Below are 57,671 nucleotides of genomic sequence, written 5' to 3' on the forward strand. Positions count from 1 at the left end.
CGCCGCGCCTTTTTGCTGGGCGGCCCACAAGCCGACCGCGACCATCGCCAGCAAGTGGTCGATGCCGCCCAGGGGATGGCTTATACCGGCCACCAGGCCGTTGTCGCCGTGGCCCGGGTGAGCGAAGGCCAGGGCAGGGGCCAGCAGCAGAGCGGCGGCGGTGAAGAGTTTCTTGAGGCTCATGGACAGGTTCCTTATGGGTTGATCAGGCGGCGGTCAGCAGGCCTTGGCGTTCGATGAAGGCGACGATGTCATCCAGGCCGACACCGGTTTTCTGGTTGCTGAACACAAAGGGTTTGCCGTTGCGCATGCGGGTGGTGTCGCTGTTCATCAGCTCCAGCGACGCGCCGACCAAGGGCGCCAGGTCGATCTTGTTGATCACCAGCAGGTCGGACTTGCAGATCCCAGGCCCGCCCTTGCGCGGCAGCTTGTCGCCAGCGGACACGTCGATCACGTAGATGGTCAGGTCCGACAACTCCGGGCTGAAGGTGGCCGAGAGGTTGTCGCCGCCGGACTCCACCAGGATCAGGTCCAGGCCGGGGAAGCGGCGGTTGAGCTGGTCGACGGCTTCCAGGTTGATCGAGGCGTCTTCGCGGATCGCGGTGTGCGGGCAGCCGCCGGTTTCTACGCCGATGATGCGTTCCGGCGCGAGGGCCTGGTTGCGCACCAGGAAGTCGGCGTCTTCGCGGGTGTAGATGTCGTTGGTGACCACCGCCAGGTTGTAACGATCACGCAGTGCGAGGCACAGGGCCAGGGTCAGGGCCGTCTTGCCGGAGCCCACCGGGCCGCCGATGCCGACACGCAAAGGTTGTGTGTTCATATGTGCTTTTCTCCTAGGAACGGAACAGGCGGCTGTATTGGCGCTCGTGGGCCATGCAGGCCAGGGACAGGCCAAACGCGGCGCTGCCGAAATGGTGGGGTTCGATGCGGCTGGCGTCCTGCTGGGCTTGTTGCAGCAACGGCAGCAGTTCACTGGTCAGGCGTTGGGCGGCTTGCTGGCCCAGGGGCAGGGTTTTCATCAGCACGGCCAATTGGTTTTCCAGCCAGCTCCACAGCCAGGCGGCGAGGGCGTCGGCGGGGCTGATGCTCCAGGCGCGTGCGGCCAGGGCCCAGCCCACAGCCAAATGCGGTTCTGCGCACTGTAGAAGGAAGGTGCGGGCAGCTTCATCCAGTTCCGGCAGGCCGTTGAGCAGTTGTTGCAGGGAGTAGCCCATCTGCCGGCTCTCTTGGTACAGCTCGCGGGTCTCACGGCTGGCGCGATGTTCTTCACAGAGCTGGGCCAGGCGCGGCCAATCGGCTTCAAAGGCGGCTTGGCAATGGGCGAGCAACACCGGCGCTTCGAAGCGCGCCAGGTTGAGCAGCAACTGATCGCTGATCCAGCGTCGCGCACTGGCAGCGTCGTTGACGCGACCGTTCTCCACCGCCATTTCCAAACCCTGGGAATAGCTGTAGCCACCAATCGGCAATTGCGGACTGGCCAGACGCAGCAGCGCCCAGGCTGGGTTCACAGGCGCACGCCGAACTGGTGCAGCTTGGGCGGGTAGTTGAAATCTTCATCGCCATGGCGCGAATGATGATGCCCGCCGCCGTAGGCGCCATGTTCCGGCTGGAACGGCGCCTCGATAGTCTGCGTCTGCGCGCCCAGCTGTTCGAGCATGGCCTTGAGCACATAGTCATCGAGCAGGCGCAGCCAGCCATCGCCCACCTGCAACGCCACGTGGCGGTTACCCAGGTGATACGCCGCGCGCGTCAGTTCAAATGCGCTGCTGCAGGTGACATGCAGCAGTTGTTCAGGCCGGGCGCACACGCGTACGACTCGTCCGTCTTCAGCCTGTAGGAATTCGCCATCGTGCAGCGGTGGCTGACCTCGCTCCAGAAAAAGGCCGACGTCTTCACCGTCGGCACTGAAACAGCGCAGGCGGCTTTTGCTGCGGGCTTCGAAGTTCAGCAGCAACTCGGCGGCCCAGAGGGCTTGGGGGGCGATTCGACGGTGGATCACCAGCATCAGGAAGCTTCCAGCTATGAGCGATGAAACAGCTAGAGCAAGGGGCTTGCCAATCTCGATAGGGAGTAGGAATTGCCTGTAGGCAATGGTGGTAATGCCACTAAACAGGGCGAAGAAGAATTTCGGATATGCTCCAAAGTGGTGCGCAATGTTGCGTGTTGCACGCGTGCTGGGCGTTTTCGGATTTTCCCTACAGGGTATGAGGAATCGGCGTTCATCGCCTTACCCGCGAGATCATTAGTCTGTGCGCCGTGTTTAATTCACTGCGACGTTCATCATGTTCAAGTCATTTTGTTGCCTGGTCATTGTCAGTCTGTCTTTCGCCCTTTCATCGGCCTCTGCCAATCTGAAGCCCCCGCCGTCTTTCAGCGCTTCGCTGGCGCCAGCGTCTATCGAGGATGTGGTAGACCGCGCCCACGAATTGCTGGGTACGCCTTACAAATGGGGCGGCACCTCGGCGGATCAGGGGTTCGATTGCAGCAGCCTGCTGGTCTATCTGTTCAAGACCGAGGCCAATATCAAGATACCGCGCACCACCGCCGCCATGCACCGTTCCACGGCTCCGACCATCAAGCGCAACGCACTCAAGCCCGGCGATGCGGTGTTTTTCAAGGCAAACGGGCGCGGCCAAGTCAGCCATGTGGGGCTTTATATAGGCCAAGGCAAATTCATTCATTCGCCACGTACGGGCAAGAACATCCGTATTGATTCGTTGAGCAACAGCTACTGGAACAAGAACTACACCACGGCCAAGCGTTTTCACTCGGCGGGGTGATTGCATTATTCGGTACTGCCCAGCCCTTGCCAGTGCTTCAAACCGATAAAGATAAAGCGCAATTGCTGGGTGATCTTCGCCTGGGGCGTGAGGTGGTCAGGCAGGGCCTGGGCCGGTGGGTCGATGATGTCGGGGAGGGTGGCGAACACACTTTTGACGATCAGGTCGGCCATCACATGCAGGCCTGCGGCATCCAGGTGCTGCAGTTTTGGCATGAACGTCAGGTCGGCCGCCAGGTCGCGGGTGATGTCTTCACGTAGCGCACCGATGGCCTGGCGCACGGCCAGGCAGCCGCCGTATTGCTCGCGAGCCAGGAACAGGAATTGCGAACGGTTGGCCGAGACCACATCGAGAAAGATCCGCACGGAGGCATCAATAATGCCGCCCATCACGAATTCGTTATGGCGCACCAAGCGGATAGTGGCGCGGAAGGTCTGGCCGACTTCACTCACCAATACCAGCCCCAGCTGGTCCATGTCGGCAAAATGCCGATAGAAACCGGTGGGCACGATACCGGCGGTCTTCGCCACTTCACGCAGGCTCAGGCTGCCAAACCCACGGCCACACTCCATCAAATGGCGGGCTGCGTCCATCAGGGCGAGGCGGGTCTGTTGCTTCTGTTCGGCGCGGGGCAGCATTGGCGGGCGGGCTTTGTTGGCAAGTACAGCGACGCACTCTAGCAAAACAGGTCTGTTGACGTCGAACTTGGCGGGGGACGGGCGTGACGCGATCTACAGGAAAGCAAAAGCCCGATCGACAGATCGGGCTTTTTTCTCGGCCACCACGGGGTTAGCTCTGTGCTTGATGCAGTTCTTGCAGACGGTCAGCACCGCCTTCAGCGACGCCTTCGGTATAGGCGCGTTTGTTGGCTTGTTCAGCACCGCCTTCGACCAGACCTTTCTGTTCCAGACGATCACGGCCACCTTCGGCAACAGCGTTGCGTTCCAGCAGGCGATCAGCGCCCCCTTCAACCAGGCCTTTCTGTTCCAGGCGGTTGCGGCCGTTTTCGGTCAGGCCTTCGGTGTAAGCGCGTTTGTTGGCTTGTTCCGAACCATTTTCGGCCACAGCGCCTTTAGCGTAGTCACGGTTCTCTTCTTCTTGCGAACCGCTGCGAGCGACGGTCTGGCTGAAAGGAACGGCGTCAGCTTTGACTTGTGGAGTGGCTTGTTCGGCGGCTGGCAGGGCGAAGGCACTGGAAGCCAGGATGGATAACAGGGCGGTAGCGAGTAATTGGCGTTTCATGATGGGTTGCTCCTTGGGAGGGCGATAAAGTGGGTACAGGGCTAATGCTACTCTCGATAAGTCGATATAAAAGTTCATAAACACAATGGTAATAATCAACAGAATTGATTGTTCTAGGCGGAGGCTCTAGATCGGGCCTCTCAAGCACGCGGTTTTGCACCGGGGTGGGTATTTTCGACACGTGCGTGGGTAACAATGGTGCGAGGTCGTAGGGAGAATCTGTCGAAGTGGTCAGAAATTGAGGTTTTTCCAGGCAAATCGGGTATCGGGTTAAACCCCCAGGCGGTTTGCCAGTCGTAGTTCTATAAGCTGTCCTTAAAGGCTGTCACCCAGCCAGTCGTATTCAGGAGTCCTGTGCAATGACGCGCACTCGTAAAATCGTCGCTTGGAGCTGCGCCAGCTTCGCTGTGTTAATCGCCGTGGTGGTGTTGGTCCTGGTGTTCTTTGACTGGAACCGCATCAAGCCGCCCCTCAATGCCAAGGTCTCCGAAGAATTGCATCGACCGTTTGCCATCAACGGCAACCTGGCGGTGGTGTGGGCGCGTGAGCCCGATGAAGGTGGCTGGCGCGCTTGGGTGCCGTGGCCGCATGTGATTGCCGAAGACCTGACCCTGGGCAACCCGGACTGGTCGAAAAACCCGCAAATGGTCACCCTCAAGAAGGTGGAGCTGCGCATTTCGCCCCTGGCGTTGCTGGTGCAGCGCGTAGTGATCCCGCGTATCGACCTCACCGAGCCGAGCGCGCAGTTGCAGCGTCTGGCCGATGGCCGCGCCAACTGGACCTTTAAGTTCGACCCCAAAGACCCGAACGCCGAACCTTCCAACTGGGTGGTGGATATCGGCGCCATTGGTTTCGACAAAGGCCATGTGACCCTTGACGACCAGACCCTCAAGACTCAGCTGGATGTGATCATCGACCCGCTGGGCAAACCCATCCCGTTCGGCGAAATCGTCGGCGACGCCGATGCCAAGAAGGCCCTGGAAAAAGGCTCCGCTCCCCAGGATTATGCGTTCGGCCTCAAGGTCAAAGGCCAGTACCATGGCCAGAAACTCGACGGCAGCGGCAAGATCGGTGGCCTGCTGGCCCTGCAGGACGCGGCCAAACCCTTCCCGCTGCAAGCCCAGGTCAAGATTGCCGACACCAGCATCGCCCTGGCCGGCACCCTGACCGACCCGCTGAATCTGGGCGCGCTCGACCTGCGCCTGAAACTCGCCGGTTCCAGCCTGGGTAATCTCTATCCCCTGACTGGCGTGACCCTGCCGGATTCGCCGGCCTACTCCACCGATGGTCATCTGATTGCCAAGCTGCACGAAGCCAATGGCGCGTCCTTCCGCTATGACAACTTCAACGGCAAGATCGGCAACAGCGATATCCGCGGCAACCTTGCCTACGTCGCCAGCCAGCCACGGCCCAAGCTCAGCGGCGCGCTGGTCTCCAACCAACTGCTGATGACCGACCTCGCACCGCTGATTGGCGCCGACTCCAACGCCAAACAAAAAGCCCGTGGCGGCGACAGCAAACAGCCGGCGACCAAAGTGTTGCCGGTGGAAGAATTCCGCACCGAGCGTTGGCGCGTCATGGATGCCGACGTGGAATTCACCGGCAAGCGCATCGTGCACAGTGCCGATCTGCCGTTTACCGACCTCTACACCCACCTGGTTCTGAATGACGGCGTACTGAGCCTCGAACCCCTGCGTTTCGGCGTGGCTGGCGGCAAGCTGGATGCGCAGATTCGTTTGAATGGTCGCATCACGCCAATGGAAGGCCGCGCCAAACTCACCGCGCGCAACTTCAAGCTCAAGCAGCTGTTCCCAACCTTCGAACCGATGAAAACCAGCTTTGGTGAACTCAATGGCGATGCCGACATTTCCGGACGCGGCAACTCCGTAGCAGCCCTGCTGGGCAGCTCAAACGGTGACCTGAAGATGCTGATCAACGACGGTGCCATCAGCCGCAGCCTGATGGAAATCGCCGGGCTCAACGTGGGCAACTACGTGGTAGGCCGCCTGTTTGGCGACAAGGAAGTCAAGATCAACTGCGCGGCGGCGGACTTTGGCATCAAGACAGGCTTGGCGACCACGCGGTTGTTTGTGTTCGATACCGAGAACGCCATCATCTACATCGATGGCACGGCGAACATGGCCACCGAACAGTTGGATCTCACCATCACCCCGGAATCGAAAGGCTTCCGCCTGTTCTCCCTGCGTTCACCGCTGTACGTCAACGGGCCGTTCATCAAGCCCAATGCGGGTGTGAAAGCCATTCCGCTGGCGCTGCGGGGGGCGGGCATGGTGGCGCTGGGTGTGATCGCCGGGCCAGCGGCCGGGTTGTTGGCATTGGTTGCGCCGAGTGGTGGTGAGCCGAATGAATGTGCGCCGTTGTTGCAACAGATGAAGGAAGGCAAGGCGCCGAAAACCGTCAAAGGCTGAAACGGCACACGAACAAAAGGGGGAGCTGGCTAACCAGCTCCCCCTTTTGTATTTCGCAGTTACAGGCTTTCTAGAATATCCGCCATATCGTCCGCATGCTCTTCTTCCTGAGCCAGGATTTCTTCGAACAGGCGACGTGTGGTCGGGTCTTTATCGCCAATGTACTGGATGATTTCGCGGTAGCTGTCTACCGCAATTCGCTCGGCAACCAGGTCTTCGTAGACCATTTCCTTGAGGTCTTTGCCGGCCACGTATTGGGCATGGGAGTTCTTGGTCAGCAAGTCCGGGTTGAACTCCGGCTCACCACCTAACTGCACGATCCGCTCGGCGAGTTTGTCCGCGTGTTCGGCTTCCTGGGTGGCGTGTTCGAGGAACTCGTCGGCGGCGACGGATGCCTTGATACCGCTGGCCATGAAGTAGTGGCGCTTGTAGCGCAGCACGCAGACCAGCTCGGTGGCCAGCGATGCGTTGAGCAGGCGGATGATTTCTTCGCGGTCGGCGTCATAACCTTCAGTCACAGCACCGTTTTCGACGTTCTGGCGGGCGCGGCTGCGCAGGGTCGCAACGTCAGTCAAGTTTGCTTCGGTCATCTCAATCTCCTGGTACTAATCCGGTTTTGCGCCACGCTCTGCCGGCGTGATCGCTCCAAGTTGTGAGTCCTGCGCAACACAAAAAGTTTTATCGGATTTTACAAAGCCTGGCCGCAGAGCCTGACCTCCTCCTGCATCCACTGGAAAAATGCCCGCACTGGCGGATGGCGCTCGCGGCCCGGTACGCACAAGGCGCTGTAACCGGCGCCGTCCACGCTGATCTGCGGCCGGTAAGGCACCAGTAAACCTGACGCGAGACTTTCCGATACCAAAATGTTGCTGGCTAGGACCAGGCCCTGACCTGCGATGGCGGCTTGTAGGGCGTAGTGCTCTTCATCGTATTCGCGCAATGCCGGCGCATCCTGCAACCAGCGTTCCCCGGCCTTTTCGCACCAGGCTTGCCAACCGAGCGCGTAGAGCTTGGAGTTGTGCCAGCGCACGCTGATCAATGTGGGGGCTTGCATTTGCGCCAGCGCCACCTGCTCGGGGGAGCCGTATACCGCAAAACATTCATCGAACAGGCACAGCCCATAGAGGTTGGGTTAGTCGTCAAGGCTGTAGCGGATCACCAGATCGACGCTGGCATCCTGCTGCAGGTCGACCACGTCGCATTGGGTATCCAGGCGCAGGTTGATACCAGGGTGCGCGGCGTAAAAACGGCCCAGCCGTGGTACCAGCCATAAGGCGGCGAAGGCTGGCGTGGTGGATACGGTGAGGTGCCCGGCGCTGCGTTGTGGGCGCAGGGTGTCGAGGCTTTGCGCCACGTCCAGCAGGGCGCCGTGCAAACTGTGGAACAGTCGCTCACCACACTCCGTCAGGCGCACCTGGCGTGGCAGGCGTTCGAACAATGGCACCCCCAGCCAGGTTTCCAGGCTGCGGATCTGGTGGGAGACCGCTGTCGGCGTGACCGACAGTTCCTGGGCTGCTGCTTTGAAGCTGAGCAGGCGCGACGCCGATTCAAAGGTGCGCAGGGCGGTGAGTGGCAACGAGGCAAACATTCCAGCTCCATGGATGAAATAGATTCATCCAGATCAATTATTGCTCATTTGTCGGAAGTACCACGCAGCCCTAGATTTGCCGCAAGAAAGGCGGCCACCCAGGTCGTCTGAGTCTAACTCGCGAAGGTCCTACAGATGAAACAAATGCTTGTCATCCACGCTAGCCCCCGTGGCGAACGCTCCCACTCGCGGCGTCTGGCCGAATCATTCCTCGATGTGTGGCAGGCCGCCAACCCGGGGGCCCAGATCACGCGGCGCGAAGTGGGCCGAGCGTCCATTCCCCACGTCAGCGAAGCCTTCGTGGCCGCGAATTTCTACCCCGAGCCGCAATCCATGCCCAAGGTGATGAAGGCTGACCTGCAACTGAGCGATGAACTGGTCGGTGAGTTGATCGACCACGAAATCCTGGTGATTTCCATGCCCCTGTACAACTTCGGTGTGCCCAGCGGCCTCAAGGCCTGGATTGATCAGATCGTGCGCATGGGCCTGACCTTTGACATCACCCAGGACAGCCAGGGCATTGCGCAGTACCAGCCTTTGCTCCAGGGTAAGCGTGCGCTGATCATCACCAGCCGGGGCGGTAATGGCTTTGGTCCGGGGGGCGAGTTTGAATGGATGAACCATGCCGACCCACACTTGCGCACGGTACTGGGTTATATCGGTATCGACGACGTCCGGGTGATTGCTGCCGAGGGTGAAGAGTCGGACAAGAGTGTGTTCCAGCGTGCCTATGCAGAAGCCGAACGCCAGTTGCATGACTTGGCTGGGCATTTCTGAAAACACCCGGATGTCACGGGGCGGTCACGTTGATTGGTCTAGGATGGACCTATCACCTTATCGCCTTGGACGCCCGCTCCATGCCTCAATCCCTTGCCACGCGTTACCCTCTGGTGCTGGTCCCCGGCATGCTCGGGTTCGTACGCCTCGCAGGGTTCCCCTATTGGTACGGCATCGTCCCGGCGCTACAGGCAGGCGGGGCGCAGGTGTTTCCCGTGCAGGTGGCGCCGCTGGATTCCAGCGAAGTGCGCGGCGAGCAATTGCTGGTGCAGATCGAGCGCATTCGCCGTGAAACGGGGGCCGACAAGGTCAACCTGATCGGCCACAGCCAGGGCTCGCTCACCGCGCGGTATGCGGCGGCCCAGCGCCCAGAGTGGGTGGCGTCGGTGACGTCCGTGGCCGGGCCCAACCATGGCTCGGAGCTGGCGGACCATATTCACCTCAATTACCCGGTGGATGGCGTGAAGGGGCGGATCATGAGCGCCCTGTTTCACGGGGTCGCCTGGCTGATGGGCGTGCTGGAAACCGGCTATCGCGGGCCACGCTTCAAAGCGGATCTGCAGGCCTCCCATCATTCGCTGACCAGTGCGGGCGTGGCGCTGTTCAATCAGCACTATCCACAGGGGCTGCCGCAGACATGGGGCGGGCAGGGGGCCGGAGAGGTCAACGGCGTGCGTTATTACTCATGGTCCGGCACCTTGCAGCCGGGTATTACCGACCGGGGGCGCAACCTGTTCGACGGTACGCATCGCAGTTGCCGCCTGTTCGCCCGCAGCTTCGTGCGGGAAAAGGGCCAGTGCGACGGCATGGTCGGGCGCTACAGCTCACATTTGGGGCGGGTGATCGGCGATGACTACGCCCTGGACCACTTCGATATCGTCAACCAGTCCCTGGGCCTGGTCGGCAAGGGCGCCGAGCCGATTCGACTGTTTGTCGAGCATGCCCGACGCTTGAAGGAAGCCGGGATTTAACGCACCGGCGTGGTCCAACGCTCTGACAAAATCACCCCGCCCAAGGTCAGCAGGCCGCCCACCAGGTGGTATAGCGCCAACTCTTCTTTCAATACCACGGCGGCAATCAGCGCAGTGATCAACGGCAGCAGGTTGAAAAACAGCGTGGTGCGGCTCGGGCCCAAGGTCTTCACCGAATGCATCCACGCCAGCGGCGCAACCATCGAGGCCAACAGGCACGCATACAGCACCAGCGGAATGTTCGCCCAACCCAAGCCAGCCTTCGCCGAGAACAGGAAAAGCGGAAACAGCACCACCACCGCCACCAGCACCTGCAGATACAGCAACACCAACGGCGGCAGGCGCAACTGCCATTTTTTCAGCAGGGTGCTGTAGACCGCGTAGGCCAGGGTCGCGACCAGCATCATGCCGTCCCCCAGGTTGACCCCGTGTTGCAGCAGTGCGTCGAGGCTACCGGCGGAGACCACCACCACCACACCGGCGAATGACAGCACGGCACCGGTCATCGCGCCGTAGGTGAGGCGTTGGCCGAGGCTGATGATCGCCGCCGTCAGTGCCATCAACGGCATCAACGACAGGATGATGCCCATGTTGGTCGCCGTGGTGAGCGACGCTGCGTAGTACGCCAGGCTTTGGTACACCGCCATGCCCAGCACGCCGAGGATGAATACCTTGCCCAGGTTCGGACGGATCAGCGCCCAGTTGGCGATCACCGGCTTGATCATGAACGGCGTGAACAGCAGCGCCGCCAGTAACCAGCGGTAAAAGCCGATCTCTGCCGGGAACAGTGCGCCCACGGCCAGCTTGTTGACGACGGTGTTGCCGGCCCAGATGAAAATGGCCAGCAAGGGATAAGCGTATTGCATCGAAAGTAACCAAGTATGTTGATGAGGCAGGATTATCCATTGTCTGGATCGAAGCCTATACTGCGATCCAGACAAACCACCTCTGTATCCAGACAATATGGCCAAGCACAACGTACGTCTTGCGGATTTCCCTCGCCTGCCGAGTCCGGTGTACTTCCGTTATTCGGATTTCGCGCCCGACACTGAGTGCACGCCGCACCAGCATTTCTGGGGTTCGCTGGATTACTCGGCCAGCGGTGTGATGCGTATGGAAGTGGCCGGCAACCGCTTCATGTCGCCGCCGCAATACGCGGTGTGGGTGCCGCCGCACACCGAACACAGTTCCTACAATGCCGAGGCGATCGTCTATCACTCGGTAGGGTTGGCGCCGGAACTCTGTGAGCAGTTGCCCCTGCAGCCGTGCACCCTGGCGATCAGCGATATCCTCAAGGCCATCCTCAGTGATTTCGCCCAGCGTGACGTGAACATGCCGCAGACCGAGTCCGACATCCGCCTGGCCCAGGTGCTGGTGGACCAGCTCAAGCAGGCGCCGATCCACGAATGTTTTTTGCCCTACGCCCAACACCCCGGTTTGCTCGGCGTGCTGGAAGGCATGCAGGCCGACCCCGCCGACAACCGCCCCTTGGCGCACTGGGCCGAGCAAGTCCACGTGAGCGAACGCACCCTGGCGCGCCTGTTTGTGCGGGAGCTGGGGATGAGCTTCGGCGAATGGCGTCAACGCCTGCGCTACCTGGCGGCCATCGAAGCCCTCGACAGCCCGCGCAGCGTGCAACATGTGGCGTTTGACCTGGGTTACAGCACCGCCTCTGCTTTTATCGCCATGTTTCAACGGCAGGCGGGCTGTACACCGGAGCAGTATCGACGGACGCATATCCGTACCCGGTGAAGTTGTAACAGGCTTTGACTACACTGCTGGGTAGGCCGTACCGCCCGGTACGGTAACAGGGAGAAAACTCCATGAAGATGCTGCGAATTCCGCTGTTGATGATGGGCCTGCTGCTGTGTTCCCAAGGCTTTGCCGCCACCGCCCAGCAAAACAAAATGACCACCTGTAACGCCGAAGCCACCACCAAGACACTCAAGGGCGATGACCGCAAGGCCTTCATGAAGACTTGCCTGTCGGCCCCGGCCGCCAATGACGCCAAGACCCTGACGCCACAGCAGCAGAAGATGAAGGATTGCAATGCGGACGCCAAGACCAAAGCCTTGGCCGGTGACGCGCGCAAAACCTTTATGAGCTCCTGCCTGAAGAAATAATAGCCCCAGGCCATAGAAGGCTGCGACACTCGCACACAGCCCCCTGTAGGAGCTGGCTTGCCAGCGAAAAAACGTGAACGTTGGCGCGTTCGTTCAGACTAAACGCGGTGCACTTGCGTTTTTCGCCGGCAAGCCGGCTCCTACACATCCTTCAACGCCGTTCGTTTTGAGGCTGTATGCCAACGTTTTCTCAGCGTCACGTGATATTGCTGGCCAGCTACATCATCATTTTCGGCGGACTGCTGCTGGTACTGCCGCTCAAATTGCTGCCCAGCCTGCTGGCCGGTCTGTTGGTGTTCGAGCTGGTCAACATGCTCACTCCCCAACTGCAACGGCTGATCGAAGGCCGGCGTGCGCGCTGGTTGGCGGTGGCCCTGCTCGGCACCCTGATCGTCAGCGTGCTGACGTTGATCTTCGCCGGCGCCATCAGCTTCCTGCTCCACGAAGCGGAAAACCCCGGGGCTTCCCTCGACAAATTCATGGGCGTGGTCGACCGCGCGCGCGGCCAGTTGCCGCCGTTTCTCGATGCCTACCTGCCTGCCAGTGCCGCCGAGTTCCGCGTGGCCATCGGCGACTGGCTGAGCAAGCACCTGAGCGAGTTGCAGTTGGTCGGCAAAGACGCCGCCCACATGTTCGTCACCCTGCTGATCGGCATGGTGCTCGGCGCCATCATCGCTCTGCAACGCGTACCCGACCTGACCAAACGCAAACCCCTGGCCGCGGCGTTATTCGATCGCCTGCACCTGCTGGTCCAGGCCTTTCGCAATATCGTCTTCGCGCAAATCAAAATCGCCGCGCTCAACACCGCTTTCACCGCTGTGTTCCTCGCCGTGGTGTTGCCGCTGTGCGGGATTCACCTGCCGCTGACCAAAACCCTGATCGTGCTGACCTTCCTGCTCGGTCTGCTGCCGGTGATCGGCAACCTGATGTCCAACACGCTGATCACCATCGTCGCGTTGTCGCTGTCGATCTGGGTGGCGGTGGCGGCGTTGGGCTATTTGATCGTGATCCACAAGATCGAATACTTCCTCAATGCGCGGATCGTCGGCGGGCAGATCAGCGCCAAGTCGTGGGAATTGTTGTTGGCGATGTTGGTGTTTGAGGCGGCGTTTGGCTTGCCGGGAGTGGTGGCGGGGCCTATTTATTACGCGTATCTCAAGAGTGAGCTGAAGCTCGGCGGGATGGTTTAAGCCTTGTATTGCCTGGGCTGACGCCATCGCGGGCAAGCCCGCTCCCACATTTAGATTTGTGAACACAGTCAAATGTGGGAGCCGGGCTTGCCCGCGATAGGGGCGCCGCGGTCTTTCAGTTGAAACTCAGTAGCCGTACCGCTTGCTGGCCTCAATCGCCAACCCGCTACCGATACTGCCAAAGATATTCCCTTCCACATGCCGCGCATTCGGCAGCATTGCTGAAATGCTATGGCGCAGTGCCGGAATCCCGCTGGAACCGCCGGTAAAGAACACAGTGTCCACTTGCGCCACGCTCACCGAAGCGTCGTTGAGCAACTGCGTCACGCTGCCGCGCACACGCTCAAGCAACGTGTCGATGGACGACTCGAACAGCGCGCGGCTCAGGTCCACGCTCAAGCCGGCTTCGATTCGATCCAGCGCCACATGGCGACTGTCTTCGTGGGTCAGCTGGATCTTGGTTTCTTCCACTTCCATGGCCAACCAGTGTCCGGCGCGCTGCTCAATCAACTTGAACAAGCGGTCGATACCGCCGGTGTCTTCGATGTCGTAACGCATGCTGCCCAACGCCAACTGGGACTTTTGCGAGTACACCGAGTTGATGGTATGCCAGGTGGCCAGGTTCATGTGGTGGCTGGTGGGCATGTAGGCGCCGCTCTTCATGCGGCTGCCGTAGCCGAACAGCGGCATCATGCCGTTGAGCGAGAGCTGTTTGTCGAAGTCGGTCCCGCCGATGTGCACGCCGCCGGTGGCGAGGATGTCGCTCTGGCGGTTGTCGTTGTGACGGCGGTCCGGCGACAGGCGGACCAGGGAGAAGTCAGACGTACCACCGCCGATATCGACGATCAGTACCAGCTCTTCCTTCTGGATGGTGGACTCGTAGTCGAACGCGGCCGCGATCGGCTCGTACTGGAACGAAATGTCCTTGAAGCCGATCTTGCGCGCCACGTCCACCAGGGTGTTCTCGGCTTCCTGGTCGGCCATCGGGTCGTCATCGACGAAAAACACCGGGCGGCCCAGCACCACTTCTTCGAACTCACGGCCAGCGTTGGCTTCGGCGCGGCTCTTGAGCTGGCCGATAAACAGCGCGAGCAGGTCGGTGAAGGGCATCGCCGTGCCGAGTACGCTGGTGTCGTGCTTGATCAGCTTGGAGCCCAGCAGGCTCTTGAGCGAGCGCATCAGCCGGCCTTCGTAGTTTTCCAGGTACTCGTGCAGCGCCAGGCGACCGTACACCGGGCGGCGTTCCTCGAAGTTGAAGAACACCACCGACGGCAGGGTGATTTTATCGTCCTCCAGCGCAATAAGCGTCTCCTCGCCGGGGCGGATCCAGCCGACGGTGGAGTTGGACGTGCCAAAGTCGATGCCGCAGGCACGGGCTGGGGATGAGTTTTCCATGACAATCAGGTTCCGGTTGAAAAACGGCCGCGCAGTGTATGCCAGTCGAGGGCGGATGCGTAGGCCGACCATCTGTTAAATCTTGCTTGAAACCTGGCGATTCGCCCCCACATCTGCTGCATACGGCAAGCGCCGATAACACTTTGACGCACCCCAGGCCACAAGACTCAACAGGTGCAAACCACCGCACGTTGTGCCCCGGGCTGTGCGATCTCGATTAAGGATGGTGAACCGCCGATGGATTTCAAAGACTACTACAAGATATTGGGCGTAGAGCCGACGGCTGACGACAAGGAAATCAAGGCGGCCTACCGCAAGCTCGCGCGCAAATATCACCCTGACGTGAGCAAGGAAAAAGACGCCGAAGCCAAGTTCAAGGACGCGTCCGAAGCTTACGAGGCGCTCAAGAGTGCCGACAAACGCGCCGAATACGACGAGCTGCGCAAATACGGCCAGCATGGCCAACCGTTCCAGGGGCCACCGGGCTGGCAGAGCCGTGGCGGCTTTGGCGGTGGCGGTGGTGGCGAGGACTTCTCGGACTTCTTCAGTTCGATCTTCGGCTCCCGTGGCGACGGTTTCGGCGGCGGCCAGCGCCGTCCGACCGGGCGCAAGGGCCAGGACGTTGAGATGCAACTGACCGTGTCCCTTGAAGAGACGCTGTCCACCGAGTCCAAGCAAATCAGCTTCCAGGTGCCGCAATACGACGCCTCGGGCAGGCACGTCAGCAACACTACCAAGAGCCTCAACGTGAAGATCCCCGCCGGCGTGGCCGACGGTGAGCGCATCCGCCTCAAGGCGCAGGGCGCGCCGGGGATTGGCGGCGGGGCCAATGGTGACCTGTACCTGATCATCAAATTTGCACCACACTCCAAGTTCGAGGTGGAAGGTCAGGACCTGGTAATCACCGTGCCGCTGGCACCGTGGGAGTTGGCGTTGGGTACGGAAGTAGCTGTGCCGACGCTGACCGGCAAGATCAACCTCAAGGTGCCCGCCGGCAGCCAGAACGGCCAGCGTATGCGTGCCAAGGGCCATGGTTTGCTGAACAAGAGCGGGGAGCGGGGTTATCTGTTCATCCAGCTCAAGGCCGTGATGCCCAAAACGTCCGATGACGATACTAAGGCGTTGTGGGCGAAACTGGCAGAAACCTGCGACTTCAATGCGCGGGAAGGTTGGAGCAACTGACTGCATAGTTAGGCCCAGACCGCAGTGGGCCATGAATAAGCTCCTCATTTCCCAATGAGGTACTGCTTCATGGCTCACTCCCAAACCCCGCTTCCTCCTGGAGATCAGGGGCGGCACTTCACGATAATCACCAGTTTCATACCCAACGTATTGATCAGGGCATCCGAGCAAAACCGGGGCGCCTTGCGCCAGCTCAAGCCTGAAATTCCCGCCTGGTACAGCAGCGCCACCCAAACGCAAAAAGACACGCTCAAGACCTTTGTCGACGCCAGCTGGAACTCGTTGAATCAGTGGGAAGCGCAGATGGCCAAGATCCAGACGGTCGTCGAGTTTGCCCAGCCGCTGCTGGAGGCGGCCCTCAAGCATGCCGGCCATGAACTGGATGTCGAGCAAACCTGTTTGCGGCTCTACGTCCCGGTGGAAGATGCCTTAGGTCGGCGCACAGGCGGGTTCAAGTCCAAGACGTTTTCCCTGCTGCAAGCGGCCTTGAATAACTTTGAAGAGCCTGAGGCTGCGCCGGGTTTCTTCAACAGCGCCTCGGGTTTTATCACCCGGCCCGACGATACATTGGGGCATTTCGAGCGCGTCACTACCGAGCTCTCTATCGACGCATTTGCCACGCTTTGTCGTGAACTCGACCTAGGCGGAAAATACCAAACCTACCTCAATACCCATGTACGGCCTGACAGCGCGGTCGACCGGTCGCTGTTACGTTTGCGCTACACCACCTGGAAAAAAGACGCCCTCAAAGCGGCAGCGCATATGGCTCTGCTCAAAGGTGATATCGAGGCCGACGATTTTGCCTTGCTGCTGAGAGTAGCCAGCGGTGAAAAAGAGATCAAAGTCGGCGAAAAGCGCCTTATCTACAGCACGCCCTGCCTGATGAACTTGCCGCTACAGGGCTGCGTGCTTATGCAGCTGGTTGGCGAGCATCGCTATGGCACGTGGTTTATCGCGTGGTTTCCCGACGACCCGAAGCAGCCCATCAAACGTTACGAGTCGTTTGCCGAGTTGCAGCAACAGATAACTGATCGCTTGAGCGTCGCCCCAAAAGAGAGTGATCGCTCCAAAGGGAATACGCCTACGCAGTACCAGACGTTCTTGAGCCGGTTCGTGGCAGAAAAAGATCGACCCTATTACTTTCGCCGATTGACCGAGTTGGTTATGGACGCCCCACCGCAGAACTGGGCGGCGGGGTGGATGCGTTCTGAACAAGGCCAGTTCTGGTCAAACTTGCTGGCGCCAACGCCGGTGACCTCGGTGTTGGGCGACCCTGAGCACAGCCTTCGAATCCCCGCCGATGGGTTGAACCTGGATATCCGTAGCATTCCGTTCCATGACCGTTGGATATTCATTGACCTGTGGCACGAGCTTTATGAGGGCCATTGCGCGAGATTGCTCGACGACGGCCATTCGCAGGCGATTCCGACGGCACAAGCCGACGCCAGCAACCGTGCCCGGCGCTTGTCGCACTATCTGGGCCTGGGCATGTTGGTGTTGAACGCGGTCTCGATGCTGGTTCCGCCCTTGGGTTACGCGATGCTTGCGGTGACGGCCGCGCAATTGTTGTACGAGGTGTTCGAGGGCGCCCATGAGTTGAGCACGGGTGACCGTGAAGCCGGTTGGAAGCATTTGGGCGATGTGATCGAAAACCTGGTGATGCTCGGGGTTGGGGGGGCGGTGTTTCATTTCACGGTGTCACCGTTTGTCGAGGGCTTGAAGACCGTCACGTTGCCTGGCGGCAAGACCCGGCTCTGGAAACCTGACCTCAAGCCCTATGTGCGCAACATCAATATCGCGCCCGATTCGGTGCCCTCGGCAGAGGGGCTGCATAGCCACGGCAGCGACAAGATCCTGGTGCTGGAAGGCAAGCCGCTGGAACTGAAAAAAGACCCGTCTCCCGGTAAGTACCGTATTCAACATCCTCGTCGCACCGACGCATACCAGCCCCAGATTCGCCATAACGGCACCGGTGGCTGGCTCAATGAGGTGGAGCAACCGCTCAGTTGGGAGCAGCCACGCCTCATGCGGCGCCTCGGGCCGGCCATGGAGCGTTTCGACGAAATCGAGCTGGCGCAGGTTCGTGTGGTCAGTGACATGCCGGATGACGTATTACGCCGCCTGCATGCCGAAAGCGAACCGGCCCCGGCCTTACTCCTGGACACGGCCAGGCAGTTCCGCGCCTACGCTGACGCAGTGAAAGTGAGCGAATTGATCCGCAACGGCGGCCTGCCTAGCCCGCTGTGTCAGTATGCGGCGCCATTGGCGACCGAGCTACCCGGCTGGCCGTCGTCATGGGCGATTGAAGTGGTGGAGGGTGAGGGGGAGTCCGCGCAGACCGTTCGCTTCGACGCTGGAAGGCCGTCAGCGCCCCATGTGCTCAACATCCGCGTGGGCGAATTGAGGGCCGGTAAATTGCCTGAACGGATAGTGGGTACGCTCAGCAAAGAAGAGGTTTCGCAAATACTGCGCAATGCCCATCAGTACGTTCCAGAAGACACGGTGCAACGTGAGATGTTGCTTAAGACGGTGCTCGCCGATTTTTCTGTCGTGCAACGCGCACGCGTGTTTGACAGTTTGTATGCCGACCAGACGCCATCCGCCGACCCGGCCTTGCAAATCTTGCAACGTGATTTCAAGGGATTGCCGAGTACGATGGGTCGTGAGTTGCTTGATGCTGCACGCCCCAATGAGCTGGCGTCCCTCAAGAACACCGGGAAAATACCCTTCAGGCTTGCCCAACAGGCGCGCAAGATGCAGCGCCAAATGCGCCTGGTGCGTGCCTATGAAGGGCTTTACCTGGACGCACTGGCCAACCCGGATACCGAGGCCCTGGCACTCAACACCCTGGAAGCCCTGCCGGGCTGGCAGGACGATTTGCGCCTGGAGGTGCGCGAACTCACTTATGACGGGCGGGTACGGGCCAGTTTCGGCCCAATCGATGCGACCAACCGTAAGGTGATTGTGTGGACCTCTCAAGGCCGCTATCAGGCATTCGACGAAGATGCCAATTCACTTCACGTCGTCAATAGCCTCTATGGTTCGATCCAGCACGCGCTGACCGACTCCCATCGACTGTCCCTGGGCCTGCCCCATGTCGGTCAGGGGCAGGCGTTGAAGACATTGATCCAGCAACATGCCTTGCCTCGGTCACAACTGAGCAAGGTGCTGCATATGGTGCCTGATAGTCGGCCGTTTTTCGTGCCGCCCAGTGCCTTGCCAGGCAATCGCGTCGGGTACCCGTTAAGTGGCCGAGGCGCTGGCCAGAGTGACTGGGACCGAATCACGCTGGAGCGTCTGCGCAGCCTGTACCCGGACTTTACCGATGAAAAATTGACGGCGCTGCGAGCTGCCAACGACCCTCATAACGATACGTGGCTCAAGGCGCTTGAGCGTGAGTACAAAACACTGGATGCCACCCTGCAAACCTGGATGGCCACAAGGATTGAAGGTGTGGGGGAGTTCGGTAGTCAGGACTATCTCGAACAGCTGCGGATCAGGCGCGACATTACTAAAGCATCTCAAGGATGCCTGGCGCCAAATCGGCCCTAGGCATTTTGACGCCACCGGCCGTTACCTGGGACAACTGATTCACCTGGCGGACGTAGAGATTCAACAGCAATTGCTGAGCCTTCCTGTATTGAGTTCCAACTTCTCCCACGTGACCCGCTTGGATTTGTCGCGCACAGGTTTCAACGATGCAAACGTGCCATTTCTGTCGAGCTTCTCCCACTTGATCGCCTTGAATCTCGAGTCTTGCGAGTTGACACAACTGTCCCCCGTCATCACGCAAATGGCGCGTCTGTGGGAACTGGGGCTGGCGGAGAACCAGATCGTTCTGGATGCCGAGGCGGTCGCACGCTTGAGGTCGCTGAGGCATTTGAGGCGGATCGAACTGGATGGCAACCCGCTGGGCCTGGCGCCTGATATCAGTCAAATGCGTAGTTTACGAATGCTGTGGCTGGCCGACACCGGGCTGACGGGTTGGCCGGAGGGACTCTTCGCGTCGCAACGTCCGCGCGCATTCATGCTGGACCTGGACGCGAACAGACTCAGCCGAATACCTGATGTTGCCCCAGGCTCTGATCGCGCAGCCATTGTTGCCCGCACCGTAGTTGATCGCGAGTTGCTGACGCCTGAGGTGTTAAGCGCAATCGACAGCTATGCCGAGTCGACCGGTATTGACCCTTCCCGGCGTTTTCCGCCCAAGGGTGCAGGGGACAGTTCTTTTTGGAAGGCGGGGATGACGCAAGAGGAGTGGCAAGCCAAGCAGCCCGTCTGGGAAGCCTTGGAGGATGCGCATGGCTCAGAGCCGTTTTTTAACGAAATCAGAAAACTATTGAAATCGTCCGATGCCACTTCTGCTGAATACAAGGCCGAGCTGACCGCCAAAGTGTGGCGCATGCTGGAGGCTGCTGACGCCGAGCCCACGCTACGGGACAAGTTGTTTCTGATGGCCAGGGCACCGACCACCTGCGTGGACGCTGGGGCGCAGCTATTCAATGCCATGGGGGTTGAGGTGATGGAGTGGGAAGCCCATGCAGCGGGGCGCCCCGAGTTGGTCAAGCTCGAACTGCTGGACTTGGCCAAGGGCAAGTCACGACTGGACGAACTGGGCAGCATTGCCCGTGCTCGGGTGGCCGAACTCAAGACGCAGGGGCGACAGTTTCCCGAATACGATGAGCAAGGGCATTTGATCACCCGCTACGATGACCAAGGCGATCCAGTGCGCACGCTGGATGAAGTGGAGATCCACTTGGCCTATGTCACCGGGCTTGCCCGAAGGCTGGATTTGCCTTGGCAATCCAGAAGCATGACATTTGACGAGCCTGATGTGACCCCCAGGATGCTTGATGACGCTTTCACGCGGGTCATCAGTCTGGAGGACGGCGACCTGCTCAGGGAGTCACTGCTCAAGCAAGACTTTTGGCGAATCTACCTTGAAGCGGCCAACCCCAGAGCGTTCGAGGTGGTGCTCAACAAGGGTAACGCGCTGGAAGATTTACTGGAGGCCCAGAAGGCATGGGCCGCCGATGGGCGCTTATCGGGTACGGAAAAAGCCGCCTTGCGCAAGACCATCGATATGGCAGGCCGTACGTTGGGCAAGCCCACTCAGGACATCCGTCCCGGCCAGGTGATGACGGATGAACAATACTCCGCCGACTACGCCACGCTGGCCGAAGAAACTCAAAATATCCTGCGCAGGCTTTGCGACGAGGCGATGGGTCGAAAAAGCACTGAAACCAACCCATAACTATGCAGGCCATCAACACCGTATCGCTCGATAGGCTGGGGTCTTTACCTCACCTCAAGGACGATCCGTCATGTCACAACCCAACTCAACTGCCACGCTCGTCGGCGTGTTCAACGCCGACGCTCGCGGTGTTCATTACGACTTCCTGAAAGACCGTGTGCCCGCCTGGTTCAACCAGGCGAGCAGACAACGCCAGGAAGAGCTCGCCAACCACGAAATGCACCAACTGCCCAGTTGGTACCGGGCAGCCTCAACGGAAGCGAAAGGCTTACTGGGCGACAGCCACACCCGCTATCGCGAGACGTTGAACGCCATTGAGAATCGCCTGGGCAGCCTCACCGATATTGCTGAATTTGCCGAAAAACTGCTCAAAGAAGCGATCAAAAAAGAATTCAACCTGGACATCGATGTTCGTAACACCTACTTCGCCCGAAAGTACCGTGCATTACGCGGCCGCACCGACATGTTCGGGGCTTTTGTGCTGGAGCAGCAGGACAATTCGACGCTCAACGACCGGTATCAGGGCATTTCCCTGCTGGAAGCCGCACTGGCCAACTTTGAGCCTGACGATGAGCAGCCGCTGACCTGTGCCGATTGCCGCGTCATCACCACCTTCAGTGCGTACGACGGCGAAATCATTCCAACGGTCTACGCGGTCACTTCCCAGGCCGTGGCCATCCCTGCGCATGCCTTCGCCAAGCTGTGCCGCACCCTGGACCTGGGCGCGCTCTATCAGGCACACCTCAAAGAAGTGCTGTATCCCGCAACGCTGGACGAGCGCAACGCATTGGACCAACAGCTGCAAGAGCATCACCGCCAGCAACTGGCACTCAGTGTTGAGGTCGCCCATCTACAGCTCGCCACGGACCCGCGCAGTGGCCGTGTTGTGGCGGGTATCAGCGCCAGTGCCTACGAGATGCTCAAGCAAGTGCTGGCCGATACGCCGAACGTGAGTCTGGACGGTCGGCGCGTCACGTTCGCGGTATTGAAAGCCTTTGGGATTGAGCTGGTCGGACCCTTGCTGATAGGTCCGGATCGTTATGACAGTCCCCGGGCCGAACGTCTGCTGGTGTACATCCCAAATGACCCACAGCAACCGCTCAGGGAATATGCCTCAAGCGCTGATTTCATGGCTGATCTCAGGACGCGCTTGCATAGCGTTTCTTACCGGCGTTTTTTCAGCCGGTTTATTCCGAAGCGTGACCAGGGCGTTTTTTTTAAACAGTTCAACCGGTTATATCAGCCTGCGGGTAACGATGATGCAACGGTCGATTATCCGCTGCAGCCCAATCCTGGGCGCTTGCGTCTAGATGACAGATACCTGTGGGGCAATACGTGGGAGCGCATGGCCAATGCGTATATCACTAAAATTTATGCCGATGCGCGAGCGGTCGCCGTGCCGACAGGGGACGAGGATGCCAAGGCTCGAACCGAGCGGTTGGAGAGCTACCTCAATGCGGTGCTCAGTGTTCTAAACGTGGCCGCTTTTGTCGTGCCGGGGCTGGGGTCGATCATGCTGGCCGTGGGCGCGGCGCAGATGTGTTACGAGGTTTACGAAGGGATCGCAGCGGCTGAGCAGGGCGATACGAAAGAGGCGTGGGCACACTTTTCCTCGGTGGCACTCAATGTGGCGTTTTTTGCCGCCGGTGCCAAAGTGTTGCCCAACGTCAAATACGTGAACACGCTGGATAATCTCAAGCCGGTCACGATGCCGTCAGGCAAGCAGATGTTATGGAAGGCCGACCTTGACCCGTACGCTTCCACGGTCGAACTGGCACCGCAGTCCAAAGCCGACAATCTGGGGCTGCATGCGGTCAACGACCAGACGGTGTTGCCGCTGGAGGGCAAGCATTACCAGGTCAAACAGGACACGGAAACCGGCCAGTACCGCATCCAGCATCCGACTCGGCCCGACGCCTATGCGCCAAAACTGGAGCATAACCATCAGGGTGTCTGGAGCCATGAACTTGAAGAACCGTTGACCTGGGACGATCCCACGCTTCTCAAGCGACTGGGGTTGGCCGAGCACTCGGATCAAGTCCGTATCAGTGGGGTAGAGCCTGATACCTTGCGGGAAACCTTCGTTAATCATGAAACGCTCCCGCTGGTGCTTGAGGAAACCCTTCATCGTTTCGAGATCCATCAAGAGCTCACGACGTTCGTCGAGCAGATGAACAGTACCGATCCGCTGGTTTACGCAAAAGCGGACCCGGCGTTGCAGCTCGACCTCATGCGGCGCCGCGGCCTGCTGCCCGACACGCCATTGCTTCGGGTCATCGACAATAACGCCAAGATCCTTTGGGAAAGCGTCGGCCCGGCATCGACCCCAAGAAAAGTAGTGGCGCTGAGCCAGGGCAATATGGACCGGGGCGAACTGCTCAACGAGGTCCTGTACACCCTGCAAGGGGATGACCCTGCGCTCACGGAATTTCCCGGCAGCCCTCAAGACTCCTTGCATTCGCGGGCCCAGCAACTGCGCCAGTTCATCGCCAGCACGGCGGCGTCCCTCAAAGGCACGTTGGTGGAAGCGCGTTTCAAGGCGTCGACCCACAGCGATGATCCCGATGTGCAACGGGTCCTGGACGCTTATCCAAAACTATCGCCAGCGGTGGCTGCGCGCGTGCTTGAAACCCTGGGGACGGACGATTTGCAGGTGTTTCGCCGCACCGGCCGCCTGCCTGAAACCCAGGCCGCGCAAGCGCGATGGTTTGAGCAGGAAACCCGCGTATCCCGCGCCTATGAAGGGCTGCATCTGGACACCCTGACGGACATCGACAGCCAGCGCCTGGCCTTGCGCACCCTTGAAACCCTGCCGGGGTGGCGGCGTGGGGCGCGGTTTGAGTTACGTCAGTATTCGGCGCAAGGGCCGACACTGGATGCCATTGGCTCCCCGGATATCACGCCGGCCAGGACGCTGGTTATCCAGGAGAACGGTGAATTTTCAACCCAAGGCCCAGGAGACTTTTACACAGCGGTCTGGGAGGCAATGTCGCCCCAGGAGCGGCAGGCCATGAACCTGAGCGATACGTCGCAGCTCAAGCAAGCCATCAGGCAATCGCCGTTGCCACGGCCTCAATTACGCGCGGTTCTGCTGGAACATCCGGTCCTTAAACCACCCTATGATCCTACGATGCGCTTGTTGGGCGGTGGGCCCGGTTGTAGCCGATTGCGTAGTGTGAGTGGTCGTACGATGCATTCTCCCGAGGCGCGGGTGCGCAAATTGTATCCAGCCCTCAGTGAGACTCAAACGATCGAGTTCATTCGGTCATCGGGCGTGAACATCTCTGGTGTACTCACTCGATTGGAGGCTGAGTACGACGCTTTGGACACAACGTTGAAAGCGTGGACGACAGAGCATGCGCCGCAGTCGACGCTGACCGAGTTTGATCGTGCGGGTGGTGCGGCGGCTGTCAAAGCCAATGAAATCAGGCGCTGCTGGCGGCGGGAGACGGGGAATAAATTAAGCCTGTCAGGCTCCGATTCGGAGCTTCCATTACCGGCCTTGAGCGGGGATTTTAGCCATGTCGAGACGCTTGAGTTGCGATTCTTCAAGTGGTCGGAGAGCGGCGACACCTTCCTCAAACAATTTACTCAGGTTAAACGTTTGGAGATCTCCAGTTGCAAGCTTACCGAGGTGCCGACGACGGTCGCTGAGATGCCAGGCTTGACCTCTTTAAAGCTGCCACGAAATCAAATCCGGCTGACCCCGACAAACGCGATAAGAATAAGCGCTCTCAGTGGCCTTGAGATGCTTGATTTGGCCCTCAACCCGCTGGGGACGCCCCCGGATGTCAGTGCAATGACTCGGCTCAAAGAGCTGAATCTTTACGCGACGCAACTGGACCAGTGGCCAGCCGGCTTGCAGAACCTTGCCGCTGCGGAGTCGATCAACCTTGAGTTCAACCGGTTACGCGAAGCGCCCCAGGCTCACTTGAACCCGCCGCCCGAACGGGTAGAGGCGATGGCTAGGGTCAATCGCGTCACAATGCTGCAGGGGAATCCTTTTCCCGAGGATTACTGGCAGACCTTTGATGCCTACTGGAAACGCCTGGGTGAGACCCGACCCGATTTGGTCGACGGTGCGAGAATTGGGGCGTTTGACTCTGGCAATCCCAGGTTCGAGGCTGCGCGGCAGATCTATCAGGTCCTTATCGATCAACGGCTCAGGGAGATCATCTGGCGCCTGGGCGAAGGGGCGGATGTGGAGTTGGCCCGGCTCAAGCAGGAATACGATTCGCTCACCACTCAGCTTCAGGCCTGGGAGTTCTCGGGACGTGGTGCGAATCAGCGGTATTTGCGGCCGCATATGTTGGATTTTGGTGCGACGATTCAGGATGCCCGTTTCGAGGCTGGGCAGCGCATTCTGAAGTGCTGGCGACGCCAGACGCCTCAATTGCACGCCACCGACGGTACACCGATTGGCCTTGAACTCGACCTCAGTGGTCTGAACCTGCCGAGTCTGCCGGACCTGGACACCGACTTCAGCCATGTCGGCTCGCTCAAATTGAGCCGCATGAACCTGGCCACATCCCCCGAGGGGTTTCTCGCAAGGTTCCGAGGTGTGCGTTGGTTGGATTTGTCAGGCAACCAGTTGCGTGAACTACCACCTGCCGTGGGTGAAATGCGAGGTTTGACGCGTTTGTTTCTGCAGAACAATCGGATTCGCTTGAACCCGGAAACGGCCAGGCTATTGTCGGAGCGTGGGACGCTCAGGGCTTTACTCATCAATGATAACGACCTGCGTATCTCCCCCGACTTCAGCCAGATAACCGATATGCGCACGCTCAACATGGCGCACGCAGGTCTGACTGACTGGCCGACCGGTTTGGCCGAGCAACCGCTGCTGGACCGCATAGACCTCATCGGCAACCAGATGACCACGATCCCGGCGTCAGTCATCTCGCCACCACAGGAACTACTGGCCCAGAGTGCACGGGTCAATAACGTAACCGACGCGAGCGGCAATCCCTGGTCAGAGGCCACATTGCAGCAGGTCCGAGAGTATGGCGAGCGCCTTGAACAGGCCGGGCTGGCCTCGCCCAATCGGCCGAATCGGCTGGTCGCCTCCGTGCCTTTGAACGCAAGCCGCGTCGCCGCTCGTGCGGTGACTCACGACGCACCGTTCCAGCGCTGGTCCGCAGGCTTGTCCACCGAGCAGGCGGCTACCAGAAAAGCCCAGTGGGATGATCTGCGTGGGCAGGCGGGCGCAGATGGTTTCTTCAATGTGCTGCGAGACCTGCAAGCGGCGGGCGCAGGTCATGAAGACCTTCAGCGCCGCGTCTGGGAGGTCATCGACAGCATCACCGAAAACTCCGCCGAATCCGAAAGCCTGCGCGAGCAAATGTTCGAATGGGCAGGAAGGCCGGCCTGTTGTGATCGTGCTGCGCTGTCTTTCAGTAACCTGGAAATCATGACGATGGTTTACAAAGCCAGGCTCCAGGCCATGGATTCAACCCAGGGCGTAGCCCTGTCGAGCTTGTCCAGAGGCATGTTCCGCCTGGACGAAGTCGAGAAGGTCGCTTTGAACGATATCGATCAACGCAGAACGGCGATTAACAACAACCCGAACCTGACGGCTGCACAAAAAGCACAGCGGTTGCATCTGCTCGAGGAGGTTGAAATACGGTTGGCTTACCGATATGGCCTCAAAGACCGGCTCCAACTGCCTGGGCAGCCTTCGCAGGTCAGATTTACCGCATTGGGCGATGTGACCCAGGCCATGCTGGACGCCGCCTACGACAAGGTCGTCGCGCTGGATAACTCGCCCGAAGAGTTTCAAGCACTCCTGTCCCGCGAGTTCTGGCAGGACTATGTGACCCAGAAATACCGGCCGCGATTCGAGGCACAAGGCAGGCCATACCAAGAGGCGCTGGCCGCTTTGCACGACAGCTTTTCCGACGGCAGCCTCACGACCACCGCGTACGACGCGCAGGCCAAGGACTTGCAGGCTCGCCTTGTGATTGAAGATGCCGCGTTGATCGATGCGCTGACTCGCCAGGAGATCGCTGAGCGCCTGCTGCCTCGGGAGCCCCTTCAAACCCTGACGGATCCCGCTGAGCGACCTGCATTTGTGTTGGCACTTTCAGAGGCACAAGCCATTGAGTTCAACGGCAAGCAGTACTTTGTAACGAGCATGCCAGATGCCGGTGATGGGCAGCATTACCTGCTACGGGTGCAGAGCCCGAGTAATCCGTTCGAACTGGTCAGCAGTGGGGTTGTGGCCAAGCCGGATGTAAAGGGCGTTTGGAGGCGCAGAGGCCAGGTTGGGGGAATGCGCGCGGGTTCGTCTGACGATGAATTTGAGTCCGCCTCGGAGTCCATGCAGGTGTCGCCCTACACCTCGGCAGAACTCAGCTTCATGAGGCAGGAGGCGCACTTTGCAACCCTGACAAATGAGCTGGGTACGTATAACCGCGCCAACAACGGTAAATACCCACTGCGTGATCTACAGGGCAGATCCATTCGCATCAAGGGCCTGGAGACACAGGCAAAAATGGAATCGGGCCGTACCTACTCTTCGGCACCACTCAAACCGTACATCAAGTTTGAAGGGTATGAGCACGTTGGGGCACTGTATGAAGAGAAGCTGCAGTGGCGAACGTTCACCGCCGAAGACGTGAAAGTTCCTGGTGAAAAAGCGTTGATTGGTCAGTCGATGGTGGTTGCCAACCGCCGTATCGCTAAAGGGGAAACCGTCGGTCTTTATGGCGGTGTCATTATTCCCCCTGGCGTGTCTGTCGCTTCGGAGAGTACGTTTGGCATGGTCGTCGGCCACCAGATGAAACCGGATTCGCTGACCCTCCAACCCGAATCCATTTTTATCGTGGGCGACAACATCACGTCCAGAATCAATACCAATTTCGAGTATGACGCCAGTGGCAAGCCGATAAGGCAAGCGCCGGGTGGTTACAACGTCGAGGGTGTGCCTTTTCACATTGAAGCCGAACATTCGACCAGTCGCCCAGGTGTCAGAACACCCTATATGCTGAATGCCGTGTTTGCGACTGAAGACATCCCGGCCGGTGTTGAGCTGCGCATGGACTATGGGTATAGCGAACGAATGATTAGTATCAAGTTTCCCTGATCCCGCGTGCTGACGTTCAACCCTGAAGATAAACCCACCTTCAGGGTTGATTAACCCTCATTAAAACAAAAAATATCGCTGCGCCATCGGCAGTACATCCGCCGGCTCACACCACAGCAACACCCCATCGGCCTTGACCTGATAAGTCTGCGGGTCCACCTCGATCTCCGGCAGGTAATCGTTGTGAATCAGGTCGGTTTTCTGCACATCGCGGCAACCCTTGACCACGGCGATCTGCTTCTTCAATCCCAGGGCTTCGGGCAGGCCGGCGTCCTGGGCGGCCTGGCTGATAAAGGTCAGGCTGGTGGCGTGCAGCGAGCTGCCGAAGCTGGCGAACATGGGGCGGTAGTGCACCGGCTGCGGCGTGGGGATCGAGGCGTTGGCGTCGCCCATCAGGCTTGAGGCAATCGCACCGCCCTTGAGAATCAGGGTTGGCTTGATACCGAAAAACGCCGGGCGCCACAGCACCAGGTCGGCCCACTTGCCCACCTCGATGGAGCCGACGATATGGCTGACGCCATGGGTGATCGCGGGGTTGATGGTGTACTTGGCGATGTAGCGCTTGACGCGGAAGTTGTCGTTGCCGGGGCCGTCTCCCGGCAGCGGGCCGCGCTGTTTTTTCATTTTGTCGGCGGTCTGCCAGGTGCGGGTGATCACCTCGCCGACGCGGCCCATGGCCTGGCTGTCGGAGCTGATCATGGAGAACGCGCCGAGGTCGTGCAGGATGTCTTCGGCGGCGATGGTCTCGCGGCGGATACGGCTTTCGGCGAAGGCCACGTCTTCGGCAATGCTCGGGTCGAGGTGATGGCAGACCATCAGCATGTCGAGGTGTTCGTCGATGGTGTTGCGGGTGAACGGCCGCGTCGGGTTGGTGGAGCTGGGCAGCACGTTGGGGAAACCGCAGGCCTTGATGATGTCTGGCGCGTGACCGCCACCGGCGCCTTCGGTGTGATAGGTGTGGATGGTGCGGCCCTTGAGCGCGGCCAGGGTGGTTTCGACAAAGCCCGACTCGTTGAGGGTGTCGCTGTGGATCGCCACCTGCACGTCGTATTCATCGGCAACGCTCAGGCAGTTGTCGATGCTCGCTGGGGTGGTGCCCCAGTCTTCGTGCAGCTTCAAGCCGATGGCGCCGGCCTTGACCTGTTCGATCAACGGTTCGGGCAAACTGGCGTTGCCCTTGCCGGTAAAACCGATGTTCATCGGGAACGAATCACTGGCCTGGAGCATACGCGCCAGATGCCACGGGCCAGAGGTGCAGGTGGTGGCGTTGGTGCCGGTCGCCGGACCGGTGCCGCCGCCGATCATGGTGGTGACGCCGCTGGTCAGCGCTTCTTCGATCTGCTGCGGGCAGATGAAATGCACGTGGCTGTCGATGCCGCCGGCGGTGAGGATCATGCCTTCGCCGGCGATCACTTCGGTGCTGGCGCCGATGGCCATGGTTACGCCCGGTTGGATATCCGGGTTACCGGCCTTGCCGATCGCGTGGATGCGGCCGTTCTTCAGGCCGACGTCGGCCTTGACGATGCCCCAGTGGTCGATGATCAGTGCGTTGGTAATGAGGGTGTCGACCACTTCATGGGCGAGCAATTGGCTCTGGCCCTGGCCATCGCGGATCACTTTGCCACCGCCGAATTTCACTTCTTCGCCGTAGACGGTGAAGTCCTGTTCGACTTCGACGAACAGCTCGGTATCGGCCAGGCGGACCTTGTCACCGACGGTGGGGCCGTACATGTCGGCGTAGGCGCTTCTAGAAATTTTCATGGGCATGCCTTGGAATTCAAGTGAATGTGAGAACGCTCGCGAGCTCGCTTTCGCCGGCAAGCCGGCTCCTACAGGTCGCCCATGATCTGTCCGGCAAACCCGAACACCCGGCGACCGCCGCTCAAATCGATCAACTCAATCTCCCGACTCTGCCCCGGCTCAAACCGCACCGCCGTCCCCGCCGGAATATTCAAGCGCATGCCGCGGCTCGCCGCACGATCAAACGTCAGCGCGTCATTGGTCTCGAAAAAATGGTAGTGCGAACCCACCTGGATCGGTCGGTCGCCGCTGTTGGCCACACTCAGGCTGATCGTACGGCGGCCGACGTTGAGTTCGATGTCGCCAGGCTGGATCTGATATTCACCAGGAATCATGCAGGTTGCCCCAGGGTCTTGAAGTAGATGGCGGTCGGGGTGTAGCGCCCGTCCGGGCTTTGGCAGTAGTCGGGCAGTTCACCGATTTTGGTGTAGCGCAGCGACTGGTAGAAGGTTTCGGCGGGTGAGCCAGCTTCAGTGTCCAGGTACAGCAGGCCGCGCTTGTGCTGGCGCGCTGCGAGTTCCAGGGTGTTCATCAATTGCTGGCCGAGGCCATGGCGGCGCGCGCTGCTGTGCACCAGCAGCTTTTGCACCTCGGCGCGGTTGAGGCCGTTGGCTTTCTGGCACAGCGCCAATTGCACGCTGGCGATCACCTGCTCATCACGCACCACCACCCAGAGCAACAGGCTGGTGTCTTCGATGCTCGCCTGCACGCCGCGCAGATACTCGCGGGCCTGGGCCTCGTCGAAATCGGCCATGAAGCCGACGGAAGCGCCGTGCCTGACCGCGTCGAGCAACAGCTTGATCAAGCCCAGACGGTAATGGGCAAAACTTTCCGCATTGACTCGACGCAGTTGCGCGGCGTTCATCGACGTCACTCCTTGGGCGGTTCGGCGCCCGGGTTCAAGGCCAGTTGCATGAAGGTCAGGTCCAGCCAACGGCCGAACTTGATGCCCACTTGGGGCATCTGCCCGGTGGTGATGAAGCCCTGGCGCTCATGCAGGCGGATCGAGGCCCGGTTGCCGCTTTCGATGGCGGCGACCATCACGTGTTTGCCGCAGGCGCGTGCGCGTTCGATCAACGCCTCCATCAACAACGGACCGAGGCCCTTGCCGCGCTGGTCGCTGCGCACATACACCGAGTGCTCGACGCTGTAGCGGAAACCCTCGAACGGCCGCCAGTCACCGAAGGAGGCGTAACCGGTGACTTCACCGTCTTCCACCGAGACCAGGATCGGATAACCCTGGGCATGCCGCGCACTGAACCAGGCCTGGCGGTTGCCAAGGTCCACCGGTTGCTCGTTCCAGATCGCTGTGGTGTTGAGGACTGCGTCGTTGTAGATCGCACGGATCGCCGGCAAATCGTTTTGGGTTGCGTCACGAATCATCATCAGGCCTCACGCAATCGGCTGGTGGACGGTGACGAGCTTGGTGCCGTCGGGGAAGGTGGCTTCCACCTGGATATCCGGGATCATTTCCGGGATGCCTTCCATCACTTGTTCGCGGCTGAGCAGGGTGGTGCCAAAGTGCATCAGGTCAGCCACGGTGCGGCCATCGCGAGCGCCTTCCATCAGGGCGGCGGAGATGTAGGCGATGGTTTCCGGGTAGTTGAGCTTCACGCCGCGCGCGAGACGGCGCTCGGCCACAAGGCCGGCGGTGAATATCAGCAGTTTGTCTTTTTCCCGTGGGGTCAAGTCCATGGTTCAGGTACTCCAGATTCGGGGGGGGACGGCTTCACGGCCCAGCACGGCGGGGCGTAACAGGCGCCATAAATCGATCAGCCAGGCGCGGGCATGCAGCGCTTCGCTGGCCAGGCAGCGGGCGACCAGCAAGCCCGGTAATTGGGTCAGGTCGCCGCGCACTGCGTGGGGCAGGGCGCGGCAGATGTCGAGTAATTCAGTGTCGATATCGCCCGTCAGCAGCAACGTGGCAAACACCGGTTGCCCGTCCAGGCCGATGGGCGAATCGAGCAAACCATCGGCGCCCACAATGCGCTGGCGCTCATGCCAGAGCAACTGGCCGTCGCGGCGGATATCCAGGTGCGATTGAAAGTGGCCCAGGTCAAAACGCTCGCCGCTGGCCGGGCGGCCGAGGGCAACCACGTCCCAGTAGAACAGGCGGGCATCGCCTTGCAGCGCGATGCGCGTGGTGAGTTCGGCCTGGGCGGCACTGAATACGATGGTTTCCTGGGGCAGCCATTCCAGGGTGGCGCCGGCTTCCACGGTGAGGTCCAACTGCTGGAATGCAGGGCCCTTGGCGCGGTACCACTTGGCGGCGCCAGGGCTGGTCAATTGTGCCCAGGCGCCGGCGCCGACGTGGGCGCTGATGTCCAGGCGATCCCCCCCGGCAATGCCTCCGGGCGGGTGCACGATGATGTGCTGGCACACCTCGGGGCCTTCGGCGTACAGGTGTTTTTGCACGCGCAACGGGCCGAGGTGGCGGCGCATTACCGGCCGCGTGGTGTCGCCGAAACGCGCGTAGCCGAGTTCCAGCTCGGCTTTCCAGCTGGGGGTGAACAGGGCGGGAGTAACGGGCAGGTTCATGGCAAAGAGCTTATCGTTAGGAGGCTACAGATTAGATGGTTACCAGGCCGCGTACACCTTCGCTTTCCATATTTTCACCTCGGCCCTGCTGCACGATTTCACCACGGGACATCACCAGGTATTGGTCGGCCAACTCGGCGGCAAAGTCGTAGAACTGCTCTACCAGCAGAATCGCCATGTCGCCGCGCTCCGCAAGTTTCTTGATCACCGCGCCGATCTCCTTGATCACCGAGGGTTGGATGCCTTCGGTGGGCTCATCCAGGATCAGCAAGCGCGGGCGGCTGGCCAGGGCGCGACCGATGGCGAGCTGTTGCTGTTGGCCGCCGGACAGATCGCCGCCACGTCGATGCTTCATTTGCAGCAACACCGGAAACAGTTCGTAGATGAACGCGGGCACTTCCTTGGCTTCTGAACCGGGAAATCGCGATAGCCCCATCAGCAGGTTTTCTTCCACCGTCAGCCGTCCGAAAATCTCCCGGCCCTGCGGCACGTAGGCAATGCCTGCGTGTACTCGCTGGTGCGGTTTGAACCCGGTGATGGCGCGGCCTTCCCAGTTCACCGCGCCTTCCTTGGACGGCAGCAAACCCATCAGGCATTTGAGCAAGGTGGTCTTGCCAACGCCGTTACGGCCGAGCAGGCAGGTGACTTCGCCGATCTTCACGTCAAATGACAGCCCGCGCAGGATGTGGCTACCGCCGTAGTATTGGTGCAACTTGTCGACTTGCAGCATGTTCAGCTCTCCTCAGCGACCGAGATAGACTTCGATCACCCGCTCGTTTTCCTGCACCTGTTCCAGTGACCCTTCGGCCAGCACGCTGCCCTGGTGCAACACGGTGACGTGGTCGGCAATCGCGCCGACAAACCCCATGTCGTGTTCCACCACCATCAGCGAGTGCTTGCCCGCCAGGCGCTTGAACAGTTCGGCAGTGAATTCGGTCTCGGCGTCGGTCATGCCCGCCACCGGTTCGTCCAGCAGCAACAGTTGCGGGTCCTGCATCAGCAGCATGCCGATTTCCAGGAACTGCTTCTGACCGTGGGACAGCAACCCGGCCTGGCGCTCTGCTGAGGCGGTCAGGCGGATGGTGTCGAGCACTTCGTCGATACGGTCTTTCTGCTCGCCACTCAAACGTGCGCGTAGGCTGGCCCACACGGATTTGTCGGTCTTCTGCGCCAGCTCCAGGTTCTCGAACACGCTCAGGGCTTCGAACACCGTGGGCTTCTGGAACTTGCGGCCGATGCCGGCCTGGGCGATCTGCACTTCGCTCAGGCGGGTCAGGTCCAGGTTTTCACCAAACCAGGCGGTGCCGTGGCTGGGCCGGGTCTTGCCGGTGATCACGTCCATCAGCGTGGTCTTGCCCGCGCCGTTGGGGCCGATGATGCAGCGCAGTTCGCCGACGCCGATGTACAGGTTCAGGTTGTTGAGTGCCTTGAAGCCATCGAAGCTGACGCTGATGTCTTCCAGGCTCAGGATGGTGCCGTGGCGGGTGTTGAGACCCTTGCCTGCAACCTGGCCGAGGCCGATCGCGTCGCGGCCGGCGCCTGCATCGAAAATAGGTTCCAGCATGACGTTCCTCATTTCTTCAGCAGGCCGATAACGCCCTTGGGCAGGTACAGGGTGACGATGATGAACAGCGCCCCAAGGAAGAACAGCCAGTATTCCGGAAAGGCCACGGTGAACCAGCTCTTCATGCCGTTGACCACGCCAGCGCCCAATAGCGGGCCGATCAAGGTGCCGCGCCCGCCGAGAGCGACCCACACGGCCGCTTCGATGGAGTTGGTCGGCGACATTTCGCTGGGGTTGATGATGCCCACCTGCGGCACATACAACGCACCGGCCAAACCGCACAGCACCGCGCTCAGTATCCATACGAACAGCTTGAAGCCGCGAGGATCATAGCCGCAGAACATCAGGCGGTTTTCCGCATCGCGCAGGGCAGTGAGCACCCGGCCGAACTTGCTGCGCGCCAGGCGCCAGCCGATGAACAGGCTCGCCACCAACAACAGCACCGTGGCCACAAACAACACCGCCCGTGTGCCAGGCTCGGTAATGCCGAAGCCGAGGATGCTGCGGAAATTGGTGAAACCGTTGTTGCCGCCAAAGCCGGTCTCGTTGCGGAAGAACAACAGCATGCCGGCAAAGGTCAGGGCCTGGGTCATGATCGAGAAATACACGCCCTTGATACGCGAGCGGAAGGCGAAGAAGCCGAACACCAGTGCCAGCAAACCTGGGGCTAATATCACCAGGCACATCGCCCAGAGAAAGTGCTGGGTGCCGACCCAATACCAAGGCAATTCGGTCCACGACAAAAAGGTCATGAACGCTGGCAGCTCATCGCCCGACGCCTGGCGCATCAAGTACATGCCCATCGCGTAACCGCCGAGGGCGAAGAACAGGCCGTGGCCGAGGGATAGCATCCCGGCATAACCCCACACTAGGTCCAGGGCGAGAGCGACGATGGCGTAGCAGAGGATCTTGCCCACCAGGGTCAGGGTGTAGGCCGACACATGCAACGGGTTTTCCGGTGACAGCAGTGAACATATTGGCAACGCCAGCAGCACAGCGAGAATCACCACGCCCACCGCAATCGTCACCTTGGGGCCTGCCTTTTGCGTGGCCGTCAGCATCAATGGTTGGTTCATCAGTCGATCACCCGTCCTTTCAGTGCGAAGAGTCCCTGCGGGCGTTTCTGGATAAACAGAATGATCAGCGCGAGGATCAGGATCTTGCCGAGTACGGCGCCGATCTGCGGCTCCAGGATCTTGTTGGCGATGCCTAGGCCAAAGGCGGCCATGACGCTGCCGGCCAACTGGCCTACACCGCCAAGTACTACCACTAGGAAGGAATCGATGATGTAGCTCTGTCCCAAGTCCGGGCCGACGTTGCCGATCTGGCTCAGCGCCACGCCGCCCAAACCTGCGATACCGGAGCCCAAGCCGAACGCGAGCATGTCCACACGCCCGGTGGGCACGCCGCAGCAGGCCGCCATGTTGCGGTTCTGGGTGACGGCGCGCACATTGAGGCCCAGGCGCGTCTTGTTCAGCAACAGCCAGGTCAGCACCACCACGCACAGCGCGAATGCGATGATCACGATGCGGTTGTACGGCAGCACCAGGTTGGGCAGCACTTGAATGCCACCGGACAACCACTCGGGGTTGGACACCTCGACGTTTTGCGCGCCGAACACCAGGCGCACCAGTTGGATCAGCATCAGGCTGATCCCCCAGGTGGCGAGCAGGGTTTCCAGCGGTCGGCCGTAGAGGTGGCGAATCACCGTGCGCTCAAGGGCCATGCCGATGGCGGCGGTGACAAAAAACGCCACGGGCAAGGCGATCAGCGGGTAGAAATCGATGGCTTGCGGCACGTAACGCTGCATCAGCAGTTGCACCACATACGTGGAGTAGGCGCCGAGCATCAGCATCTCGCCGTGGGCCATGTTGATCACGCCGAGCAGGCCGAAGGTGATCGCCAAGCCCAGGGCTGCCAGCAGCAAAATCGAACCCAGGGACATGCCGCTGAAGGCTTGCCCGAGGATTTCACCGAGCATCAACTTGCGTTTGACTTGGGCCAGGCTGGTTTCGGCAGCGGTGTGCACGGCGGCATCGGTTTCGACGCCGGGGGCGAGCAGCGCCTCAAGACGCGTGCGCGCCAGTGGATCACCGGTGCTGCCCAACAGGCGTACGGCGGCAAGACGAACGACGGGGTCAGGGTCGACCAGTTGCAGGTTGGCCAGGGCCAGGCTGAGGGCGGTGTGCACGTCCTCGTTGGTCTCACTGGCGACCTGCTGGTCGAGGAATTTCAGTTGCGCGGGCTGTGCGCTTTTTTGCAGGGTTTGTGCAGCAGCCAGGCGCACCTTGGGGTCGGCGGCGAGTAGTTGCTGGCTGGCTTGGACGTTGTCGATCAGGCTGCGCAGGCGGTTGTTCAGGCGTACGGTTTTGGTTTCACCGTTGACGGTGAGCTGACCTTGTTCAAGGGCGTCGACCAACTCGATGCGTGCCGGGTCGGGCTGGGCGGCCCAGTCCTGGAGCAGCTTGGCTTGTTGGCTGGGGTTGGCGGAGAGGAAGTCTTCGGCGTCGCTGGCGTGTGCGGCCAGGGGCAGCAACAGCAGGGCGGCGAGGATGAAACGGGAAAGGGCAGTAGGCATAACAAAGTGTCCTGATCATGCGCGGACTGGTTTTATGTGGGAGCGGGCTTGCTCGCGAATGCGGTGGATCAGTGACAGATGCATTGCCTGACACACTGCATCCGCGAGCAAGCCCGCTCCCACATTTTTTACCGAGTCGGGCTTTAGTTGCTCTTCACTGCATAGTCCGGCTTCTTGTCATTGCCCGGAATGTACGGGCTCCACGGCTGTGCCCGAATAGGCTCCTGGGTCTGCCACACCACCGAGAACTGCCCATCCGCCTGTATCTCACCGATCATCACCGGCTTGTGCAGGTGGTGGTTGGTCTTGTCCATGGTCAAGGTGAAGCCCGAGGGCGCGGCGAAGGTTTGTCCTGCCAGCGCTTCACGCACTTTGTCGACGTCGGTGGACTTGGCTTTCTCCGCCGCCTGCGCCCACATGTGGATGCCCACGTAGGTGGCTTCCATCGGGTCGTTGGTCACGGCTTTATCGGCACCTGGCAGGTTGTGTTTCTTGGCGTAGGCTTTCCAGTCGGCCACGAACTTCTGGTTCACCGGGTTCTCCACCGACTGGAAGTAGTTCCAGGCCGCGAGGTTGCCTACCAGCGGCTTGGTGTCGATGCCGCGCAGTTCTTCTTCACCTACGGAGAACGCCACCACCGGAACCTCGGTGGCCTTCAGGCCCTGGTTGGCCAACTCCTTGTAGAACGGCACGTTGGAGTCGCCGTTCACGGTGGAGATCACCGCGGTCTTGCCGCCGGCCGAGAACTTTTTGATGTTGGCGACAATGGTCTGGTAATCGGCATGGCCGAACGGGGTGTAGACCTCTTCGATGTCTTTGTCCGCTACGCCTTTGGAATGCAGGAACGAACGCAGGATCTTGTTGGTGGTGCGCGGGTAAACATAGTCGGTGCCCAATAGGAAGAAGCGCTTGGCCGCGCCGCCTTCTTCGCTCATCAGGTATTCCACCGCCGGGATCGCCTGCTGGTTCGGCGCCGCACCGGTATAGAACACGTTCGGCGACATCTCTTCGCCTTCGTATTGCACCGGGTAGAACAGCAGGCCGTTGAGTTCTTCAAACACCGGCAGCACGGACTTGCGCGACACCGAGGTCCAGCAGCCGAACACCACGGCGACCTTGTCCTGGGTCAGCAACTGCCGGCCTTTTTCGGCGAACAGCGGCCAATTGGAGGCGGGGTCCACGACCACCGGTTCAAGCATCTTGCCGTTCACACCGCCCTTGGCGTTGATCTCGTCGATGGTCATCAGTGCCATGTCTTTCAGCGATGTTTCGGAGATGGCCATGGTGCCCGACAGCGAATGCAGGATGCCGACCTTGATGGTCTCGGCGGCCTGGATCGTCCAGGTCATGCCCATGGCGGCAATGGATGCCGAAAGAGTGAAAGCCTTGATCAAGCTACGACGCTTCATGATGCGATCTCCGAGAACCCAAGTGTTGTTATTGGACAGATACCAGGGCATCTGCAAAGGCTGTGCCGAGCTGAGTGTGGGCGCCTCCGGCAAGGGTGTTGGCTGTTTGGGGGAGGGGCGTCGCACCAGAACGGCGCGCGTGCAGGGAAGCGGGTGCGCGAGGTGCGCCGAAGTGGTGCCTGGGTCGACAACTATCTAGCGCCACCTGCAAATGCATCGAAGGGACAGTGGCCGCTCCGTATTTTTCCAGGAGTCTGTTCATGCTGCGTGTCCCACGAGCCGCTACTGCAACACCGGTGCTGCCCCCGTTAAGCCCGCCCTTTATCACCGCCGACGATGCCGCCCGCTGGGCTCATGGGCAGATCAATCATCAGGTGGCCGACAAGGAATACGGTGGCGCCGTTCTCAAACAGGATGGTCTCTATTTCGCGACGACGCCGATAGCGGACCAGGCTCTTACCTTTGATCATCGAATCCTGTTGGCCACTGATGCTGCCGACAATTTCATCGCCCCCAGCGGTTATACCTGCGAAGCGCTTTATCATTCCCATCCTTCGGACATGGCGCAGGTAAAACTGCATAACCCCGGGATCAGTGATGATCACGCCTCAATGATGATGAGTTTTTTCTCGCCCGCGGACCTGGACTTCATCATTGAACACCGCCGTTCGGCCCCTGCTCATTATCTGTGTGGCCACGAGGGTTCGTTGCTTAAGTACGCGACCAGCGGCTCGGCTGCCGAGGTTCTGCTGCGAAAGCGCATTCGTGGCGAAGAGCCCTTCCCAGCCTCTGCGGACCGAGAGTCATTAGTCTGGATGGCCGCCGAGGCTGGCGACCTGCGCGTGGTGGTGCCCAATGTGCGCTGGGGCGGTGCGCGTGGGCGAGTGACGCGCGGCTGGAAAGTTAACGCAGCCGTCACCCAGGTAACAGAAGAACCGCCGTTCTTTACCCAGGTCTTCGACCTGCCCGAACTGGCTGTGCGGGCGGTTGCGGCGGCCGAGAATACCTTCGGCGTTGTGCTCAAGCACACCCTGAGTGACCGTTATGTCGCGACTTACCCCGAGCGAATACGCCAGCCATTGTTTGCAGCTGTTGGGCTCTTCCCCGAACGCGCCCCCGGCAAACCGCGGCTGCCGTCCAACTATCGGTTGGAGGCGATCTACTACCGGTCAAAAACCTCGCAGGCGGATGTGCCCGAGCGCGAGCCCTGGCTGTACACCACGTTCTTTACCCCGGCCGAAGTCGCGGCCGCTATCGCGCAGTTGTCGGCGACCCAGGCGTTGCAAAACCCGTTGCGTGGCTTGCACCTGTACCTGCGCGCGTCGGACGGTGCGCTGCTCACACTCAAGGTTCCGCAAGCCGCTGGCTCGGCCGAAGCGTTGGGCAACAACGCCCAAACAGCGCTGCTGTCGGGCGCCCTGAGCCCGCGTGACTATGTACGCCGGGTCATCGCTACAACGCCTTTGGCAGTGGTCGAGGCCGGCGTGCTCTGGCAGGTGATCGGCCCGGTGGAGAACACATCGGCGGTGCTGAGCAGCTTCCACGAAGCGGTATTGAGCCCGCTTTTTATTCACGCCCACGATGCGGCCGTCTATGCCCACGAGCAGGTCGGATTGAGGCGCGAGCGTGCCTACGGCGGTTACATTCTCAAGGGCCGGGACGGGCGTTTCTTGATCACCGAGCCTCGGGCCGCCGACGCCAACCCATTTGCTCATCAGTTGTTTGTACCGGCGCAGGGGCAAGGCCCGCTGATTCCGCCAGAGTCTTATCAAATACACGGGCGCTACGGCTCCCACCCGGCGTTATCGATGGTCGACCCCGGTTGGGTCAAGCAGCGCAGTTGGAGCCGCGACGACGCTCTGGTCAATTTGCAGGTCTTTAGCGCTGAAGAAATCCACGATGTGATCCAGTTGGGGCGCCCGGCGTATTTGTCGGGCGCCGACGACTGCCTGCTGGCGTACACCCCGAGCCGCTCCACGCAAGAGACGCTGCTTTCAAACAGCACAGAGCCAAAGCCAGGCGGCAGTGTGGCCCAGCAGCGACTGGACCGTGGGTTGGTCAAGCCTGCGCAGTGGGTGGTCAAACTGGCAGAGTCCGGTGATCTGCGGGTTGTTTTGGGCAATCCACTGTGGGGGCCGCGCTCGCCGGTTTACGCCGACTGGACGCCCGCTTTTGACTATGCGCCCAGGCTCGGCGCGCCCGACTATGCCACCTATGGCGCAGTGTTCAACACCGCCGACGAAGCGGCGCGCAACCTTCACACACGGGTGCATGCTCATAACCTTGCGGAGCAGGCGTACTTCGGTTTTATCCTCAAGCACAAGGAACAGGAGCGCTACCTGGCCACCGAGGTGGTAGGGGTCAATCCACAGGCCAAGCTGTTTAATCTCAACCGTGTGTTTGCACGGACGGAGGACCGTGATTATCGGTTTCCTGAAGGGTTTGTACTGTGCGCATTGTTCCGTTCGCAGCAGTGGCAGGCGAGGGGGCTGTCGGCATCCAGTGCCTGGTTGACCCGCCACTTTGTGATGCCCATGGTGCTGTATGCCGCGCTTTATGACAGTAAGCGCCGAGGGGAGAAGTACAATCAGGGGAAGAACCTGCCGGTGTATTTTTCAACGCAAGAAGGGGCGCTGCTGCGATTCGTGTCGCTGCCCTTCAACGTGGGCGGCGGCGGGGTCGTGGAGAGCGCTTTTGAAGAGGCCAGTACTGCCCTGGAGTCGGGTCAACTGACGCCACAGGCATTTGTTCGGCGGTGGGCCAATAACGGTGAACTCAGCGTGGTACGCACGAGTCCGTGCTGGGACCGGCAAGGGAGAGTGACGCGTACCTGGTCCGCCTACCAAAATCCGATCCGGCGGTGTGTTGGCCCGGCGTTCGCCAGCCTGGATGATGCGGCGCGTTATGCGGCAGCGATTGTCGGTGAGGGACGCCAGCGTTCGTATGGCGGAGTACTGCTGCGGATGCCCGAGGGCGGCTTTGTGGCGACAGACCCGCTGGCAGTTCCTCCCCAGGGCTATGAGCTGAATTGGATTTATCCGGATGCAGCCGTCGCGCAGGGGCTTTATCCGGCTGGGAGCCTCATCGTCGCGCGCTACCGTTCGGTGATCGCGCAGGAGGCGCAGATGCTGCTGGCGCCCACTCAAAAAGCGATCTACCAGAGCATGCTGCCCACCGGCGTGCTGGCAAATCTGTTACTGCGGGAAGTCCAGATAAAACGTGAATACCTGTTCGCTCCCGAGGGCGGGATCCTGTGCTATGAACTGACAGGGTCGGCTGATGAAGCGATGCTCAAGCGACAGTTAGCGCCGTTGAACCCGGCCAAAGAGGATCTCACTGACAATGGCATCGAACAGCAACTGCGTCAGGGGATCCTGCTGCCTGCCGATTTCGTCACGCAGGTGGCGAAGGCAGGCGAGTTGCGGGTGGTCAAGGGCGACGCGCTATGGAGTTTTGCCCGGCGATTGAGTGGCCCGTTCCAGCCTTACGTGGATAAGGCTGCCCCCCTGGAGATCAAGCAAGTCGCTGCAGACGTTCCCTGCAGTCCGATCTTTACCCAGGCCTACGACGCCGTGCGGTATGCGCAGCGCCGGTCATCCGCCCAGCCTCAGGTGCAGTTTGGTTATGTGCTCAAGTCGCTGAAACAACATGCTTACATAGCGACCCTGCCCTTGGTTCGCACCAACTACTACCGATTTGAGCAGGTGTTTCTCGACGGCCTGCTGCCTCAAGGCTATGCCTTGGACGGCTTATACCTGTGTGCCTCGACGGTGGCGATAGCGCCGATGACCGATGAAATGGCGATGAGCTTCTTCACGCCGCAAGCGATTGCCGATGGTGTCGGTTTTGTCAGCAACCTGGCGAGTAACGGACCGCTACCGCTCTACCTGCTGTGTGCCGATGGTGCCTTGCTCAGGTACTCATTCAAAAAAAATGGGCCCTCATCCCTGAATGCACTGTTCGTCGAACTGAGGGCTATCGGACGACAACTCCAAGACGCCGCCTGGAGCGTCGCCGACTACGTACGCAGGCTGGCAACCAGGGGCGAGTTGTATGTGCGTGTGTGCAGCACGGTGTGGGGCAAGGAACAGGCCGTTACCGGACAATGGCGACCCAAGGCCGCGCCTTGGCCTGTCGAGACCAACCCGCACTTGCTTTCATTCTGCGGACCGCTGTTCGGTCATGCGGATGACGCTGCGCGGTGGGCCGAGAATCAACTGGGCGTGTTCGACGCCAAGGAATACCTGGGGGCGGTGCTGATACCGCCAACGCTGCAGGGGTTTGTCGCGCTTGACCCTGTAGAGGACCGTCACGCCTGGCTGGAAGATACGATTGCGCAACTGTTCTGGTTTCACCATAAAGGGTTCGATGTCACGCGCGACCATCCGTTGTTCTCTTACGCCATCCATGCGGTGCACACGTTTTACAAGACCATCCCCTCGACCTTGAGCCCGGAGCCGTTGGACCAGGCATTGCTGCGCAATTTTGCCTCAAAGGATGATTTGCGGTCGTACGTGGACATTCTGACGAGCAACCGCCCGGAGGCCGAGAGTGTGTACCTGTCGTGTCGCGGCGGTGCGCTGCTCAAGTATGTGCCCAGCTTCACGGCAGACGAAACGCGATTGCTGAGTGTCGGTGCGTCACCTCGGCCCAGCGTGTGGGTCAGCCGTCTGCAGGCGGTTGGCAAGTTGTCCGTGCTGGACACTGACGCGTTCTGGACGCGCAAGGGGGAGTTGGTTGCGCAGTGGCAAACCGAAGATGTGCAAGCTGAACCTGACCCGCAGGCAGTGCTGTACGGCCGAGATAAAGACGAACTCTGAGCACTGTCAACGTTTGCGCATCAGCCCAATGAAAAACAGTCCACCAATCGCCGCCGTGGCCACACCAATCGGCAAATCCTCAGGGGCGATCAGTGTGCGTGCCGCGACGTCAACCCACACCAGGAACAGGCTGCCGAGCAGCGCACACACCGGCAACAGCCGACGATGCTCGGCACCCACCAGGCGTCGGGCAATGTGCGGCACCATCAGCCCGACAAAACCGATGGAACCGCTGATGGACACCAGCACGCCGGTCATCAGGGAGGCCACCAGGAACACCTTCAGGCGCACATTGCGAGCATTCAGCCCCAAGGTCACGGCGGTCTGCTCGCCCGCCATCAGTGCGTTCAACGGCCGCGCCATGCCCACCAGCACCAGCAGGCCCAGCAGCACGGTGGCGGCGGGAATCGCCAGCAGTTCCCAGCGCGCCAGGCCCAGGCCGCCGAGCATCCAGAACATCACCGCCGACGCCGCGCGGTGGTCGCCCATGAACAGCAGCAGGTTGGCGGCCGCCATCATCACAAACGACACCGCCACGCCGCACAGCAGCAGGCGATCACTCTCCAGCCGGCCATTGCGACTGGCCACTGCCAGTACCACCAGCATGCTCAGCAGTGCGCCGATAAACGCCGCGATGGGCAAGGTCAGCAGACCGATGATTTCACCCATATGCAACACCACGATCACCGCGCCCAGGGTGGCGCCTGAGGTGACGCCCAGCAGGTGCGGGTCGGCCAACGGGTTGCGCGTGACGGCTTGCAACACCGCGCCGATCAATGCCAACCCAGCCCCCACCAACGCGCCGAGCAACATACGCGGCACGCGGATCAGCCAGACGATATGTTCCTGCCCCGCCGGCCAATTCACCTCACCGATGCCGAAGGCCTTGTACGCCACAATCCGCCACACCACCTCCACCGGCACCCGCGCCGGGCCGAAGCCCAACGACATGACACATGAGACGAGTAGCACCGCAACCAGGGCGATGAGCAGCAACGCGTAGCGACGGCTAATCATTCGCCGTGGAACCCCTTGGCGAGTGTCTCGACGGCCAGCACGTTATCAATGCCCGGCGTGGCTTGTACGTAAGGGATTACGATGAACCGCTGGTTTTTGATCGCGTCCACCGCTTGCAGCGCCGGGTTGTTCATCAGGAATGCCTGCTTCTGCTCGGCAGTGATTTCGCTGTAGTCAACGATCACGATCACCTGCGGGTTGCGCTCCACCACGGTCTCCCAGTTGACGCGGGTCCAACTGGCGTCCACGTCATCGAGAATATTGCGCCCGCCGGCCGCATCGATCAGCGCTTGGGGCATGCCGAGGCGGCCGGAGGTCATGGCGCGGTCTTCACCGCTGTCGTAGAGGAACACGCGCGGTTTATCGGCGGGCAGGTCTTTCTGCACTTCGTCGACCTGCGCCTGCATTTGCGCGATCAAGGTATTGGCGCGGTCCTGTACGTCGAAAATCTTGCCCAGGTTGCGCAGGTCGTTATAGGTGTCTTCGAGGGTCGCGGCCGGGCGCTTCATCACAAAGGCGCAGGATTCGGTCAGCTCATACACGTTGATGCCCAAGGGTTGCAGGGTGCTCGGCGTAAGGTCGCCGCCCACGCGCATGCCGTAGTCCCAGCCGGCGAAGAAGAAGTCCACGTTGGCGTTGAGCAGGGTTTCCACCGACGGGTACTTGCTCGCCAACTCTGGCAGGCCGTCGAGGATCTCGGCCATTTCCGGGGTGACCGACTTCCAGCCAGTGACGCCGCTGTATCCGGCCATGCGCGGCTTGAGGCCCAGGGCGAGCATCATCTGGGTCATGTTGATGTCGTGGCTGACCGCGTGTTTCGGCGCTTCCTGGAAGGTCACATCGCGGTTGCAGCTTTTAATCGTGACCGGGTAATGCGTCGCTTCGGCAAATGCCTGGGACACACTGAACAGCAACGTGAGGGACAGCAAGGCGCGCAGGATCATGGTGGGGTTATCCAGGTGATTCGGGGGTAGCCGGACAATGGGTGGGTGTCGATCAGTGCCTCGACGCCAAAAACATCGCGCAGCAACTTGGCGGTCAGCACTTCATGGGGCGTGCCGCTGGCGACGATGCGCCCGTGGTTGATCACATACAGGCGATCGCAGAAGGCGGCGGCAAGGTTGAGGTCATGGATGCTCGCCAGGGTGCCGATGTCCAGGCGCTTGACCAGCCGCAGCAGTTCCAGCTGATAGCGTGGGTCGAGGTGGTTGGTGGGCTCGTCGAGGATCAGCAATTGTGGCTGCTGGGCCAGGGCGCGAGCCAGGATCACACGCTGTTTTTCGCCGCCCGAGAGTGTGGCGAAGGCGTGGTCTTCGAAGCCCTGCATGCCCACCGATTCCAGGGCCTGCTGGACCAACTGCCGGTCGTGCAGCGTGTCGCCATCGAACAAGCCCTTGTGGGGCGTGCGGCCCATGGCGACCACTTCATCCACGCGCAGGCCGAAGGCGTCGGGGAATTCCTGCAGCACGACGGCGACACGTTGCGCGCACCACTTTGCGCTTTGCTTCCATACGTTCTGGTGGTCAAGTAACACGTTGCCCTGCGCCGGCCTGCTGAATCGATAGGCGCAGCGCAACAGGCTGGTCTTGCCGCTGCCATTGGGCCCGATCAGCCCGACGAACTCCCCCGCACCGACTTGCAGGCTGGCGTCACGCAGGTGGAACTGGTGATGGCAGTGGCCGTGGTCCGACGGCGTCCAGGCCAGGTCGGTGAGGGTGAGTGAACTCATCAGAAGCTGTAGTCCGCCGTGACGAAGAATGAGCGCGGCTCTCCCAAAATCCACTGTTGCCCGTCGTTGTACTGGCTGACGGCATAGGTGCGGTCGAACAGGTTGTTCAGTTGCAGGCCCAGGGTGGTGTTGCGCATGGCTTTCCACGACACACTGGCGTCGACCACGGTGTAGCTCGGCAGCTCGTTCTGGTTGGCCATGTCGGCATAACGTGCATCCACATAACGCACGCCGGCCCCGGCACGGATGTCGTCGGTCACGGCCTTGGTCAGCCACAGGTTGGCGGTGCGGCGTGGCACGTCCACCGGGCGGTTGCCGTTGCGGGAGATCTGTACGCCGTTGACGTCCTGGCTGAAGTCGTCGTACTGCGCATGCACGATGGCGGCGTTGGCTTGCAGTGCCCAGGCGTGAGGCAATTGCAGGTCGAGGCTGGCTTCCAGGCCTCGGGAGGATTGCTGGCCGACTTGTTGCTGATGGTCCGGGTCACCGGGGATGTCAGTGAGCAGTTTCTTTTTGACGATGTGATAAGCCGCCAAGGTCCATTCGCCGCGTTGGTCCCAGAAGGCTTGCTTGATGCCGATCTCGGTCTGCTTGGCGGTGGACAGGTCGAATTGCTGCTGGCTCGGGCTCAGGGAGATCAGGCCGCCGACGCCGTCGGTGCTGGTGGCGTATTGGCCGTAGACCGAGGTGTCCGGCGTGATCGCGTAGACCAGGCCGGCTTTCCAGTTATTGCCGGTGAGGGTCTTGTCGGTCTGGCTGCCATCGCGCAGGCCCTCGCGTTCGACGTGGGCGTAGTCGCGACGAATACCAGTGATCAACGACAGTTGGTCGGTGAGTTTCAGGCGGTTTTCTGCGAAGCCGGCGACGGTTTTGGTGGTGGTAGAGAACAGCGGCGCAAACGCGTTCTGGCTACTGAACGGCGCCGGCGCTGGGTGATTGATATCGATCGGCTGGCCGCTTGGCAGTACATCGTGGAACGGTGAATTGCTGGCCAGGCGGAAACGAATCCGGTTGTACTCCACGCCAGTCACCGTCTGGCTGTCGAGGCCAAACAGCGTGTGCTTGAAGGTGAAAGTCTGGCGGTCGCCGACTTGTTCCTGATTGTGTTTGATGCCGAAGTTACCGCTGCGGGTGAGCTGTCCGTTGGTGAAGTTGTAGTTCTCGGCGTTCTGCCAGCGGCGCTGGTTTTTCAGGTAGTACAGCTCGTTGGTGGCGCTGACGCTGTCGTTGATCTGCCACTCGCTGGTCAGGCGTGTCCATTGGTCGTTGTAGTGCTGGGTGTCGTTGCTGACGTTGTAGTTCTTGTCGCGCAGGCCCTGGTGCAACTGGCCGTTGATCAACGGCGTGCCGAAGTAGTTCTGCGGACGCTGGTCGCCGTAGTCGCTGGCCAGGGTGAAGCTCAGGTTATCCGCTGCCTGCCAGCGCAGGGCGCCGCTGACGAAGTCGCTGCTGGATTCGCCACGGTCGATGAAACCGTTGTTGCGCAGGCGGTTGAGGTTCAGGCGATAGCTCAGGGTGTCGGTCAGCGAACCGCCGCTGTCCAAGGCTTGCTGCTGGCGATCATAGGAACCGTAGCCCAGGCGGATGTGGTTTTCGATCTCGCCTGCAAACGGCTTTTTCGGCACGGTGTTGATCACTGCACCGGTGGCACCTTCGCCATACAGCACTGAGGCGGGGCCGCGCAGCACGTCCACACGCTCCACCGACCAGGTGTCCACCGGGAAGGTCGAGGTGCCCATGCCCATGTACATGCGGTTGCCGTCGTACAGCTGCATCACCGAACCCTGCCCGGTGAAACCACGGGCCGACAACGAGGTACCGCCATCGCCTGGCGTGCCGGTGCGGCTGATGCCGGTGGCGCGGGAGATGGCGTCCTGCACGCTGGCGTCGCCGCGTTCGCGGATCTGCGCGCCGGTCTGGCTTTCAACGCTGCCAGGCGTTTGCAGGGACGTAAGGTTCAAGCGCGAGCCGGCGGTGGTCGGGGTCTTGAGGTCGACGCGTTCGTCATCCACAGCGGGCGCGGTGACGGGGCTGGCGGGCAGGGTCAGGGCTTGGGCACTGTTATGCAGGGCGAGCAGGCACAGCCCGGACGCAAGGTACTTGTTCATCGGTCGATCAGTCTTCTAGGAGGAGTACTCGCCGCAGGGCGCGGCGAGCAACGATAACGCAGAAAGTGTTATAAGTTAACACTTGTTCGTTGCGCGGAAAAAGCCCGCGCAAGGCTACAGAAGGCTTCTGTGTCGGGCATCTCGCCTGCTTCATGCTGAACCTGAGGCAGATTCACGTTGCGCAAAAAAACGTGAAAGCACCAGGCGGTCCAATGCCCACACCAGGATCAACGAGGCACCCACCAGCGGAAAAATGATCGCCAGGGCGAGCATGATCACCATCGCGGTTTTCCATTTCGGCAGGTCATGGCGCAGCGGCGGAACGCCCAGGCCGCCTTGAGGGCGACGCTTCCACCAGATCACCACGCCGCTGACCGCGCTGAGCAAAATCATCAGGCAGATCAGCAGCACGATCAGCTGATTGAGCCAACCGAACATCTTGCCTTCGTGCAGCATCACGCCTGTCTCGGTGGCTCGCGCGACCAGGTTGTAATGCGCCCAACGCACATCGGCCAGCACCTTGCCGGTGTACTGGTCCACGTGCAGGGTGGCGTCATTGCGCGGGTCGTTGGCGAACACCGCGACGGTGAATACACCTTCGGCGGTGGTGGGGAAGGTGATGCTGTAGCCGGGCTCGACGTGGCGTGCGTTGGCCAGGTCGACCACTTGTTGCAAGCGCAAGGTGGGCGCCGCCGGGCCTGAATGCATAGCGCCATGGTTCATGTGTTCGGCATGGTCGCCGGACACCGGCATCGGCGTGTTTTCCATGGCCCAGGGCACGGTCTGTTGGCTGGCGGTATTGAGCACGCGCGCCTGCTTGTCCGACTGCGGCACGTTGTTCCACATTGCCGCCGGAAAGGTGTTCCACAGGTCGGCGTATTGCTTGCCCCAGAAGCCGGTCCAGGTCATGCCGCTGAGCAGCATCACCAGCAACAAGGACGCGCCCCAGAAACCGGTGACCGCATGCAGATCGCGCCAAAGCACCCGGCCACGACTGTTGAAACGCGGCCACAGCACCCCTGCCGAGGACTTGCCTCGCGGCCACCACAGATAAAGGCCCGACACCACCAGCATCACGCCCCAACCGGCGGCGAGTTCCACCAGGCGGTCGCCGACGGTACCGATCATCAGCTCGCCGTGCAGGGCGCGGGCGATGGCTTGCAGATTGTATTTCGAGTCCTGCTCGCCGAGGACCATGCCGCGATAGGGGTCGACGAACACGGTTACTTCGCGGCCTCTGTCGTGCATCACGAATTGCGCGCTGCTGGTGCTGTCGGCAGGGGGCAGGTATTTGCTGATCGCGGCGTTGGGGTAGGCGGTTTTGGCGCGTTGCAGTTGCTCGTCGGCGCTCAGGGCGTGCTCGGCGGTTTGGATCTTGAGCAGGTTGCCGTACATCAGTGGGTCGAGTTGGGGTTTGAACAGGTAGATGATGCCGGTCAGCGCCAGCAGCACCATGAAAGGGGCGACGAAGAGGCCGGCGTAGAAGTGCCAGCGCCAGGCCAGGTTGTAGAAGGAGATTTTTGGGGTGCTCATCAGGGGCTCCGCAAGGCTTAAAAATTGTTGTCTGTTATGCCGCCTTCGCGAGCAAGCCAGCTCCCACATTTGAAATGCATTCCAAACTGTGGGAGCTGGCTTGCCTGCGAAGCTTTTAGAAGCTCATATCGACTTTGGTCCAGAGCGTGCGCCCCGGCTCCTTGATGGCCTGCGGGTCACTGGCCGGGTAGCCGAACCCGGCGTTGCCGGCCAGGTTCAGGTGTTCGGCGTAGGCCTTGCCGAACAGGTTGTCGACGCCGGTACTGACCTTGAAGTGCTTGTTGATGCGATACGCCGCGTTCAGCGAGAACACGCCAAAACCGCCGCTCTTGTCGAAGTCCTTGCCGACCACGTTGCCCTTGTTCTGGTCGATGCGGTTTTGTGCGGCGACCACACGCCACAGCGCGCCTGCGCTCCAGTCATCCTCGCTGTAGGTCAGGCCCAGGCGTGCGTCCAGCGGGGGCATTTGTGGCAGGGCTTTGCCGTCGCTGCTGTTTTTGCCCCAGGCGTAGGCGAGGGTGGCGTCGGCTTTCCAGTTGCTCGTCAGTTTGTACGCTGCGCCCAGTTCGCCGCCCATGATCCGTGCATCGACGTTACGGGCCTGGGAGGTGGTGCCCATCATGCCGGGCCGGTAGTCGAACAGGATGAAGTCCTGCACCCGACCGATGTAACCCGAAGCCCAGGCTTCAAGGTCTTCAGCTTTGTATTGCGCGCCGAAATCGAGTTGGGTGGTCTTCTCTGGCTTCACGCCGTCGAAGGCATTTACTGAACCGCTCGCGCCGGTGTTGGGCGAAAACAGCTCCCAGTAGTCGGGGAAGCGCTCCGAGTGGCCCAGCCCTGCATAGAGGGTGGTGGGGCTGTCGGCCAGGTCGTGTTCATAGCGTACGAAGCCCGAGGGCAAGGTGTCCGCGCGGGTGTTGTCAGCCGTCGGATTGGGGCGCGTCATCATGCCGGAACCGGTGCTCTGCCGGAAATCCTTGGCCGAGGCGCGGTCCAGGCGCGCGCCAGTGATCAGGCGTTCGCGGTCGGCGGCGTACCAGGTCAGTTCGCCAAACACACCATAGTTGTGGAAGTTGGCGTCCTTGACCCGTGGCAGGTCCTTGTAGGTGTCGATGCCCATGCTGCTGCGCTGGCGGTGTTCGTTGGTCTGCGCATCCAGGCCGCTGATCAACTGCACATCGGCCCAGCGCCAGGTGGCCTTGATGCGCGCGCCGAGGGTGCGCCGGTCGACGTTGGATGCCATCGGCCCGGCCATCATGCCGGTGCCCGAGGGCGTGCGCAGGCTGTAGTTGTCCATCACATGGTCGGCGTAGTTGTAGTAGACCTGGGCTTCGATCTTGTCGAGGACTTCGCCAATGTTGGATTTTTCGAAACGCAGCCCCAGGCTTTCCCGCAGGAATTGCGAGCCATCCATGCCGCGCCCGGCGTAACGCGCTTCGCCATCGCCACGGCCGGCAGTGAGTTCCAGCAGGGTGTCTGCGTCGGGGGTGAAGCCGACAGCGACGTCGCCGTTCCATTTATCGTAGCGCGAGGCGACGGTGTCGTTGTTGCCGTCCTTGTAGTCGTCAGCGTGGGCTTGGTTGCCGATCACGCGCACATAGCCCAGCGGGCCACCGGCGGCGGCATCGATGACCTTGTCAAAGCGTCCGTTGGAACCGGCCAGCACACTGGCGTTGAGGCGCGTGCCCAGCTCGCCGAATTGCTCAGGCTCACGCTCGAACAGCACGGTGCCAGCCGACGCTCCAGGGCCCCAGAGTACGGTTTGCGGGCCTTTGATCACGGTGAGCTTGTCGTAGGTTTCCGGCGAAATGTACGAGGTGGGCGCATCCATGCGGCCCGGGCAGGCGCCGAGCATCATGCTGCCGTTGGTGAGGATGTTCAGGCGCGAGCCGAACATGCCGCGCAGCACCGGGTCGCCATTGGTGCCGCCGTTGCGCACCAGGGCGAAGCCGGGGATGGTCTTGAGGTAGTCGCCGCCATCGCTGGCGGGCACCGGTTGGCGCGGGTCTTTCGGGTTGGTGATCACGGTCAGCGGTGAGCTGGGGGCGATCGCCGTAATGACGGTGGGGCTCAATTCATTTTCGTCGGCGTGAGCCATTGGAGCCAGCAGTGCGCCGCACAGAACGGCGAACACGGGAGTACATCCCAAACGGGTGTCAGCAGAAAACCTGGACATGAAAAATTCCATCAATCAATCGTAAACAACACGGCCAGCAGCCTGCGGCTGTCTGTCTAAAGTCGGCCGGGGTGAAGTAACGCTGTGAAGTGCTTACGAAGCGATGGGCGGCGCGCGGCTGCGGGCGCCGGGGAAGATGCTTTGCCGGGCATGGCCCAGGCGCGTGGCGGGGGTGAGGGCGTTGGCGAGCGGCGGACTGCTCAGGGTGAAGGTTGAAACACCGCCGGGCAGCGCGGGGCAGCTGTAGAGCAGGTCGCAATAACCGCACTTGGACCAGAGGGCGTGGTGTTCGTCAGGGGCTTTTGGGTGATGGGACTCGCCGTGGTCCATCGGCATGTCCATCGACATACCGGCGTGATGATCCATCGGCATCGCTTGGGAAATCAGCGGACCGATAAAGATCATCAGCATGGCGAACAGGCTGATCCAACCGCCGCGCCTTACGCGGGCGTGTGGGGAGAGCCTGGCGCGAGGGGCGCCCATCGAACGTCAGCCTATTGCGGGTGCTTGTGCTCGTGGCCGGCCATTGGCGGTACTTTCTGTACCGACACTTGCACCGCGACCTTGCCGGCTTTTTCGAAGGTCAGGGTCAGCGGGAATTGCTTGCCGTCGGCCAACAGGCTGCGGTCTTTGAGGCCGAGCAGCATCACGTGGTAGGCCATGGGCGCGAAGGTCAGGTCACCCTTGGCCGGTACGGCGACGCTGGGCACTTGCTGCATCTTCATCAGGTCGCCCTGCATGACGTGTTCATGCAGCTCGGCTTTTTCCGCCACTGGCGTTTCAACGCTGAGCAGGCGGTCCGGGGATTCGCCGGTGTTATGAATCACAAAATAGGCGGCAACAGTCGGCGCATTCGGCGGCAACTCCTGGGACCAGGGTTCGCTGACCACCAGGTCACCGGACTTGTAGTCCTCGGCATTGGCAGCACTGAGCACCGGCAGCAGCAACGCAGCCAGAAGCAGGGAAGATTTGAGCATGGCAGTTCTCCAGAACGGTTCTAAACGCAGTTCACTTGCGAAGAAAATCAGACCGTTGGAGAGGCGCGAGGGTTAAGGCTTGGCCATTGCTGGCGCGGGGTCGGGCTTTGCAGCCGGGGCGACGGCAAGCTCTGGGAGGTACTGAATTGGGTGAGGTACAACTGCGGCACATGCCCCGGCAACGCCACCAACGGCGCCGAGCCCGAGCAACACCAGCAATGCTGCATGGTAGAGTGATCGTCCTGCTGCGGCGCCGGAATCTCCAGCTTGCCCAGGGCGATGGTCTTGAGCGTAGCGCCATTGGAGGAACAGAAACTGCCCCACAGCAACTGCTGCACCGGGTCCTGGGACTGTTGCATCGCGCTGGCCATCGGCATGGCAAAGGCGTTGAACAGCACTGCAAGGCAGGCGATCCAGGCGATTGCGAAGCGTTGACGGGCCATGGCGGATAATCCGTAGGGTTAAACGATCAGGGGGTATTTAGCCTGATCGTAGGGGATAAGTAAAAACAGGGCATGTGGTTTGGTGTCGCAGTGCTATCAGATCGCTGTGGCGTGAAGCTTCAGGCCTAAAGCTTTCATGACTTTCATGATAGTCGCGAATTCGGGATTGCCAGTGGCGGAGAGGGCCTTGTATAGGCTTTCGCGGCCGAGGCCGGCGTTGTGGGCGATTTGGGTCATGCCTTGGGCGTGGGCGATGTTGTTCAGGGCTGAACGAATCAGCAAGCCGTCGCCGGAGTCCTCTTCGAAAGAGGCTTCAAGGTACTCGGCCATGTCCTCGGGAGTCTTGAGGTGCTCAGCTATATCGAAGTCTTTAAATTGAGTCATGAGTCACTCCTTATTCCAAATTCATCGGCTATTTCTTTAGCGCGCTGGATGTCGCGAATTCGCGAGGAGAGAGGTTAGGGCGGGGGCTTTTAGCTGAACCAGCCAGCTGGTTCGGAAGTGTTTGTAGGGGGATTCGGCTTTTATGAGAAGGCCAAATGATTGGTCATTTAGCGGGTTATTTGAAACGAGAGGAATTGCTCGGCGTTGCGCAATTGATTGAGCTGGCGCGGTTGCTGGCTGATCGTGTGCACGAGGGGTTTGGACCGACGATGACGGCAGCCTGACAATACAGTCCAAGTGTGGGAGCGGGCTTGCTCGCGAATACGGAGTGTCAGCCAATAGATTTGGTGACTGACACACAGCGTTCGCGAGCAAGCCCGCTCCCACAGGGATTTGTGGTGGTTAGAGAGTGTTGATTGCCTGTAGTAGAGAAGGCATGGTGGTAAATTCTCGATCTACCTGAGTCAGAACGGGCCGCTTCAACACCAACACCGGCACCCCAAGCTCCCTTGCCACCTCCAGCTTCGGCTCCGTTGCCGTGCTACCGCTGTTCTTGCTGATCAGCACATCAATCCCGCGCCGCTTGAACAACACCCGCTCATCCTCGATCAAAAACGGGCCGCGCGCGCCGATCACTTCACAGCGCTCATTCCCCGGATACACATCCAGCGCCCTCAGCGTCCAGAAGTGCTCCGGTGGGATTTCATCCAGGTGCTGCAATGGCTCGCGGCCCAAGGTGAATAGCGGGCGTTTGAACGGCTTCAACGCTTCAATCAACGACGCCCAATCACTGACCTCACGCCAGTCATCCCCCGCCTGCGGCTGCCACGCCGGTCGGCGCAATGCCCAGCAGGGCACGCCGCAAGCGCTTGCGGCCTCGGCCGCATTGCGGCTGATCTGCGCCGCGTACGGATGGGTCGCGTCGAGAATCAGGCCAACCCCCTCATCCCGAACAAACTGCGCCAAGCCCTCAGCGCCACCATAACCACCGACCCGCACTTGGCAGGTCAGATCGGTCGGCACGCGCCCAACACCCGCCAGGCTGTAGATATGTTCCGGGCCCAAGGTGCGGGCAATCGCCAACGCCTCAGTCACGCCGCCCAACAACAGGATGCGTTTCATAGCGGCTTGACCACTTCCAGCAACGTGATCGGCAGCGCTTGGCGCCAGGTATCGAATTCCCCCAGCGGCTGCGCCTGGGCAACATGGATGCGCGTCAGTTCGCCGCCATGCCGCGCACGCCAGTCCATCAAGGTCATTTCGCTTTGCAGGGTCACAGCATTGGCGACCAGCCGCCCGCCCGGCCGCAGGTGTTGCCAGCAGGTATCGAGCACGCCGTCGCGGGTGACGCCGCCGCCGATGAAGATGGCGTCCGGTGCTTCCAGGCCGCTTAAAGCCTCGGGCGCTTTGCCGCGAACCAGTTGCAGGCCCGGCACGCCCAGGGCGTCGCGGTTGTGTTCGATCAGGCCTTGGCGACCTTCATCCGCTTCAATCGCCACTGCACGGCAACTCGGATGAGTGCGCATCCATTCAATACCGATGGAGCCGCTGCCTGCGCCTACGTCCCACAGCAGTTCGCCGGGCATCGGCGCGAGGCGGGCCAGGGTCATGGCGCGTACATCGCGTTTGGTCAGTTGGCCGTCGTGTTTGAAGGCTGAATCCGGCAGGCCTGCCAGGCGCGACAGACGGAGTGTTTCGTCAGAGGCTACGCAATCAATGGCAACCAGATTCAAATCGGCGACTGCCGCGTGTTGCCAATCCGTAGCCAGCCCGTCGATGCGTCGCTCATGCGCGCCGCCCAAATGTTCAAACACGCTCAAGCGGCTCGGCCCAAACCCGGACGCGGCCAACAAAGCGGCAATCAAAGCCGGACTGCCCCCGTCATTGCTCAACACCAACAACCGCACGCCACTGGCCAGATGCGCATTCAGCGCCGCCAGCGGCCGGGCGACCACGGATAAGGTCACCACTTCCTGCAACGGCCAGCCCAACCGCGCCGCTGCCAACGACACCGACGAAGGCGCCGGCAAAATCAGCAACTCTTCAGCCGCCACCTGTCGCGCGAGGCTCCCGCCCACGCCATAGAACATCGGGTCCCCACTGGCCAGCACACACACCGACTCGCCGCGCCGAGCCAGCACCGGTTCCAGGGAAAACGGGCTCGGCCACAGCTCACGCTCGCCGCGAATACACACCGGCAACAGGTCCAACTGGCGCTGAGCACCTATAATCCGCGTGGCGCGCAACAAGGCATGCCGGGCATTCCTGCCCAGCCCCTTGAAGCCGTCTTCACCGATGCCTACAACCGTCAGCCAGGGCGACATAAAGATTCCTTGAACGACATCCGACGGGCAGGCTTTTCATGCCGCCGGACAAAGCAGGCATAATACCGCGCCTTTACCCATCAACCGGTAGCCCCGTGAACCCAACGCCCGCTGTGAATACCTTGCGCCCCTCGGCTTGTCCGGGGTTGCTGCGTATTGTCCAGGCGCTGGACGGCGGCATTTGTCGGATCAAACTGGCGGGTGGTTCGATCACTGCCGCCCAAGCCCACGCGGTGGCGGATGCCGCCCAGGCCTATGCGGGCGGCGTGATCGAGGCGACCAACCGCGCCAATCTGCAGATTCGTGGGATTGGCACTGAAGAAAGCACGCTGATTGCGATGCTGCTAGCGGCCGACCTCGGCCCCAGCAATGCCGCCGGCGACGACGTGCGCAACCTGATGCTCAGCCCGAGCGCCGGGATCGATCCGCAGATGCTCTTCGATACGCGCCCGCTGGCCGAACAGATCCTGAATACCCTGCAAAGCCACCCGCGCTTTCATGAGCTGTCGGCCAAGTTCGCCGTACAGTTGGATGGCGGTGAGGCCCTGGCGATGCTCGAACATCACCATGACCTGTGGCTGTCGGCGTTCGTACGGGAGGGCGAGACGCTTCTCGCCTTTGGTCTGGCAGGTTGTCCGGGGCTGGATGCGCCGCTGGCCGCCGTGCCATTGGACCAGGGCCATGCCCTGGTGGTGGCCGTGCTGGAAGCGTTTCTGCACATCGCCACGCCAGAACAGACCCGCATGCGCCATCTGCCTGTGGATGACGTGTTGAGTCGTCTAACGCTGTCGCTGCTGCCTGTTGATGGCTTCAAACGCCCGCCCAGTGGCGCTTTGCTGCACCTTGGCACTTATCCACAAGCGCAAAAGAACCAATTTTACGTCGCCGCCATCGCACCTTTGGGCCGCCTGGATGCGACGATGCTCAAGGGCGCCGCGCAACTGGCCACTGAGTACGGCGACGGCACGCTGCGTTTCACCCCCTGGCAGGGTGTGCTGCTGCCCAACGTCGAAAAACCGCACGCCGTGACCGAACACCTGGCGCAGCTCGGTTTTCTTTGTTCAATCGACCAGCCCCTGTCGCGCATGACCGCCTGTACCGGCTCCAGCGGCTGCGGCAAGGCCCTGGCCGACACCAAGGCCGACGCCATGCAACTCGCTGCCCTGGACACCGGGCACAACGTGCACCTGTCCGGTTGCCCACGCTCCTGCGCCGCCGCACATACCGCGCCGGTGACCTTGCTGGCGGTGAGCCCCGGCCACTACGACCTCTATTTCCGCGAGGCAGCCCAGCCCGGTTTCGGCCGGCTGCACGCACGCAACCTTTCTATTGAAGCGACGGGCGCCCTGCTGCGCGCTCGCCCACGGAGCAACACCGATGATTGATTACATCCGCGACGGTCAGGAGATCTATCGCAACTCCTTCGCCATTATTCGCGCGGAAGCCAAGTTGGACCGCATCCCGGCTGACTTGGAAAAACTCGCGGTGCGGGTGATTCATGCTTGCGGCATGGTCGACGCCATCGACGGCCTGCAGTTCTCCGAGGGCGCGGGCAAGGCTGGGCGCGATGCGCTCGCCGCTGGCGCGCCGATTCTGTGCGATGCGCGGATGGTCTCCGAGGGCGTGACCCGCGCACGTCTGCCCGCCAATAACCCAGTGATCTGCACCCTGCGCGACGACAGCGTGCCGGAGCTGGCGCGTGAGCTGGGCAACACCCGCTCCGCTGCCGCCCTGGAGCTGTGGCGTCCGCACCTGGAAGGCAGCGTGGTGGTGATCGGCAATGCGCCGACCGCGTTGTTCTATCTGCTGGAAATGCTCGACGCTGGCGCACCGAAACCGGCGTTGATCCTCGGTTTCCCGGTCGGTTTTGTCGGCGCCGCCGAGTCCAAGGCGATGCTCGCCGCCGACAGCCGTGGTGTGCCGTTCGTGATCATGCAGGGCCGCCTGGGCGGGAGCGCCATGGCCGCCGCCGCGGTGAACGCCCTGGCCACGGAGGTCGAATAATGCAGGCGCGTGGACGTTTGATCGGCCTGGGCGTGGGCCCAGGAGACCCGGAACTGATCACCCTCAAGGCCCTGCGCCTGCTGCGCGAGTCGCCGGTGGTGGCGTACTTCGTGGCCAAGGGCAAGAAGGGCAACGCCTTCGGCATCATCGAAGACCATCTGGTGCCGCAACAGACCTTGATGCCGTTGGTGTACCCGGTGACCACCGAAGTGTTGCCGGCGCCGATGTCCTACGAGCAGGTGATCAGCGATT

Annotated in this window: 47 protein-coding genes and 2 pseudogenes (2 of these 49 running past the window's edge); 16 read left to right on the forward strand and 33 right to left on the reverse strand. The window is 61.0% G+C overall.

The genetic code is table 11. The features are described 5' to 3' along the window. The 4 genes in view from HX793_RS08505 to ureE are tightly spaced (at most 22 nt apart) and all read right to left on the reverse strand, a layout consistent with a single transcriptional unit that may run on beyond the window. A protein-coding gene (locus tag HX793_RS08505; RefSeq protein ID WP_016976938.1) for a HupE/UreJ family protein crosses the window boundary here: on the reverse strand, positions 1-183 show its start. The gene continues 390 nt to the left of window position 1, outside the view; the window shows 183 of its 573 coding nt (coding positions 1-183); the start codon lies at positions 181-183; its stop codon lies beyond the left edge, outside the window. A gap of 22 nt (positions 184-205) precedes the next feature. Further along, on the reverse strand, positions 206-820 hold the full coding sequence (gene ureG, locus HX793_RS08510) for an urease accessory protein UreG (RefSeq protein ID WP_016972570.1): 615 nt from the start codon (positions 818-820) through the stop codon (positions 206-208). A gap of 13 nt (positions 821-833) precedes the next feature. Next, positions 834-1,508, reverse strand: coding sequence for an urease accessory protein UreF (locus tag HX793_RS08515; protein WP_177094680.1), 675 nt, complete (start codon positions 1,506-1,508; stop codon positions 834-836). Beyond that, positions 1,505-2,005, reverse strand: coding sequence for an urease accessory protein UreE (gene ureE / locus HX793_RS08520; RefSeq protein WP_016976942.1), 501 nt, complete (start codon positions 2,003-2,005; stop codon positions 1,505-1,507). Before ureE ends, HX793_RS08515 begins: the two co-directional genes overlap by 4 nt. 277 nt (positions 2,006-2,282) lie before the next feature. Here ureE and HX793_RS08525 point away from each other — a divergent pair, with 277 nt between their 5' ends. Continuing rightward, positions 2,283-2,780, forward strand: a complete 498-nt coding sequence (locus HX793_RS08525; protein WP_016976943.1) for a C40 family peptidase — start codon at positions 2,283-2,285, stop codon at positions 2,778-2,780. Positions 2,781-2,785: 5 nt separating this feature from the next. Here HX793_RS08525 and HX793_RS08530 read toward each other — a convergent pair whose 3' ends face one another. Next, complete coding sequence (locus HX793_RS08530) at positions 2,786-3,418, reverse strand: TetR family transcriptional regulator (RefSeq protein WP_016976944.1); 633 nt, start codon at positions 3,416-3,418, stop codon at positions 2,786-2,788. A 151-nt stretch (positions 3,419-3,569) separates the two neighbouring features. After that, positions 3,570-4,022: a hypothetical protein gene (locus HX793_RS08535; protein ID WP_038851220.1), complete on the reverse strand. Its 453-nt coding sequence runs from the start codon at positions 4,020-4,022 to the stop codon at positions 3,570-3,572. Positions 4,023-4,381: 359 nt separating this feature from the next. On the opposite strand from HX793_RS08535, the gene HX793_RS08540 reads away from it, so the two are divergent. Further along, complete coding sequence (locus tag HX793_RS08540; RefSeq protein ID WP_177094682.1) at positions 4,382-6,451, forward strand: AsmA family protein; 2,070 nt, start codon at positions 4,382-4,384, stop codon at positions 6,449-6,451. Positions 6,452-6,510: 59 nt separating this feature from the next. Here HX793_RS08540 and HX793_RS08545 read toward each other — a convergent pair whose 3' ends face one another. Next, entirely contained in the window at positions 6,511-7,041 is a 531-nt protein-coding gene (locus HX793_RS08545; protein WP_016976947.1) for a ferritin-like domain-containing protein, read from the reverse strand. 98 nt (positions 7,042-7,139) lie between these two features. Beyond that, positions 7,140-8,039 (reverse strand): annotated as a pseudogene (locus HX793_RS08550) (LysR substrate-binding domain-containing protein). 135 nt (positions 8,040-8,174) lie between these two features. On the opposite strand from HX793_RS08550, the gene HX793_RS08555 reads away from it, so the two are divergent. Beyond that, a complete protein-coding gene (locus HX793_RS08555) occupies positions 8,175-8,816 on the forward strand; it encodes an FMN-dependent NADH-azoreductase (RefSeq protein WP_177094685.1) in 642 nt (213 codons plus the stop codon). 80 nt (positions 8,817-8,896) lie between these two features. Continuing rightward, positions 8,897-9,787 (forward strand): esterase/lipase family protein, encoded by an 891-nt coding sequence (locus HX793_RS08560; RefSeq protein WP_177094687.1) that lies wholly within the window; start codon positions 8,897-8,899, stop codon positions 9,785-9,787. On the opposite strand, the gene HX793_RS08565 is transcribed toward HX793_RS08560, so the two are convergent. Next, positions 9,784-10,653 carry a DMT family transporter gene (locus tag HX793_RS08565; RefSeq protein WP_028615544.1) on the reverse strand — a complete coding sequence of 290 codons (870 nt, stop codon included), beginning with the start codon at positions 10,651-10,653 and terminating at the stop codon, positions 9,784-9,786. The genes HX793_RS08560 and HX793_RS08565 overlap by 4 nt on opposite strands. A gap of 97 nt (positions 10,654-10,750) precedes the next feature. Here HX793_RS08565 and HX793_RS08570 point away from each other — a divergent pair, with 97 nt between their 5' ends. The 3 genes from HX793_RS08570 to HX793_RS08580 all read left to right on the forward strand — a co-directional run bounded on the left by HX793_RS08570 (position 10,751) and on the right by HX793_RS08580 (position 13,100). Next, positions 10,751-11,539 (forward strand): AraC family transcriptional regulator, encoded by a 789-nt coding sequence (locus tag HX793_RS08570; RefSeq protein ID WP_016976952.1) that lies wholly within the window; start codon positions 10,751-10,753, stop codon positions 11,537-11,539. Between the two features lie 71 nt (positions 11,540-11,610). Further along, positions 11,611-11,910: a PsiF family protein gene (locus tag HX793_RS08575; RefSeq protein ID WP_177094689.1), complete on the forward strand. Its 300-nt coding sequence runs from the start codon at positions 11,611-11,613 to the stop codon at positions 11,908-11,910. A gap of 176 nt (positions 11,911-12,086) precedes the next feature. Continuing rightward, positions 12,087-13,100 carry an AI-2E family transporter gene (locus tag HX793_RS08580; RefSeq protein ID WP_016976954.1) on the forward strand — a complete coding sequence of 338 codons (1,014 nt, stop codon included), beginning with the start codon at positions 12,087-12,089 and terminating at the stop codon, positions 13,098-13,100. 126 nt (positions 13,101-13,226) lie between these two features. Here the strand turns inward: HX793_RS08580 and HX793_RS08585 are convergent, their stop codons facing one another. After that, on the reverse strand, positions 13,227-14,495 hold the full coding sequence (locus tag HX793_RS08585) for an Hsp70 family protein (RefSeq protein WP_177051508.1): 1,269 nt from the start codon (positions 14,493-14,495) through the stop codon (positions 13,227-13,229). A gap of 237 nt (positions 14,496-14,732) precedes the next feature. Between HX793_RS08585 and HX793_RS08590 the strand changes: the two genes are divergently transcribed. The 4 genes from HX793_RS08590 to HX793_RS08605 all read left to right on the forward strand — a co-directional run bounded on the left by HX793_RS08590 (position 14,733) and on the right by HX793_RS08605 (position 28,015). After that, positions 14,733-15,677: a DnaJ C-terminal domain-containing protein gene (locus HX793_RS08590; RefSeq protein ID WP_177051507.1), complete on the forward strand. Its 945-nt coding sequence runs from the start codon at positions 14,733-14,735 to the stop codon at positions 15,675-15,677. A gap of 183 nt (positions 15,678-15,860) precedes the next feature. After that, positions 15,861-19,229, forward strand: coding sequence for a dermonecrotic toxin domain-containing protein (locus tag HX793_RS08595; protein WP_178905466.1), 3,369 nt, complete (start codon positions 15,861-15,863; stop codon positions 19,227-19,229). Between the two features lie 118 nt (positions 19,230-19,347). Further along, on the forward strand, positions 19,348-20,931 hold the full coding sequence (locus HX793_RS08600) for an NEL-type E3 ubiquitin ligase domain-containing protein (RefSeq protein ID WP_178905467.1): 1,584 nt from the start codon (positions 19,348-19,350) through the stop codon (positions 20,929-20,931). Between the two features lie 70 nt (positions 20,932-21,001). After that, positions 21,002-28,015: an NEL-type E3 ubiquitin ligase domain-containing protein gene (locus HX793_RS08605; RefSeq protein WP_177094693.1), complete on the forward strand. Its 7,014-nt coding sequence runs from the start codon at positions 21,002-21,004 to the stop codon at positions 28,013-28,015. Positions 28,016-28,075: 60 nt separating this feature from the next. On the opposite strand, the gene ureC is transcribed toward HX793_RS08605, so the two are convergent. The 11 genes from ureC to urtA form a co-directional block, all read right to left on the reverse strand. Next, complete coding sequence (ureC, locus tag HX793_RS08610; RefSeq protein ID WP_177094695.1) at positions 28,076-29,776, reverse strand: urease subunit alpha; 1,701 nt, start codon at positions 29,774-29,776, stop codon at positions 28,076-28,078. A gap of 68 nt (positions 29,777-29,844) precedes the next feature. After that, a complete protein-coding gene (locus HX793_RS08615) occupies positions 29,845-30,150 on the reverse strand; it encodes an urease subunit beta (RefSeq protein WP_177051503.1) in 306 nt (101 codons plus the stop codon). Further along, entirely contained in the window at positions 30,147-30,680 is a 534-nt protein-coding gene (locus HX793_RS08620) for a GNAT family N-acetyltransferase (RefSeq protein WP_177094697.1), read from the reverse strand. The genes HX793_RS08615 and HX793_RS08620 overlap by 4 nt, the downstream gene beginning before the upstream one ends. A gap of 5 nt (positions 30,681-30,685) precedes the next feature. After that, complete coding sequence (locus tag HX793_RS08625) at positions 30,686-31,198, reverse strand: GNAT family N-acetyltransferase (RefSeq protein ID WP_305729397.1); 513 nt, start codon at positions 31,196-31,198, stop codon at positions 30,686-30,688. Positions 31,199-31,207: 9 nt separating this feature from the next. Further along, positions 31,208-31,510: an urease subunit gamma gene (locus HX793_RS08630; protein WP_010213535.1), complete on the reverse strand. Its 303-nt coding sequence runs from the start codon at positions 31,508-31,510 to the stop codon at positions 31,208-31,210. Between the two features lie 3 nt (positions 31,511-31,513). Next, complete coding sequence (locus HX793_RS08635; protein WP_177051491.1) at positions 31,514-32,353, reverse strand: urease accessory protein UreD; 840 nt, start codon at positions 32,351-32,353, stop codon at positions 31,514-31,516. 31 nt (positions 32,354-32,384) lie between these two features. Beyond that, positions 32,385-33,083, reverse strand: coding sequence for an urea ABC transporter ATP-binding subunit UrtE (urtE, locus tag HX793_RS08640; RefSeq protein ID WP_016976967.1), 699 nt, complete (start codon positions 33,081-33,083; stop codon positions 32,385-32,387). Between the two features lie 12 nt (positions 33,084-33,095). Further along, positions 33,096-33,929, reverse strand: a complete 834-nt coding sequence (gene urtD / locus HX793_RS08645; protein WP_178905468.1) for an urea ABC transporter ATP-binding protein UrtD — start codon at positions 33,927-33,929, stop codon at positions 33,096-33,098. Beyond that, positions 33,926-34,993 (reverse strand): urea ABC transporter permease subunit UrtC, encoded by a 1,068-nt coding sequence (gene urtC / locus HX793_RS08650; protein WP_177094700.1) that lies wholly within the window; start codon positions 34,991-34,993, stop codon positions 33,926-33,928. Before urtC ends, urtD begins: the two co-directional genes overlap by 4 nt. Then, complete coding sequence (urtB, locus tag HX793_RS08655; RefSeq protein WP_177058950.1) at positions 34,993-36,495, reverse strand: urea ABC transporter permease subunit UrtB; 1,503 nt, start codon at positions 36,493-36,495, stop codon at positions 34,993-34,995. Before urtB ends, urtC begins: the two co-directional genes overlap by 1 nt. 143 nt (positions 36,496-36,638) lie before the next feature. Further along, a complete protein-coding gene (gene urtA / locus HX793_RS08660) occupies positions 36,639-37,904 on the reverse strand; it encodes an urea ABC transporter substrate-binding protein (protein ID WP_016976971.1) in 1,266 nt (421 codons plus the stop codon). 260 nt (positions 37,905-38,164) lie between these two features. On the opposite strand from urtA, the gene HX793_RS08665 reads away from it, so the two are divergent. Then, positions 38,165-42,724, forward strand: coding sequence for a DUF4329 domain-containing protein (locus HX793_RS08665; protein ID WP_177094703.1), 4,560 nt, complete (start codon positions 38,165-38,167; stop codon positions 42,722-42,724). A 6-nt stretch (positions 42,725-42,730) separates the two neighbouring features. Here HX793_RS08665 and HX793_RS08670 read toward each other — a convergent pair whose 3' ends face one another. The 10 genes from HX793_RS08670 to HX793_RS08715 all read right to left on the reverse strand — a co-directional run bounded on the left by HX793_RS08670 (position 42,731) and on the right by HX793_RS08715 (position 53,091). Beyond that, positions 42,731-43,741, reverse strand: coding sequence for a FecCD family ABC transporter permease (locus tag HX793_RS08670; protein WP_177094705.1), 1,011 nt, complete (start codon positions 43,739-43,741; stop codon positions 42,731-42,733). Next, complete coding sequence (locus tag HX793_RS08675; protein WP_177094708.1) at positions 43,738-44,685, reverse strand: ABC transporter substrate-binding protein; 948 nt, start codon at positions 44,683-44,685, stop codon at positions 43,738-43,740. The genes HX793_RS08670 and HX793_RS08675 overlap by 4 nt, the downstream gene beginning before the upstream one ends. Next, positions 44,682-45,470 carry an ABC transporter ATP-binding protein gene (locus HX793_RS08680; RefSeq protein ID WP_177051475.1) on the reverse strand — a complete coding sequence of 263 codons (789 nt, stop codon included), beginning with the start codon at positions 45,468-45,470 and terminating at the stop codon, positions 44,682-44,684. Before HX793_RS08680 ends, HX793_RS08675 begins: the two co-directional genes overlap by 4 nt. After that, a complete protein-coding gene (locus HX793_RS08685) occupies positions 45,470-47,578 on the reverse strand; it encodes a TonB-dependent receptor (protein WP_177051473.1) in 2,109 nt (702 codons plus the stop codon). The genes HX793_RS08680 and HX793_RS08685 overlap by 1 nt, the downstream gene beginning before the upstream one ends. A gap of 150 nt (positions 47,579-47,728) precedes the next feature. Continuing rightward, on the reverse strand, positions 47,729-49,111 hold the full coding sequence (locus HX793_RS08690) for a PepSY-associated TM helix domain-containing protein (protein ID WP_177094710.1): 1,383 nt from the start codon (positions 49,109-49,111) through the stop codon (positions 47,729-47,731). 115 nt (positions 49,112-49,226) lie between these two features. Next, positions 49,227-51,287: a TonB-dependent copper receptor gene (locus HX793_RS08695; protein ID WP_177094712.1), complete on the reverse strand. Its 2,061-nt coding sequence runs from the start codon at positions 51,285-51,287 to the stop codon at positions 49,227-49,229. Positions 51,288-51,380: 93 nt separating this feature from the next. Beyond that, on the reverse strand, positions 51,381-51,770 hold the full coding sequence (locus tag HX793_RS08700; protein ID WP_177051467.1) for a DUF2946 domain-containing protein: 390 nt from the start codon (positions 51,768-51,770) through the stop codon (positions 51,381-51,383). A gap of 11 nt (positions 51,771-51,781) precedes the next feature. Next, positions 51,782-52,264 (reverse strand): copper chaperone PCu(A)C, encoded by a 483-nt coding sequence (locus HX793_RS08705; RefSeq protein WP_177051465.1) that lies wholly within the window; start codon positions 52,262-52,264, stop codon positions 51,782-51,784. 47 nt (positions 52,265-52,311) lie between these two features. Beyond that, positions 52,312-52,707, reverse strand: a complete 396-nt coding sequence (locus tag HX793_RS08710; RefSeq protein WP_095014519.1) for a DUF2946 domain-containing protein — start codon at positions 52,705-52,707, stop codon at positions 52,312-52,314. A gap of 96 nt (positions 52,708-52,803) precedes the next feature. After that, positions 52,804-53,091, reverse strand: coding sequence for an addiction module antidote protein (locus HX793_RS08715; protein ID WP_177094714.1), 288 nt, complete (start codon positions 53,089-53,091; stop codon positions 52,804-52,806). Positions 53,092-53,273: 182 nt separating this feature from the next. Between HX793_RS08715 and HX793_RS31210 the strand changes: the two are divergent. Then, a pseudogene (locus HX793_RS31210) lies at positions 53,274-53,375 on the forward strand (DUF6124 family protein); the annotation flags it as partial. Between the two features lie 118 nt (positions 53,376-53,493). Here the strand turns inward: HX793_RS31210 and HX793_RS08720 are convergent. Next, positions 53,494-54,213, reverse strand: coding sequence for a cobalt-precorrin-6A reductase (locus HX793_RS08720; protein ID WP_177051463.1), 720 nt, complete (start codon positions 54,211-54,213; stop codon positions 53,494-53,496). After that, positions 54,210-55,415 (reverse strand): precorrin-6y C5,15-methyltransferase (decarboxylating) subunit CbiE, encoded by a 1,206-nt coding sequence (gene cbiE, locus HX793_RS08725; protein WP_178905469.1) that lies wholly within the window; start codon positions 55,413-55,415, stop codon positions 54,210-54,212. Before cbiE ends, HX793_RS08720 begins: the two co-directional genes overlap by 4 nt. Positions 55,416-55,453: 38 nt before the next feature. Between cbiE and cobG the strand changes: the two genes are divergently transcribed. The 3 genes in view from cobG to HX793_RS08740 are tightly spaced (each overlapping or abutting the next) and all read left to right on the forward strand, a layout consistent with a single transcriptional unit that may run on beyond the window. Continuing rightward, positions 55,454-56,800, forward strand: coding sequence for a precorrin-3B synthase (gene cobG, locus HX793_RS08730; RefSeq protein WP_177094718.1), 1,347 nt, complete (start codon positions 55,454-55,456; stop codon positions 56,798-56,800). Beyond that, positions 56,793-57,419 (forward strand): precorrin-8X methylmutase, encoded by a 627-nt coding sequence (locus HX793_RS08735; protein ID WP_016976987.1) that lies wholly within the window; start codon positions 56,793-56,795, stop codon positions 57,417-57,419. The genes cobG and HX793_RS08735 overlap by 8 nt, the downstream gene beginning before the upstream one ends. Further along, positions 57,419-57,671, forward strand: partial view of a precorrin-2 C(20)-methyltransferase gene (locus HX793_RS08740; protein WP_177094720.1) — the 5' end (the start) only. The gene runs 479 nt beyond the window's last position; only the first 253 of its 732 coding nucleotides appear in the window; it begins with the start codon at positions 57,419-57,421; its stop codon lies off the right edge, out of view. The genes HX793_RS08735 and HX793_RS08740 overlap by 1 nt, the downstream gene beginning before the upstream one ends.

Origin of the sequence: Pseudomonas reactans (assembly GCF_013387025.1) — a bacterium.
Lineage (GTDB): Bacteria > Pseudomonadota > Gammaproteobacteria > Pseudomonadales > Pseudomonadaceae > Aquipseudomonas > Aquipseudomonas reactans.

Bases quoted from the DNA above. Each gene is read 5' to 3' on its own strand.
- ureG (WP_016972570.1), bottom strand. From the start codon at position 820: ATGAACACACAACCTTTGCGTGTCGGCATCGGCGGCCCGGTGGGCTCC.
- ureE (WP_016976942.1), bottom strand. From the start codon at position 2,005: ATGCTGGTGATCCACCGTCGAATCGCCCCCCAAGCCCTCTGGGCCGCC.
- HX793_RS08525 (WP_016976943.1), top strand. From the start codon at position 2,283: ATGTTCAAGTCATTTTGTTGCCTGGTCATTGTCAGTCTGTCTTTCGCC.
- HX793_RS08530 (WP_016976944.1), bottom strand. From the start codon at position 3,418: ATGCTGCCCCGCGCCGAACAGAAGCAACAGACCCGCCTCGCCCTGATG.
- HX793_RS08535 (WP_038851220.1), bottom strand. From the start codon at position 4,022: ATGAAACGCCAATTACTCGCTACCGCCCTGTTATCCATCCTGGCTTCC.
- HX793_RS08540 (WP_177094682.1), top strand. From the start codon at position 4,382: ATGACGCGCACTCGTAAAATCGTCGCTTGGAGCTGCGCCAGCTTCGCT.
- HX793_RS08545 (WP_016976947.1), bottom strand. From the start codon at position 7,041: ATGACCGAAGCAAACTTGACTGACGTTGCGACCCTGCGCAGCCGCGCC.
- HX793_RS08555 (WP_177094685.1), top strand. From the start codon at position 8,175: ATGAAACAAATGCTTGTCATCCACGCTAGCCCCCGTGGCGAACGCTCC.
- HX793_RS08560 (WP_177094687.1), top strand. From the start codon at position 8,897: ATGCCTCAATCCCTTGCCACGCGTTACCCTCTGGTGCTGGTCCCCGGC.
- HX793_RS08565 (WP_028615544.1), bottom strand. From the start codon at position 10,653: ATGCAATACGCTTATCCCTTGCTGGCCATTTTCATCTGGGCCGGCAAC.
- HX793_RS08570 (WP_016976952.1), top strand. From the start codon at position 10,751: ATGGCCAAGCACAACGTACGTCTTGCGGATTTCCCTCGCCTGCCGAGT.
- HX793_RS08575 (WP_177094689.1), top strand. From the start codon at position 11,611: ATGAAGATGCTGCGAATTCCGCTGTTGATGATGGGCCTGCTGCTGTGT.
- HX793_RS08580 (WP_016976954.1), top strand. From the start codon at position 12,087: ATGCCAACGTTTTCTCAGCGTCACGTGATATTGCTGGCCAGCTACATC.
- HX793_RS08585 (WP_177051508.1), bottom strand. From the start codon at position 14,495: ATGGAAAACTCATCCCCAGCCCGTGCCTGCGGCATCGACTTTGGCACG.
- HX793_RS08590 (WP_177051507.1), top strand. From the start codon at position 14,733: ATGGATTTCAAAGACTACTACAAGATATTGGGCGTAGAGCCGACGGCT.
- HX793_RS08605 (WP_177094693.1), top strand. From the start codon at position 21,002: ATGTCACAACCCAACTCAACTGCCACGCTCGTCGGCGTGTTCAACGCC.
- ureC (WP_177094695.1), bottom strand. From the start codon at position 29,776: ATGAAAATTTCTAGAAGCGCCTACGCCGACATGTACGGCCCCACCGTC.
- HX793_RS08615 (WP_177051503.1), bottom strand. From the start codon at position 30,150: ATGATTCCTGGTGAATATCAGATCCAGCCTGGCGACATCGAACTCAAC.
- HX793_RS08620 (WP_177094697.1), bottom strand. From the start codon at position 30,680: ATGAACGCCGCGCAACTGCGTCGAGTCAATGCGGAAAGTTTTGCCCAT.
- HX793_RS08625 (WP_305729397.1), bottom strand. From the start codon at position 31,198: ATGATTCGTGACGCAACCCAAAACGATTTGCCGGCGATCCGTGCGATC.
- HX793_RS08630 (WP_010213535.1), bottom strand. From the start codon at position 31,510: ATGGACTTGACCCCACGGGAAAAAGACAAACTGCTGATATTCACCGCC.
- HX793_RS08635 (WP_177051491.1), bottom strand. From the start codon at position 32,353: ATGAACCTGCCCGTTACTCCCGCCCTGTTCACCCCCAGCTGGAAAGCC.
- urtE (WP_016976967.1), bottom strand. From the start codon at position 33,083: ATGCTGCAAGTCGACAAGTTGCACCAATACTACGGCGGTAGCCACATC.
- urtD (WP_178905468.1), bottom strand. From the start codon at position 33,929: ATGAGGAACGTCATGCTGGAACCTATTTTCGATGCAGGCGCCGGCCGC.
- urtC (WP_177094700.1), bottom strand. From the start codon at position 34,993: ATGAACCAACCATTGATGCTGACGGCCACGCAAAAGGCAGGCCCCAAG.
- urtB (WP_177058950.1), bottom strand. From the start codon at position 36,495: ATGCCTACTGCCCTTTCCCGTTTCATCCTCGCCGCCCTGCTGTTGCTG.
- urtA (WP_016976971.1), bottom strand. From the start codon at position 37,904: ATGAAGCGTCGTAGCTTGATCAAGGCTTTCACTCTTTCGGCATCCATT.
- HX793_RS08665 (WP_177094703.1), top strand. From the start codon at position 38,165: ATGCTGCGTGTCCCACGAGCCGCTACTGCAACACCGGTGCTGCCCCCG.
- HX793_RS08670 (WP_177094705.1), bottom strand. From the start codon at position 43,741: ATGATTAGCCGTCGCTACGCGTTGCTGCTCATCGCCCTGGTTGCGGTG.
- HX793_RS08675 (WP_177094708.1), bottom strand. From the start codon at position 44,685: ATGATCCTGCGCGCCTTGCTGTCCCTCACGTTGCTGTTCAGTGTGTCC.
- HX793_RS08680 (WP_177051475.1), bottom strand. From the start codon at position 45,470: ATGAGTTCACTCACCCTCACCGACCTGGCCTGGACGCCGTCGGACCAC.
- HX793_RS08685 (WP_177051473.1), bottom strand. From the start codon at position 47,578: ATGAACAAGTACCTTGCGTCCGGGCTGTGCCTGCTCGCCCTGCATAAC.
- HX793_RS08690 (WP_177094710.1), bottom strand. From the start codon at position 49,111: ATGAGCACCCCAAAAATCTCCTTCTACAACCTGGCCTGGCGCTGGCAC.
- HX793_RS08695 (WP_177094712.1), bottom strand. From the start codon at position 51,287: ATGTCCAGGTTTTCTGCTGACACCCGTTTGGGATGTACTCCCGTGTTC.
- HX793_RS08700 (WP_177051467.1), bottom strand. From the start codon at position 51,770: ATGGGCGCCCCTCGCGCCAGGCTCTCCCCACACGCCCGCGTAAGGCGC.
- HX793_RS08705 (WP_177051465.1), bottom strand. From the start codon at position 52,264: ATGCTCAAATCTTCCCTGCTTCTGGCTGCGTTGCTGCTGCCGGTGCTC.
- HX793_RS08710 (WP_095014519.1), bottom strand. From the start codon at position 52,707: ATGGCCCGTCAACGCTTCGCAATCGCCTGGATCGCCTGCCTTGCAGTG.
- HX793_RS08715 (WP_177094714.1), bottom strand. From the start codon at position 53,091: ATGACTCAATTTAAAGACTTCGATATAGCTGAGCACCTCAAGACTCCC.
- HX793_RS08720 (WP_177051463.1), bottom strand. From the start codon at position 54,213: ATGAAACGCATCCTGTTGTTGGGCGGCGTGACTGAGGCGTTGGCGATT.
- cbiE (WP_178905469.1), bottom strand. From the start codon at position 55,415: ATGTCGCCCTGGCTGACGGTTGTAGGCATCGGTGAAGACGGCTTCAAG.
- cobG (WP_177094718.1), top strand. From the start codon at position 55,454: ATGCCGCCGGACAAAGCAGGCATAATACCGCGCCTTTACCCATCAACC.
- HX793_RS08735 (WP_016976987.1), top strand. From the start codon at position 56,793: ATGATTGATTACATCCGCGACGGTCAGGAGATCTATCGCAACTCCTTC.